This window comes from Paenibacillus sp. A14, assembly GCF_036864815.1.
Taxonomy (GTDB): Bacteria; Bacillota; Bacilli; order Paenibacillales; family Paenibacillaceae; genus Fontibacillus; species Fontibacillus sanfengchensis.
Map to the genome: position 1 here is coordinate 57672 of NZ_JBAGJD010000012.1, position 51899 is coordinate 109570.

At 51.8% G+C, this 51899-nt stretch carries 45 protein-coding genes, 2 rRNA genes and 1 riboswitch (1 of these 48 only partly in view); of the genes, 2 read left to right on the plus strand and 45 right to left on the minus strand.

Annotation, left to right across the window (positions count from 1 at the left end):
• The 32 genes from V4U88_RS22880 to V4U88_RS23035 form a co-directional block, all read right to left on the minus strand.
• Positions 1–3265: the start of an RHS repeat-associated core domain-containing protein gene (locus tag V4U88_RS22880; protein WP_334075560.1), read on the minus strand. Its footprint begins 6422 nt before the window's first position; the window shows 3265 of its 9687 coding nt (coding positions 1–3265); the start codon lies at positions 3263–3265; its stop codon lies beyond the left edge, outside the window.
• 41 nt (positions 3266–3306) lie between these two features.
• Positions 3307–4056 carry a hypothetical protein gene (locus V4U88_RS22885; RefSeq protein WP_334075561.1) on the minus strand — a complete coding sequence of 250 codons (750 nt, stop codon included), beginning with the start codon at positions 4054–4056 and terminating at the stop codon, positions 3307–3309.
• Between the two features lie 12 nt (positions 4057–4068).
• On the minus strand, positions 4069–4977 hold the full coding sequence (locus V4U88_RS22890) for a hypothetical protein (RefSeq protein ID WP_334075562.1): 909 nt from the start codon (positions 4975–4977) through the stop codon (positions 4069–4071).
• A 78-nt stretch (positions 4978–5055) separates the two neighbouring features.
• Positions 5056–8361, minus strand: coding sequence for a fibronectin type III domain-containing protein (locus V4U88_RS22895; RefSeq protein ID WP_334075563.1), 3306 nt, complete (start codon positions 8359–8361; stop codon positions 5056–5058).
• A gap of 21 nt (positions 8362–8382) precedes the next feature.
• Positions 8383–12618, minus strand: a complete 4236-nt coding sequence (locus V4U88_RS22900) for a fibronectin type III domain-containing protein (RefSeq protein ID WP_334075564.1) — start codon at positions 12616–12618, stop codon at positions 8383–8385.
• 441 nt (positions 12619–13059) lie between these two features.
• Positions 13060–15558: a stage II sporulation protein E gene (spoIIE, locus tag V4U88_RS22905; RefSeq protein WP_442951909.1), complete on the minus strand. Its 2499-nt coding sequence runs from the start codon at positions 15556–15558 to the stop codon at positions 13060–13062.
• 372 nt (positions 15559–15930) lie between these two features.
• On the minus strand, positions 15931–16410 hold the full coding sequence (locus tag V4U88_RS22910) for a S1 domain-containing RNA-binding protein (RefSeq protein ID WP_334075566.1): 480 nt from the start codon (positions 16408–16410) through the stop codon (positions 15931–15933).
• Positions 16411–16526: 116 nt separating this feature from the next.
• Entirely contained in the window at positions 16527–16877 is a 351-nt protein-coding gene (locus V4U88_RS22915; RefSeq protein WP_334075567.1) for an FtsB family cell division protein, read from the minus strand.
• A 17-nt stretch (positions 16878–16894) separates the two neighbouring features.
• Complete coding sequence (gene yabQ, locus V4U88_RS22920) at positions 16895–17485, minus strand: spore cortex biosynthesis protein YabQ (protein ID WP_334075568.1); 591 nt, start codon at positions 17483–17485, stop codon at positions 16895–16897.
• Positions 17482–17763: a sporulation protein YabP gene (yabP, locus tag V4U88_RS22925; RefSeq protein WP_334075569.1), complete on the minus strand. Its 282-nt coding sequence runs from the start codon at positions 17761–17763 to the stop codon at positions 17482–17484. Before yabP ends, yabQ begins: the two co-directional genes overlap by 4 nt.
• A 133-nt stretch (positions 17764–17896) precedes the next feature.
• Positions 17897–18178, minus strand: a complete 282-nt coding sequence (locus V4U88_RS22930; RefSeq protein WP_334075570.1) for an RNA-binding S4 domain-containing protein — start codon at positions 18176–18178, stop codon at positions 17897–17899.
• Positions 18178–18450, minus strand: a complete 273-nt coding sequence (locus V4U88_RS22935; RefSeq protein ID WP_148454242.1) for an HU family DNA-binding protein — start codon at positions 18448–18450, stop codon at positions 18178–18180. Before V4U88_RS22935 ends, V4U88_RS22930 begins: the two co-directional genes overlap by 1 nt.
• 165 nt (positions 18451–18615) lie before the next feature.
• A complete protein-coding gene (mazG, locus tag V4U88_RS22940) occupies positions 18616–20130 on the minus strand; it encodes a nucleoside triphosphate pyrophosphohydrolase (RefSeq protein ID WP_334075571.1) in 1515 nt (504 codons plus the stop codon).
• 121 nt (positions 20131–20251) lie between these two features.
• Positions 20252–21904, minus strand: a complete 1653-nt coding sequence (locus tag V4U88_RS22945) for a putative polysaccharide biosynthesis protein (RefSeq protein WP_334075572.1) — start codon at positions 21902–21904, stop codon at positions 20252–20254.
• A 132-nt stretch (positions 21905–22036) separates the two neighbouring features.
• Complete coding sequence (gene spoVT / locus V4U88_RS22950; protein ID WP_334075573.1) at positions 22037–22579, minus strand: stage V sporulation protein T; 543 nt, start codon at positions 22577–22579, stop codon at positions 22037–22039.
• A gap of 313 nt (positions 22580–22892) precedes the next feature.
• Positions 22893–23963, minus strand: a complete 1071-nt coding sequence (locus V4U88_RS22955; protein WP_334075574.1) for a peptidylprolyl isomerase — start codon at positions 23961–23963, stop codon at positions 22893–22895.
• A complete protein-coding gene (gene mfd, locus V4U88_RS22960; protein WP_334075575.1) occupies positions 23950–27474 on the minus strand; it encodes a transcription-repair coupling factor in 3525 nt (1174 codons plus the stop codon). The genes V4U88_RS22955 and mfd overlap by 14 nt, the downstream gene beginning before the upstream one ends.
• Before the next feature lie 260 nt (positions 27475–27734).
• The gene (locus V4U88_RS22965) at positions 27735–27965 is read right to left on the minus strand and encodes an anti-sigma-F factor Fin family protein (protein ID WP_334075576.1); all 231 of its coding nucleotides are present in this window, start codon (positions 27963–27965) and stop codon (positions 27735–27737) included.
• A gap of 88 nt (positions 27966–28053) precedes the next feature.
• A complete protein-coding gene (gene pth / locus V4U88_RS22970) occupies positions 28054–28614 on the minus strand; it encodes an aminoacyl-tRNA hydrolase (RefSeq protein ID WP_334075577.1) in 561 nt (186 codons plus the stop codon).
• A 396-nt stretch (positions 28615–29010) separates the two neighbouring features.
• A complete protein-coding gene (locus V4U88_RS22975) occupies positions 29011–29964 on the minus strand; it encodes a ribose-phosphate diphosphokinase (RefSeq protein ID WP_148454226.1) in 954 nt (317 codons plus the stop codon).
• Positions 29965–30083: 119 nt separating this feature from the next.
• A complete protein-coding gene (gene glmU / locus V4U88_RS22980; protein WP_334075578.1) occupies positions 30084–31496 on the minus strand; it encodes a bifunctional UDP-N-acetylglucosamine diphosphorylase/glucosamine-1-phosphate N-acetyltransferase GlmU in 1413 nt (470 codons plus the stop codon).
• A 123-nt stretch (positions 31497–31619) separates the two neighbouring features.
• Positions 31620–31904, minus strand: a complete 285-nt coding sequence (gene spoVG, locus V4U88_RS22985; protein ID WP_055105386.1) for a septation regulator SpoVG — start codon at positions 31902–31904, stop codon at positions 31620–31622.
• 178 nt (positions 31905–32082) lie between these two features.
• Positions 32083–32919, minus strand: a complete 837-nt coding sequence (gene purR, locus V4U88_RS22990) for a pur operon repressor (protein ID WP_334075579.1) — start codon at positions 32917–32919, stop codon at positions 32083–32085.
• A gap of 62 nt (positions 32920–32981) precedes the next feature.
• On the minus strand, positions 32982–33836 hold the full coding sequence (gene ispE / locus V4U88_RS22995) for a 4-(cytidine 5'-diphospho)-2-C-methyl-D-erythritol kinase (protein WP_334075580.1): 855 nt from the start codon (positions 33834–33836) through the stop codon (positions 32982–32984).
• 219 nt (positions 33837–34055) lie between these two features.
• Positions 34056–34235, minus strand: a complete 180-nt coding sequence (locus tag V4U88_RS23000; RefSeq protein WP_148454217.1) for a protein sspF — start codon at positions 34233–34235, stop codon at positions 34056–34058.
• A gap of 178 nt (positions 34236–34413) precedes the next feature.
• Complete coding sequence (veg, locus tag V4U88_RS23005; RefSeq protein WP_148454215.1) at positions 34414–34689, minus strand: biofilm formation stimulator Veg; 276 nt, start codon at positions 34687–34689, stop codon at positions 34414–34416.
• Positions 34690–34834: 145 nt separating this feature from the next.
• Positions 34835–35737, minus strand: coding sequence for a sporulation peptidase YabG (gene yabG / locus V4U88_RS23010; protein ID WP_334075581.1), 903 nt, complete (start codon positions 35735–35737; stop codon positions 34835–34837).
• 38 nt (positions 35738–35775) lie between these two features.
• A complete protein-coding gene (rsmA, locus tag V4U88_RS23015; protein ID WP_334075582.1) occupies positions 35776–36672 on the minus strand; it encodes a 16S rRNA (adenine(1518)-N(6)/adenine(1519)-N(6))-dimethyltransferase RsmA in 897 nt (298 codons plus the stop codon).
• A complete protein-coding gene (gene rnmV / locus V4U88_RS23020; RefSeq protein WP_334075583.1) occupies positions 36669–37235 on the minus strand; it encodes a ribonuclease M5 in 567 nt (188 codons plus the stop codon). Before rnmV ends, rsmA begins: the two co-directional genes overlap by 4 nt.
• 151 nt (positions 37236–37386) lie before the next feature.
• Positions 37387–38523, minus strand: a complete 1137-nt coding sequence (locus V4U88_RS23025) for a 3D domain-containing protein (protein WP_213509067.1) — start codon at positions 38521–38523, stop codon at positions 37387–37389.
• A 258-nt stretch (positions 38524–38781) separates the two neighbouring features.
• Positions 38782–38989: riboswitch (cyclic di-AMP (ydaO/yuaA leader) on the minus strand.
• A gap of 193 nt (positions 38990–39182) precedes the next feature.
• Complete coding sequence (locus V4U88_RS23030) at positions 39183–39974, minus strand: TatD family hydrolase (protein WP_334075584.1); 792 nt, start codon at positions 39972–39974, stop codon at positions 39183–39185.
• A gap of 12 nt (positions 39975–39986) precedes the next feature.
• Positions 39987–41276 carry an HD domain-containing protein gene (locus tag V4U88_RS23035; protein WP_334075585.1) on the minus strand — a complete coding sequence of 430 codons (1290 nt, stop codon included), beginning with the start codon at positions 41274–41276 and terminating at the stop codon, positions 39987–39989.
• Between the two features lie 327 nt (positions 41277–41603).
• On the opposite strand from V4U88_RS23035, the gene V4U88_RS23040 reads away from it, so the two are divergent.
• Complete coding sequence (locus V4U88_RS23040) at positions 41604–41858, plus strand: AbrB/MazE/SpoVT family DNA-binding domain-containing protein (protein WP_148454200.1); 255 nt, start codon at positions 41604–41606, stop codon at positions 41856–41858.
• Between the two features lie 141 nt (positions 41859–41999).
• Here the strand turns inward: V4U88_RS23040 and rsmI are convergent, their stop codons facing one another.
• The 10 genes from rsmI to V4U88_RS23090 form a co-directional block, all read right to left on the minus strand.
• Positions 42000–42887, minus strand: a complete 888-nt coding sequence (gene rsmI, locus V4U88_RS23045) for a 16S rRNA (cytidine(1402)-2'-O)-methyltransferase (RefSeq protein WP_334075586.1) — start codon at positions 42885–42887, stop codon at positions 42000–42002.
• The gene (locus tag V4U88_RS23050) at positions 42884–43642 is read right to left on the minus strand and encodes a tRNA1(Val) (adenine(37)-N6)-methyltransferase (protein ID WP_334075587.1); all 759 of its coding nucleotides are present in this window, start codon (positions 43640–43642) and stop codon (positions 42884–42886) included. The genes rsmI and V4U88_RS23050 overlap by 4 nt, the downstream gene beginning before the upstream one ends.
• Positions 43643–43722: 80 nt before the next feature.
• The gene (locus V4U88_RS23055) at positions 43723–44091 is read right to left on the minus strand and encodes an initiation-control protein YabA (protein WP_334075588.1); all 369 of its coding nucleotides are present in this window, start codon (positions 44089–44091) and stop codon (positions 43723–43725) included.
• Positions 44092–44142: 51 nt separating this feature from the next.
• Entirely contained in the window at positions 44143–44943 is an 801-nt protein-coding gene (locus tag V4U88_RS23060) for a PSP1 domain-containing protein (RefSeq protein ID WP_213509073.1), read from the minus strand.
• Between the two features lie 116 nt (positions 44944–45059).
• Positions 45060–46034 (minus strand): DNA polymerase III subunit delta', encoded by a 975-nt coding sequence (gene holB, locus V4U88_RS23065; protein ID WP_334075589.1) that lies wholly within the window; start codon positions 46032–46034, stop codon positions 45060–45062.
• Between the two features lie 39 nt (positions 46035–46073).
• Positions 46074–46517, minus strand: coding sequence for a YaaR family protein (locus V4U88_RS23070; RefSeq protein ID WP_213509075.1), 444 nt, complete (start codon positions 46515–46517; stop codon positions 46074–46076).
• Positions 46518–46573: 56 nt separating this feature from the next.
• Entirely contained in the window at positions 46574–46903 is a 330-nt protein-coding gene (locus tag V4U88_RS23075; protein WP_148454187.1) for a cyclic-di-AMP receptor, read from the minus strand.
• A 55-nt stretch (positions 46904–46958) separates the two neighbouring features.
• Positions 46959–47609, minus strand: a complete 651-nt coding sequence (gene tmk, locus V4U88_RS23080) for a dTMP kinase (protein WP_334075590.1) — start codon at positions 47607–47609, stop codon at positions 46959–46961.
• Positions 47606–49135, minus strand: coding sequence for an aminotransferase class I/II-fold pyridoxal phosphate-dependent enzyme (locus tag V4U88_RS23085; protein ID WP_334075596.1), 1530 nt, complete (start codon positions 49133–49135; stop codon positions 47606–47608). The genes tmk and V4U88_RS23085 overlap by 4 nt, the downstream gene beginning before the upstream one ends.
• Positions 49136–49345: 210 nt before the next feature.
• A complete protein-coding gene (locus V4U88_RS23090; RefSeq protein WP_334075591.1) occupies positions 49346–49531 on the minus strand; it encodes a sigma factor G inhibitor Gin in 186 nt (61 codons plus the stop codon).
• 242 nt (positions 49532–49773) lie between these two features.
• Here V4U88_RS23090 and V4U88_RS23095 point away from each other — a divergent pair, with 242 nt between their 5' ends.
• Positions 49774–50298, plus strand: coding sequence for a hypothetical protein (locus V4U88_RS23095; RefSeq protein ID WP_334075592.1), 525 nt, complete (start codon positions 49774–49776; stop codon positions 50296–50298).
• A gap of 132 nt (positions 50299–50430) precedes the next feature.
• Here V4U88_RS23095 and V4U88_RS23100 read toward each other — a convergent pair whose 3' ends face one another.
• The 3 genes from V4U88_RS23100 to V4U88_RS23110 form a co-directional block, all read right to left on the minus strand.
• The gene (locus tag V4U88_RS23100; RefSeq protein WP_334075593.1) at positions 50431–50802 is read right to left on the minus strand and encodes a hypothetical protein; all 372 of its coding nucleotides are present in this window, start codon (positions 50800–50802) and stop codon (positions 50431–50433) included.
• A gap of 742 nt (positions 50803–51544) precedes the next feature.
• Positions 51545–51661, minus strand: a 5S ribosomal RNA gene (gene rrf, locus V4U88_RS23105).
• Between the two features lie 114 nt (positions 51662–51775).
• Positions 51776–51899 (minus strand): 23S ribosomal RNA (locus V4U88_RS23110); the annotation flags it as partial.

Consider the following 51899-nt stretch of genomic DNA (forward strand, 5'->3'; position numbering starts at 1 on the left):
CCGATGCATCCCGCTTATATATATGGTGATAGCTGCCGTAAACGCCCTTGGTTTCCTCCGGTAGAGTTCCCGAGGTTCCACCTGTTTCTTCCGTAACACGTCCGGCATAATCGTATACCCAGGTATTAAATCTGAACCCTTTTTTCCCCGCATCCGCGTATTGGATGGTCTTGATCCGGTTTCCGTTCTTGTCATATTCATGAGCAATATGCCCCATTCTGGAAGAGTCCATCTTTGGATTTTCACCGATGAGGCGGTTAAGCGAATCATAGGTGTACCCGGTATCGGATGCAATCTGACGGCTGCCGGCGAGCGACTGTCCCTTCTGCGAGGAAATGACGTTTCCGATCAAGTCGTATTCGTAAGCTTCGTAGAAATAATCGGCCGAGCCTTTCTCCGAAATCCGTTTTTCCGTCACTCGCCCCAGCTCGTCAAAGGCATTCAGTGTTATTTTCCCGCCGGGCTCCTCTTGTTTCAGAATCTGATTCAGTGCATTGTAAGAATAGGCTGTTGTGTTGCCCAATTCGTCCTGCTCAGACAGCAATCGGCCAATACTGTCATACCGATAATGCTTGGAGTGGTTTCTTGCATCCGTCTCCTTGATCAAATTACCTGTATAATCGTATTCGTATAGGCTCTTCAGGATACTGCTTCGATCAGGCGTTGTTTCCTTGCGAATCAAGCGATCCATGATATCATAATAAAATTTCTGAGGATACCCTTCTTCGTCCGTTATCGTTACCAGCAAAGGAGCATCGCCGGCAGAGTCCGTACGGTATTCAACGTTAACTGTTCCTTTGGCTGCCCCGTTCTTATCGTAATACGCTTTCTTGATCAATTGATCGGCGCTGTCATACTCATAGCGGATGGTGTTGGCGGTTGCATCCGTTTCTTCAATTTTGTTGTGCTTGGAATCATACCGGACAGAAGACAGAACGGTCCACTGATCGGCGGAGTTCCGTACGCTTTCCTTGACCTGATATCCTAAAGTGTCATATTCGTAAAGAAAGACGTTCTGCTCAAAATCCGTTTGGCGAATTTTCATATTCGCATCCCCATCTTCCTCATAGGCGAAAGTTTGCTTGCCGCCATCCGGGCGAATGGTCGCCGTCAGCCGTTCCAGAGCATCATATTGATACTCTGTACGATTCCCTCTGGCATCCACCTCCGCTGTCATATTGCCTGTACGGAAATCATAAGCATACCTTTTTGCTGCCTGCTGACCTTCAAGAACGCGGTATTCCCGCGTCAAATAGGCACCTTTTACATCATGTCCGTCGGCGTCGGCACCATACTCATAGTAAGTTGTATACGTCTGGCCGGCCGATTGAACCGATTTACTCAATACATTCCCGTGCCCGTCATAAGTATAATCGGTCACAATCCATTGGCCGGTATCCTCCGAATTGACCTTCGTCTCCCGGGCCACATTGCCCTTATCGTCAATTTCGTAACGATCTTGAACCGTCGTATTCCGATCCTGCTTCCACGTCTTGGATGTAAGCGCATGGAATTTATCATAGGCATATGTATAAACGACAGTATGTTCCGTATCCAACGGTTCTCCATTTTCATTCCGCTTGGCTTCCGGACCGGTATAATTGGTGAGATTGCCGTATTGATCATACCGGTAATTCTCGATTTTACGAACGGGATTGTTCTCGGCTTTACCGCTCTTCACCTCATAAATCAAGGTTTCCGTTTTCTTGACAAGCTTCATATCATCAAGCTCATTTTTGGAGACTTCCTTATGATCGTTGCCTGTCTGTTCGGTCGTAACCAACTGATCCAGCCCGTCATATGTATACTTCACTTTGCTGCCGCGAGCGTCGGTCATCTCCGTAAAATAACGGTAAGTATCCTTCAAATAATTGTAATCGTCTTTTTTGTAACCCTCGAATCCATAGCCATCCGCTTCATTGATGTAACTATAGGTTGTTTTATCGTTAACTTCAGTAAGAAAACGATCCTCAAATTTCTTTTGGGAAGAATCATAGCCTTTTTTGGATATTTCCCGCTTCTCGAAAATTTTACGGTACTCCATGCTTCCTTTCTCGTTCAGATTTCTTTTGGCAGAACCATAAATATAGCGGGAAATCCGGTTTGTCTTCACATAATCGATTTGGGCCAGGTTCTCATAGCGAATGAAAGCCGAATACTTCTCTTTGTTCATAAACGTAAATCCCAGATCGGACTGCTCGTACCAAAAATGGTATTTTGGCAATCCATCCACGTCATAAACACGCTGCAACCGGGCCCGAAGCACCTGCTTCGTCTTGTTCACCAGCGCGGCCGTCTTGTCGTAAACGAGGCTTTTTCCGTTCGGAAGATGTACGATGACCTGGAACTTGCCTTGAAGATCGCCGGAATCGCTGTTATTCGGATTCTGTGAATTTTTATAGGATTCACCTGCTCCATACACTTTATTGTCGAGCTTTCCGACCTTAAAAGAAGCGTCTTCTTTGTACTCAAAGGTCGTCACCCGACCGACGGAATCGGTAATTTTGGTGATGAGCTTCTTGGTGATCGTCTTGTTGTCAATTTTGTATTCCAGCTTTGTTCTTTCAAACACCATTTTATTTCCATAACGGTCCACGATCCCAAGGATAACCCCATCACCGTCGAAGTAAGTTTTCTTTCCATCCTTGCCGGTCATCACATATTTGGAGGCGCCGTCGCTTTGTCCGTTGTTGAACTCGTTCGTCTCGCGAACCACTACATCCTGAATCGTCTGCCCGTCCGGTATGTATACGGTTTCGCCGTTCATGGTGTAGGGTTTCAAACGGTAAACGTCTCCGCTCTCCGTATGCAAAAACTTATGGGTGGTTTTGTCTTCGTTCTCTCTCATCTCAATCGTCGGAAAAGAAAATCTCGTGCCTATGCCAAGGTTATATCGATCCTCGTAAAAAGTCGGCGTTTCGATATCCTCCACATAATCCACCCAGGCACCTTCGACGTATTTGACCTTCATTTCGTGAAGGTTGGCATTTCCACTGCTGTATATTCTTTTGATCTCAAGATCAAGCCCGTTTCGCCCGGGAAGAATATAGTCGGTTTGCACAAGCGACAGATTCCCGCTCTGCGGGCTGATTGATTCCTCATCCGTATGGGTGCGCAAATAAACGGGCGACAGCTTCGTATTATATTGCCGCTGGGGCCCGATCAGATTGTTCAATTGATCTTCCAACTTTTCCGCGTAGGCCGCCTGGCCAAACGCCGCCATTAAGAATATGAAAAATAAGAACATTACACTCAAACGCTTCAACCGCAGCACCTCCAAATTCTAATACGATGCTCCAAAAATAATCAGTAGGACGAGTAACGCCCCGCCCAGGCTTTCGCCATAATATCCGTCTCCGTCCGGCCTGCCTTCATTTGGGACACTACTTCTTGAGGCTTCAGTCCGACCTTCTGCGACAGTACAAACGCTTCGGCTACTTTCTCTTGCGGAAAAGTAGTAGTAGAGAATTTCTCCAGTTGTGCGGCCGTTATTTCAACGCGGGGAAGTGCCGAAGAACCGTTAACAATCCCCAACTCCGCGGCGATATCCTTCCACTTCTTTCCACTTTCCAGCTTGGCAGACAGCATGGAATCCATGGGCTCGCCGGTGACGAAGGATAAACGGTCGGCTATCATAATATCGTCTACGCTGATATTGGCGGCGGACGTCAGGCTCTCCAGGTATTTCGTATCATATGTACGGGGTACGAACCCATCATGACGGTTCAAATAATCCGCAAATACTTTGGCCCAGGAATCCCCCCTCTCTTTGCGCTTCACAAGAGGCTCCAGTTCACCGATCTTCCCGTATTGGTAATAAAGAAACGTATAAGCAACCATCAGGTCGCGCCGACTGTGCTGTTCTCCGCGCAAACGTTCAAGCTCTGCCCGGAATTTGTCGTGGACATCAAATTCATTTAACCATTCCTCATAGCTTTGCTTGGGCGCAGCTCCGAGCAAGCCTCCTTGCGCCAGAACCCGACCAAGCTGAACCAGGCCGCCAAGCAGCAAAACCACAAGCAAAACGACAACAACATGCTTTGTTCTATGACTCATAAACTAGCCCCTTTACGGCAAATTAGGATTCAACGAATCCAGCTCTTGCTTGATTTGATCGGCAGGGTTTACCGGCTGAACATGGGGAGCCTCCGGCAAAGCGAAATCCGCGGGCCGGGAAACGATACTATCGCCGGGCAAAGGAGTCCCCGTTCCGGAAGGCTGAGGTATTGCACTGTCTTCTTTACCGGAGGACTCCAAACTATGCCGATTCATTCGGCCAAGAAGCGACTCTTCCAGAAAACCGGCTGTCACTAGCAGATCCGGAGTCAGTCCGGCCAACTTCTCTTGCTTGCTCTTCAGATAAGCATCCGGATCATCAATATATTCTTTCAAATCAAGCTCTAGTTGAAGCGACAGTAGATACTCGTCCATAATCAGCGTCTGATCATGAAATACTTGCTCCAGAATAAGCAAGTAATAAACGGCCGAGGCTGCATCGTATTTCCCCGCAACGTTTTGAAGCGCCTCCAGCCTCAAATCCTCCTTCTTGGAAGGATCGGCTGGCTCCTTTACCGGCGAAGAAAGGGGTTCTGTACTTTTTTCATCCCTTACAATTTCCCTGAATTGGAATTCCACCCGCTCCGCAAAAAGACGAGCAGTTTGAATCTGCCGATCGCTGTAACCCGAATCTTTAAGCTTGGCAACCGTATCCTCCATATTCGCTGCAGTTAAAACAGAATTTCGCGTTTTTCGCGACTTCTTGCTTGTCCCCGCCTTGCCCTGCACTCGCTCAAGCACCTCGTTCCACGATATCCCGGTCTCTTTTAGCCTTATAATCTCTTCTGCCTCCACGCCCGTCATATTCGAGATATCGGCGGCGATTCGGATATCCGAATCGCCGATGGAATGATCGTTACCGCTTGCATTTTCCGTCCCCCGATTCGCTATGGGATAAACGAAAGATGTAGCAATTAACACCGGAATAAGAATAGATACGACTATGCGACGCTTTCTCTTACTTATAGGCATCATGTTATCAACCTCGCTATTTCACGGTTATTCAACCAGAACATTAATCGTGGACTGACCGTCGATTTTGGATTTGAACACCAATGTGGATACCTCTCCCGACCAGGAAGTCCCCGGCACGATATTATGCTTGAACGTATAGGCAACTCGTCCTTCCTCGTACGTGACCTCCAGTTCCGAGCCTGGAATGGAGCCGGAGGTCGTCAAATCCGGCGTGGGAGTATACTGGAAAAGGTCGACGACCTCAAGCTGATTTGGATCGTATTTGACAACATAGGTCAGTTCACTGAAGTCCTGAACGTTAAAGGCCAGTAAGGACAGGTTAAAAGATTGGCCCGCGCGGACGTCAACCACATAATTCGGGTTTGTCGTGCTCGCAATCAAAGCCGGACTCCATGCCGTAACTCCTGTTCCGTTCTTTGCCCGCAGCCGGTAAGTATGCGACGTTCCCGGCATCAGATCCTGATGATTGTAAGTATCCAGATTACCGGCGTCAATCATCACTCCATCCACCTCGAGATCGTAGCCGGTCGCTCCATCCACCCGCTTCCACGACAATTCAATGGAATCATTCGCAGGAAAACCGCTCAAGTTTTCCGGCGCGTCCGGAGGATCGGGCAAAGTGGAAAGCGAGAGTACCGCCACCCATATGCCGGGCTTGTCATCCTGCTTCAGTCGAATCCGGTACGTATGGAATTCTTCGGCTTGAAGACCGCCATGATGAAAAATAGTGTTGTCGCCGTTATCGCTCATCCGCCCGTCAACTTCAATCTCATATTTTGCATTTCGGGCAACCGTGTCCCAGGAGATCGTAATCGACCGGTTTGTTACAACGGCTGCCATATTGGTAAGCGACATATCGGTCTCGCCCGCGTCGGCAGGGAAAGTGGCCATGGCCGCAGGATTCGTCCAATCGCTGTACCCGCTAATATTGCGGGCCCTGATACGATAGGAATGCGAGGTTTCCGGATTCAGACCGCTATGAACAAATTGGGAATCGCTCACCGTCACAATTTTTGCGCCATCAATTTCCACTTCGTAGTCTTCCGCATGTGCGACCTGATACCACATCACCGTAATCGTATTCTGTTCAGCCGTTGTCATCACATTGGTCGGCTTTAAAGGTCTTTCCGGGTGCGTCGTAACTGTCAGGGGCGCGCTCCATAAGCTTTTGCCGCCTGCATTCACAGCGCGGACCCGATAGGTATGCCCACTGAGCGGAAGCAACCCCTCGTGCAGAAAGCTCGTAGCCCCCTCATTGTTCAATATGAGACCGTCGGCTTCCACCTCGTAACCGGTTGCTCCCTCTGAAGCTTTCCATTGAATTGTGACTTCATGGATAGCTACTGCCGAGGATAAACCTTCAGGTGTTTTCGGAGGATAAGGCAGTGTTTGAACGGTAACCGGCACGCTCCATTCCCCGACTCCTCCCGAATTCTTCGCGCGAACCCGATAGGTATGGTCCGACTGGGCTTCCAGACCGCTCTGAACGAATTTCGTCTGCATGTCTCCCTCAATCACCGTTCCATCCGCTTCAACGTCATAACTCTCCGCGCGCGCAACGGAATCCCACGTGATAGTAACCTCGGTCTGAGTCGGCCGGGCTTGAATGTTGGCTGGAATCCCCGGCGGATCCGGCAGCGTGAATACCACTACCGGCTGGCTCCAGTTGCCTGTCCCCCCTGCATTGTTGGCCCTCACCCGATAAGTGTGCCGCGTATTCGGAGCAAGTCCGCTGTGCGAAAAAGTCGCTGAAGCACCAACGCTTATGACCGAGCCGTCCGCTTCCACCTCAAATTGTGTTATTCCCGCAACAGGCGGCCAATTTAGGCGAATCGAATGCTGTTCCGCGTTAGAGGTGATGGCCGAAGCCGCTGGCGGGGCCGCCAGTGTGCTTAGGGAGAGCGTCGCCCCGAAATCAGTTTCCTCACTGTTCTGATTTCGCGCCTTGGCCTGAAAAGAGTACTCTGTATTTGAAGTCAGGCCTGTAACGGTTATTTTCTTGTTCGTTGGCATGATCCAGCTCGGTGCCGTCGTCAAGGTCCCCGTCCCGCTCACATATAAAGCCCCAGACCTTACCTGATAAAAGGTTGAAGCCGGATTACTGTCCTGCAATGACAGTACTGCCGACGTTTCTGAAGCCTGCTCCCTCCCAAGTATTGGAACCTGGCCCTTTGTCCAGACAGTTTCAATTTTTTGGGCGATATGACCAGCTGCATCGCGGGCTTCGAATACAACGGTATAGGCTGTATTGGGAACCAGATTGGAATGGGTGAACGTCGTGGCGCTTGTCCATGAGCTTGGAAGCGATCCAACGGTGTAACGATACGGAGCGGTACTTAAACCGGAACCGCTGTCGGTAGCCGATCCTGAGATCTGAATCGTTGTCGCCGTTGCTGCCGTCCGGATGGTCCCCAGAGTCGGGACGGACTTGTCCACCTTGACGGTCACTGTATCCTGCACCGTATCCGACCCATCGTATACGGTAAAACGAAACGTATGATTACCTTCGGAAAGTGTGCCGATATTAAGCGCATTGAAGCTCACCGTTTGGGCGGTCATTGTGTTGGACACCGTTTTTTTGTCACGAGGCACCGTTTCCGAATCGACATAGTAAGCCAGTTGCAATGTGTCGCTGTCCGGATCGGTTACTTTGACCGAAGGAATAAACGCCGTGTTTAAGTCGCTTAACATTTGCCCAGACGACGGATTAATAATTTCGAGTGTCGGTATCCGTTGAATCTGTTCAAAAATACGGGTCAAACTTGTGCTGAAATTGCTGTACAAGTCTAGATACATGCCGCCGGTTTGATCCGATAACTGCTTGAATTGACTTTTTATCTCGTCAATACCGATAGTTGTAAGTTTAATTTTCATGCTGTTCATATATTGAATTACGCTGGGAACCGTGTACCCCTGGTCGCTGGTGACAACCTCATCCCCAATTAGAATAAAGTATTTGCTTGCATTAACGTCGAAGGGGTAGTATTGGGCAGCATTCATAATCGCATCGAGGCCGTTCTCGGTGCCGCCATCCACGCTGATTTTGCCGAGTTGAGCCTTGAATGTATTCACATCGCTGGTAAATGCATACCTTGTGGATGTCTCTTCATAAGAGACCAGTCCCAGGCGGTAGGAAATTCCTCTGGCCGCCAACATATCCGCAAATGCGGCAACATTGTCCTTCACCGCATTGATGGAGGATGCCATACTTCCGGATCTGTCGATCACAAAGACGATATCGATGCTGCTTTTTGCCAGTGTGGTCGATGGAACCGCAAGGGTTGAAACGAATAAAAGCAAGCTAAAAATCCATGACAAACGCTTCAACATATCCACTCCTTCAATAACAAACTACTCCACGATATAAGTAATACTGGAAGGGTTATTCGTTTTGGCAAGAAAACGGATTCCATTCACGAACGTTTTACTTCGATCATGCACCCTAATTACAATCTCTCCGGGGTTGAAGCGTTCAATAGTCATTCCGGCTTTCTCTATAACCCCTGTAGTTAGTTCAATGTCTGGCGTCACGGCGCTTAAGTCTATCATTTCAACCTCATCCGGTTCATAGGTAACAACGACTGTCCGCTCGGAGGTACCTGCCTTCTGCGGAGCCACAACGACGAGATTGAAAAAATTATCCTTGCCGACATTGACGATGATTTCGGATACTGTCTTCTTCTCAAGGGCGGCTGACCACTCATTCTCTTGCTCACTGCTGTGGACACGGACGCGATAGATATGAATCGTGTTCGCCTCCAAGCCCTTATGGGTATAACTGGTCGCCATAATGTTCGGTACAATGGACCCATCTATCTCCAGGTCGTAGCCTTCACTACCCTTTCCGGCAGTCCACTCCAAAGCTATGGAATCCGTTGTGGATGTAGCTGAAATAAATTCAATCACTTCAGATGTAGTGGCAAGGGAAACTGGCTTACTCCATTCACTGGTTTCAGCCTCGTTTTTTGCCCGAACCCGAAATGTATATTGCGCTCCTGGAGACAAATTCTGATGCAAATAGCTCACAGCTTCTCTGTTATCCTTGACTTCTCCGTTGATCTCAATATCATAGCCGGTGGCTCCTATGACCTCATCCCATGACAGGAAGATTTTGCTTGTGTAAGATTTAGCTTCCTTGATCACCGGAATACCCAAAGCGGCAGACTTCGTGAAGGCGGAACTCCATGTCCCGGCCAAATTCCCATTCTTGGCCCGGACCCGATAGACATGCCAGGAGGAAGGAGCCAGACCGCTATGAATATACTGGAGAGTATCGCCGACATCAACCATTTCACCATCTACAACCAGATCATATCCCGTTGCCCCAGCCACTGGATCCCAACGAACCGTTATCGTATCCGTGGTCGTTTCAAAGCGAATATTGGACGGAACCCCCAGTGCTGTGACTGCCGTTACTTTATCACTCCAAGGACCGATTCCTCCCTCGCTACGGGCCCGGACCCGATATTCGTGCTCTGTGAACGGCAAGAGATCAGGGTGGACAAAGATAAGCTCAAGACCGTTGCTAATCACCGTTCCATCCACCTCAACATCGTAACCCTTGGCCCCTATGACAGGATCCCAAGTAAGAGTAACCACCGAATCGGTAGCGATAGCCTGCAAATTTACAGGAAAGTCTGCCAGAGTTGTAATCATTAAAATATCGCTCCATTCACCGAAAACTTCTCCGCTTCTTGCTCTTACCCGATAAGTATGGTCTGTGTCAGGCGGAAGTCCTTGATGAATAAAACCATTGTCAGCTCCGGTATCATGGATGACTCCATCCACTTCAATATCGTACCCGGTTGCCCCCGGCACTCTATCCCATGCAACAACAATCCCCTGGCTCTGGGGCTCTGCCCCAAAATTTTGCGGTATCGAAGGCAGCGTTACAGCCCTCACCAGATCGCTCCAGGGACCGTAACCTTGCGCATTGCCGGAACGAATCCGGTACGTATGCTCCGTATTGGGCTCCAGCCCCTGATGCAAATATTGCGTACCTGTGACCTGGATTGAATGCCCATCTACCTCCAGTTCATACCCTTCAGCTCCCGATACCGCATCCCAGCTCACCTGGATGGAGATATCCTTAGCCTTGGTTTGTAAAACTCTGGAGGACCCCGGCAAGGTCGTTTTCGCCAGAACTTCACTCCACTTGCCCGCACCGCTAGAGTTTACTGCACGGACGCGAAATGCCCGTTGTATGTTCGGATTCAAATCCTTTTCGATATATGTCGTAAGATTGTTGGTACTAACTATGTCCCCGTTTGTCTCGACTTCATAGGATACCGCACCGATCACTTCATCCCATTGCAGCCGTATTTGCTCACTCGTGGCATCCAGCCGAATATTGGCGGGTATTCCAGGAAGCGTCCATAGCTCGGTGACCTTGGACCAATTTCCGTGAAGGGCTCCGGCGCTGGCTCTAACCCTGTATGTATGCTTCGTTCCGGAATTTAATGGCTCATGTACATATTGATTCTGTACATCCAAACGTTTAATCTCGCCATCTATTTCCACTTCGTATCCTTCCGCATTGAAAGCATCCGTCCAGACAAGGGCAATATCCCGATCCGAAGGGACAGCCGATAATTCCGGTACGGCAAACGGAGTCAGTTGAGCCTGAGGAACTACCTCTTCCTGCACCATACCGCTGCTCCATGACAAAACCGCTTTCGGCTGATTCCGATCAGTCGCAAACTCCATTTGTATATCGTAAAGACGCCCGGCTTCCAGCGATACCGTACCTTTCTGGCGATCGTTCCCCCCGGACTTGTCCCATGCATCAATCAGCAGTTTACCGTTGACCCAAAGCCTTACACCGCCATTAGCCTCAGTGCTGAATGTGTACTCCTCGGTTGTATAGGCTTCAATCATGCCTGTCCAGCGAATCGAAAGCCCTCCATCGTTCAAATCGGGTGAAGAAACAGGGAGTTTTCCGTTGAGGTTAACATTGGCATCCAACAGCGTGATTTTTTTGCCTCGCAAATCTTCCTCCACAAAGTACTCCGCCTTTAAACCATAAGGAATATATTTAAGCTTGGTTTGGCCTTCATGGACATCCCCCGAGCTTACTACAGGCTTTTGATTGGAGGTTATACTGCCTCCGATCGCCCATACGCCCCCGGTATGAACATCAAGTTGATTATTGACATGGACATCGTTGGTGATAAATAGGTCCCCCTGCCCCACTATGATCCGAGCTTTATCATTATTTGATATCAAATTCCCCACGATCATTTCCTCGGTGATATTCATGTCTACCTTCGTATTGATGTGCAAGCTATTCTCAACAATCAAGCTTTTAGCACTAATATCTAGTTGACCGCTGTTATAGATCAATTTATCTGTAACGAGTTCATCTGCCACCTTCAGAACAGAATTCTGATTCAAATGAATAGTCCCCTCGACCCGCAGGTCTGCCTTAACTGCCGCATCACTATCATCGGCAGACTGAACGATAATCCGCCCCCCTTGATTGGCATTCAAATCACCTCGCACAATCAAGGTACCGTAGACAGTTATCGTTACTGCTCTGTTTATATTCAGCCCATTCGTAATTAAAAAGACAGGCCGGGAAGGGGAACCGAACGTGACGGAATTGTCCAAATTGAGTTGACCCGTATGTATGGCGGCTACTGGTTCAAAGCTTCCATCAATTGCTGTGGCAATTGCCTCTGCAGAGCCAGAGCAGGATACAGCTTGCTGCTCATACGGCTCCCAAGCCTGTTCAAGCTCATTCAAGCGTTCGTTTAGATAACGCCGAATTTCTTTGCTTAATCCGGGAACAAGGATTGAAGGGACCGCATTATGTTCATTATTTTGAGTGCCTGAAAGAATAATCTGATCGCCAGGCACCTTGTTTTGCTCCGCAGGCAAACCGATATAAGGCGGCTTCATTTCTCGGGTAACTTTTTCAGACGCTCCAGAGGGCCTGATCTCCAAGTATTGAAGAGCCGTTGTGTTCGAATAGTCATCATGGTGCAGGGTAAGCCTTCCGTCTCTTACAATGACCTTTCCAGCGGCAAGTCTGGATTCACCCATTGGAACTTTTACATGGTCCCAAATTACGGTATCTTCAGCATATAACGTGTTTATGCTATCAAGTTCCTGGTCACCAACTGCAATTTTTAGATCATAGCTTCCGTTGGGTATTTCAATCTCCCAGACAGCTTCCGCCTTCATCCGAATAAAAGAGTTTTCTAGTGGCCGGCCATATGTGCTGGACACAACCGTCACAGCGGTATGCTCTGCACCCCATCCATATTTTGAGCCGCCCTGTTCCTCAAATACGTAACCGTAATCCGGTAAATATCCACCCGTTTGCTCCGCTTCTGGAGAAAGGAAATCAATTTTTATGGCAGTGCGAGAATCGGCCGAATCTCCATATGTACTGTCTGTCACTGTTATGGCGGTGTAATCGGTAATCTCTTTGGAATCGCGCCCGCTCTGCCTCTCGTAACTGCTGTTGGAAGGCGAAAGAGGTGATGTCGAAAAAGCGTAAGCTTCCCCTCCCCAAGGTAAGGAAATTTGAGTAATAACTACAAAGCATAAAACGGTTGCAATCACTTGAATAAATTTTCTCATTCGACAATTCTCCCCAATCCGGAAAGGATAAAAAAAACAAGCCCATCAGATAATCAGGCTGCCAAATTATTGCGAGACAAATATCCCACGTCCGCAGCTTTACGAACCCGACTTTAGGCGGATTCTATCATTACCCTTCGGCTTGAATTTGATAGTACGGAACCTAATATATAGTTCTTTTTTCTCATATTCTACATGATTCCACATTTTTCCTCTATTGTTTTTTTGTATATTCTTACTGTGTTCTTTATATTATTTTAAAGTTTTGTCACAATCCCTATTACTTAGGTAATTGAGTTTCAACTCGCTATCGACTCCCATATCATCCAAGCTCCTAAACATTTCATACCGTTTGCTTTCATAGCTCCCTGCGTTTCCCCTGGACTCAGTTGAAAAATTCAAAAAAAAAAGAACCTGGGGCTTTCACCCCAAGCTCTCTTTCTAACTCACCGTCCGCGGCCGCTCCAATCGGCTCAGTCCCGGAATGTGCAAGGTTGACCATTGCGGCAGAAAATGATCGACTTTCGCCACCGCTACGGTCATATCGTCCTGGATGACATTTTTCTGGTAGCGGATAACGGATTCCAGCAGACCGTCGGCGATATCCTGCGGATCCTCGGACCGGATTTCCTGGATCAGCCGCTTGATCCACAGTTCCTTATTGACCGCGTACCCCGGCGCGTCATAGACACCGTCCGTCATCATGATCAGCGTATCGCCCGGATACAACTGCACGGTCACCAGATCCACTTCAATATCCTGTATGATGCCAATCGGCAAATTGCTGGCCGTGATCGGGATCACTTCGTTTCCGCGTTTGATAAAGCTCGGGGAAGAACCAATTTTCAAAAAGGTGGTCCGTGCCGAGTATTCATCGATCAACGCCATATCCACCGTCGCGTACACTTCATCCGGGGAGCGCAGCATCAACACGGAATTGACGGATTTAATCGCCAGCGTCTCATCCATTCCCGACTGCAGCAGCTGCTCAAGGATGCTGAGGGCGGTGCTGCTTTCCAGCCGGGCACGCTCCCCGTTGCCCATACCGTCGCTCAGGGCGACGGCGTACGTCCCGTTCCCCAACTCCCTGGAGCTAAAGCTGTCTCCGGACAGCATATCTCCTCCTTTGGCCGCGCCAGCCACCCCGGTCGTAATTTCATAGGTCTTGGCCGAACCGAAAGTCACCGTCGCCAGACCGTCCCGTCGGTCCGACATCACCTCCCCGACCACCGCGATATGTTCGCCCAAAATATCCGACAGCAGCGGAGCGATAATTTTCCGGCACTCGTCATAACCGCGGGTATAGGCATGCACAATTTCAATCTCCACGTTGCCGTGATCCAGGTTGACGATATCGATGTTGTGGATGGACAAGCCCATTTTTTCAAGAGCCTCCCGAATTTGTTCCTCCTGCTTGTACAAGGCTTGTCCTTCCCGCTGGATTTCCCGGGCCAGGTCCTCCATCACCTGGGACACGCCGGAAAGCTGCTCCGCAACCAGCAACCGGCTGTCGTATATTTGCCGTTTCCAGTGCATATCATGTTGGTAGAGATTATACTCCCGCTTCATCAGTGCAAGCACCTGATCGGTTTTGGTGCATAGTTTATCCCACTTCGGCGGCAAGTCCTCTTTGGTGATCTCGGGATTCTCTTCAACGGCCGTCATCATTTCGGTCATATATTTATAGGTTTGATAGAACTTTCCATCCCAGCAGGCATTTCGGCGAAAACAGGTCGCGCAGGCGCTCTCCGTAACCGCATTCATAAAGTGATCGACTTCTTCACCGCGCTTGGCGATTTCCCCCGAGCTCGCGATTTGCCCGAAGCTGCGCGACAGTTGCTTGAACACCTCGGAGAACTGGGCGACCCGGCCGGCCGTAATTTCCCGCATCCGCTTGGCGTACTCATGCTGGGTGTTCGTATGATCCTGCGTCCCGGGGACATATTTGGCAATGGCGCTGATCACGCTTCTCGGGGTCAGCAGGAAGAGCAGGACTGCCCAGCAGCTTTCCCATGTGGAGGACATGACTTCAGCCGGACCCGCCAAGTAGATGGAGAGGATGGAAGAGCCCAGCAGCATGCCAAAACCCACCGCCCAGCGCCGGCCCTCCCGCATCATTCCCGCCAACATGCCGGAAAAAGCGAGCAAACTCATCTGGTACAAGGCCGAGGTATCCGCCAGGCTAAGGATCAAACCCGTCACAACGCCTACCGATGCGCCAAGCGCGGCGCCGCCGACCAGCGCAAACAGGAGGATCAGATACCTTGTCAGGATATGTTCAATTGAAAGGCCGGACACCTCCCAGCCCACCGTACCGGTCATGATTGAAGCGAGCAAAATGACCAGGCAGACGATTTCTTCGGTGCGCAGTTGGTAATTTCTTTTTCGATACGTGAACACGGGGACCGCCTGGATGAACACCAGAGTGAGCACAAAGCTGAGAACCGCATCCATGACGGTCATGACCAGGGCGTACCAGGTAAGCGAAGGCCCGATCACAGCCGTAAACAACAGCGCGAAAAAAGTACTCGTAAATACCATCAACGGAGCATAAGATAGCTCAGCCCGTTCAAACGACTCCATCCCTTTATGGATGAGGTAAAAGATAAGCAGCTCCGCCGCGATCACGGCAGCGTGAGGTCCGGATACAAACAGGGCCCCGGCAATCATGACCGCTCCCGTCACCACGGCGATGTCCCGCCGCATAAACATCATCACCGCAAAAAAGGCCGCGGCAAAAGGGGCCAGCTCGTCCAATATCGTCGCCTTGCCGAGCAGGAAGCTCATCAGCAGGAATAAACCGTTCCATTTGTTGGCCGCAAACATGCGGCTGCACGCCGCTACGAGCGGAATCTGCCTCCACCCGTCCCAAGAAACCTCTCCAGCTTGTCCTTTCGCCTTCTTCATCCCTGGAAATGGGATCACGTTCCATTTCTCCATCACCTGGCACCGCCTTTTCCAATTTTGTAAGGTATGTCCCATTATAGAAGGGGGCAAGCGGAAAGTTTGTCATATACCGGAAACGGGAGCAAAGAATTTTCCGACAAATTGAGAGCGGTTCACGAATCTGCGCGAATGCAGGCCTCCCAAGCGGATAAGCGAGTTTAGGGGATGTTGTGTTCGCATAAAAAGCAACAGGAAAAGTAACCAATATCTGTTAATTAGTCCAAGAAGTTCGTGAATTGCGTTGTAACCTGTCGGTTAAAGTGGGTAGACGACAAAAATAGAATTCTTCGAGCGGATTTCGCGAAAAAACAAAAACCGCAGGCACGGTATGCCTGCGGTGGTTCATTATTCGCTTTGAGTATTACACTACATCCGTTTGGCTCCGCGTCCTCCGCGTTTGCCCTCCGTGTTCTTCTTCAGCGAGGAAATGCGCTCCTCACTATCCTTAAGGAAACGGGAAACTTTATCTTCAAAAGAAGCCTTGCTCGGTTGCGGCTTAAAAGGGCGTCCTCCCCGATCTCGGTTAAATCCGCCGCCTGGCCGGTCTCCGTCTCTTCCACCCGGACGATCGGTGCGCGGTGCGCGAGGCGGTCTGGTTGCCTCTACCGGTTTGTCAACCGCTTGCTTAATGGAAAGTCCGATCTTGCCGTCCTTGTCGACATTGATTACCTTAACGGTAACCATATCGCCAATCTTCAGATGATCATTAACGTCTTTAACATAATTGTCGGCGATCTCCGAGATGTGAACGAGACCCGTGACACCTCCTGACAGATCCACAAATGCTCCGAAATGCGTGATGCCTGTCACTTTTCCTTCTAACTTGGTGCCCACTTCAATTGACATAAAATAAAATGATCCTCCCTTAAAAATATACAGCCAGGCCTCGAAATCATGACTGCGGTGATTTGATTATACATAATGACTGAAACAAGGTCAACAGCCGTATATCCCGCATGGCATCAGTCATTTCCGGACTCTGAGCCGGAGACGCGCACCGGAATTTCCCCGGGTTTGTAAAGCCCGTACTTTTTCATAGCTATTTGACCGATGTACTCGGGATCCTTAAGGCGGCTCAATTCATATTTCAACTGGTTGAGCGTCTGTTCGTTCTCGGCTTTTACGGTTTCCCGATCCGCCAACTGCACCGATTTCTTCCCAATTTCTCCGGATTGGGAAATAAACGTGTACCCCGCCCAACCGAGAAAAAGCACCATAAATGCGGCCCAGATCCGGAGACGCCGGCTCGCCCCTGCCGTTCTGGCGGGGGTCTGATTTTTTCTATGGGATGTGTTTGCCGCTGCTTCGCGCATGGGGCACCTCCAGTCATTTATTCATCTTCATCCGGTTTGTCTGGTTTACGGAACCAGCGGTTCCAAAAGTCCGTTGCGATATTTCGCACAGCCCGTAGCCTGTCCGGCAGACGCAGCGGTTTCCATATAGGTCTTGTGGCCCAGGACAATAATTTCCAAATTGGGGACAGCGTAACCCTCCCCATAAAAAGCAGCACGATCCAAGTAAAGCCAAGAAGCAGTTTTAAGCACTTCAACAGCCATTTAAGCGGTTTCACCACTAAAATAATCATCAATTTCAGGATTATCTCGTATACCCTTTGGACTACCTTCATTAAATTTACCACAAAACGTTCCGTTATAACACTGAGAAACAAAAAATGAATCCAAACGCCTATAAATAATCCAAGGAATACATAAAACCGGAGCTCTCCCTGGTTGACATGATACAGCGTACGGAACACAAACAAAGAAGCGGCAAGCCAATAAAAGAGGTCGAGCATATGCACGCTCCACCGGGGAAAGCGGAGCTGTCCCGATACGACCCGGTAGCTGTCGTAAGCGATGCCCAGAATGCCCCCGCAAACCAGCATCCACAAAAGCGTTGCCCACTGTGTCTGCAGATTCATCGGAACAGCTTGCTGAGCAGGCCTTTGCCGGACGAGGAGGACCCGGGATCCAGATAGGATAGCGAGTTGACAAGCCCTTCAATGCTGACCAGCCCCTGCTCCAGGTTCAAATTCTTGATATGTAAATTCTGACCGCGAATCGTCAAATGCCCCAGTTCCGTTTGAAGCAGAAATTCCTCACTGTCAAAGCTCTCCACATTCAGGACGCCCGAAATCTCCAACAGCTTTCTGTGGAGCAAGTGGAGCTCCTGTCGCTTTCCTTTTCCTTGGTCGATCATGGCATGTACCCCTCCTTCTTAACACTAGCTTATGGGAGGGGGGTCTTGTTTAGAACCGATGTAGGGGAATAGCGTTCCTAAACACAAAACGCGCCCCGTTACAAACGAACGGAGCGCGTTACTTATCTCTCGCCTAGTTCCAGTCCAAGCCGGAATCCTTGGCGATCGGTTCTTCCTTAATTAAGGTATACAAGGTGGCAGCCTCTTCCTTGCGAGTGGTCTCCGCCAGGCGTTCGACGCGGACCGTCACCAGCTTTTGGCCGAATTGTACGGTAATCTCGTCGCCTACCTTCACGGTGCTGCTCGGCTTGGATTCACGCCCGTTGATTAAGACTCTCCCTTGTTCGGAGACATCTTTCGCCACCGTGCGCCGCTTGATCAACCGGGACACCTTCAGGAATCTATCAAGACGCATTATTTTACAGCTTCTTTAAGTTTGTTGCCCGCTTTGAAAGCTGGAACATTGGATGCCGGGATTTCGATCGTTTTACCGGTTTGCGGGTTGCGGCCGGTACGACCGGAACGTTTGCGGGTTTCGAACGTGCCGAAGCCGATCAATTGTACTTTGTCTCCGCCAGCAAGCGCCTCGGTGATTTCGCCAAGGAAGCCGTTCAATACAGTTTCAACGTCTTTTTTAGTCAAACCGCTCTTGCTGGAAATGTTGTTGATCAGATCTGTTTTGTTCATTTAATAATGCCTCCCAATAATAGAAAAAATAGATGGATACTACCGGCCTAATCCCTCATGGCATAAGGCCGCGTGGATATCTTTGTATGAGTATTCTGCCTTGAAACCCAAAATCCTGCCCGGTGTATAACTTTTTTTTGCTTTTTCGCAAAAAAAACACGTTTTTTAGGGAGATTTTGGCGATTCCCCGGCCTTTTCGGCCGCTTTGGCCTCGTCCCAGAGCGCGTCCATCTCCGCCAGACTGCTTTCGCCGGGGGTCTTCCCGGCTTCGCGCAACCGTTCTTCCACATAGCTGAAACGTCTGACAAATTTTGCGATGGTCCGCGACAACGCCTCTTCCGGGTCGGCCCCGATATAGCGTGCGGCGTTCACCACAGAGAACAACACATCGCCGAGTTCCAGCGTCTGCTCCTCCGCCGACTGCCCTTCCGCCACGCTCGCCCGCAGCTCGGCCAGTTCCTCCTCGATCTTGGCCCATACCCCGTCGATGGATTCCCAATCAAAGCCGACTTTGGCCGCTTTTTTCTGCAGCTTGTAGGCTTTCATCAAGGCCGGCAGATCCCGCGGTACCCCGCTGAGCGCGGACAGGCTCTCGGGCTGCATCCCCTTTCGCCGCTTCTCCTCCGCCTTCATCGCTTCCCAATTCTGAAGCGCCGCCTCGGCATCCTGGGCGTTTAAATCGCCGAATACGTGAGGATGACGGAACAATAGCTTTTCGTTAAGCTCTTGGATGACGTCATAAGCCGTGAACATCCCCGTCTCTTCTTCCATTTGCGAATGAAGCATGATTTGCAGCAGCAAATCCCCCAGTTCCTCGCGCATATGGTCCGGATCATCCTCGTCTATCGTCTCCAGCACCTCGTAAGTTTCTTCGATCAAGTTTTTGCGGATCGATTGATGCGTTTGCTCCCGGTCCCACGGGCACCCCTCCGGACTGCGGAGAATCGCCACGATTTCGTGCAGCCGCTCAAAGCTGCGGATCCGCAGACGATCGTCGCCGCTTGCCGGAACGTAGACCAGCGACAGGTTTCCGTAACCCTCGATCCGATCCAATTCGTACAGCGGAATCCGCAGTACCCGCTCCGCATTCGCTACCCCGAGCGCATGTCCGACAACGACCGGATAATCATCGGGGTATACTTCCATCAAGCCAAGCTTGACTTCCGAGGCGGTAAACACGTCATAAACCTGGCCGATGAGGGTATGACGCCGCGGATCGATCCGGATTTGCGACAAGTCGGAAGCATCCAGCAGCTGGAATCCCTCAATCGGGTCGAAGCCAAGCCGGATGAAAGCCTCGTCCATAAAGCTTTCGCCGCCCGTGATCCGAAGTTCCACACCCTCTTCGGCACAGCGTTCGCGCAGCAGCTTCACCGTCGCTTCCGCGACCATCGGGTGACCGGGTACGGCGTACAATACCGCACGTCCACCTTCCGACAAGGCCGCCCGGAGTAGCCGGTCGGCAATTTCCCGGTATACCGAGGGGAAATCCGCCATCGCCTCATAAACCTCATCAAATGACGTAAAGCTCACCCCGGTTTCCTCCAGCCAGCTTACTACGGGGTGATCTTTCGTCCGCACATACCGCTCCCCGGCTTCCTGAAGCAGCTTCAGGCTTCCCAGCGTCAGCCGGTCCGGATCCCCCGAACCCAGCCCGACAACCGTAATTTGTGCCGCCATTCGTTCGTCACACTCCTGTCTCTTTTCCCGGAGGAGATACAACCTCTCCTCCTAACTATATCACTCCAAGCCCCTGCGGCAAAAATAATCGCCGCGCACCGGCTCCGGGCGGCGCGCAGCGCTATCGCATCAGCCGCAGCTTCCGAAGCGCACGAAGAAGCTTCGGCCCGACCCGCGGCACGGCCGCGAGCTCGGCCGCGCTGATCAAGCGCGCCCGCACCACCGCGGCCGCGAACACGGCTGCGCCGAGCGCCACGCCGAGCAGGCTCTCCGCCAGGGCCGCCAGGCGGCCCGGCGGCAGCACGGCGTCCAAGCCGAGGCGCAGCAGCAGCACCACGGCCGCCATCGCCAGGGCGGCCGCCCCGGGCCGCAGCGCCGCGTCCCGCAGGCGCGGGCGCAGGCCCGTGCGCCGCAGCAGCAGCGCCAGGTTGAGCGCTGCTGCTGCGCCATAGGCGGCGATGCCGGCGATCGCCGCGCCGCTGATGCCGAGCTGGGGCACGAGCAGCGCGTTCAGCGCCGCTTTCAGCCCCGCCGCGGCCAGCAAGTGCACCGCCGGGGCTCGCACAGCGCCGAGCCCCTGCAACAGGGCGGCTGTGATTGTCACCAGCGCGCCCGGCGCGGCGGTCCAGGCCACCCAGGCCAACGTTCCCGTCCCCGTGCTGTCTTCGTACAGCATCACGTTAACCGGCTCGGCCAGAAGCGCTAATCCCGCCGAGGACGCCAGCCCGATCAGCCAAAACCAGCGCAGGGCCAGCCGCGTCTGCCGCGCGATCCCTTCCCGGTCATCCCGCAGGTTCATTTCCGCAAGAAAGGGAATAAACAGCACGGAGAGGGAAGAGGCCAGCATGGTCACCAGTTGGACCAGCGGGATGCCCCGGTTATAAATGCCGACGTCCACCATCGCTTGCAGTTCATCGCCATGGCCCGCCAAAAGCCGGGGCAGCGTAAACGTGTCCACCAGGCTAAGCAGCGGAATCGCCAATGAAGCCAGGCAGATCGGAATCGCGTAGCGCAGCATTTCCCGCAATAGGCGGAATCCATGCGACTGCACCCCAATGGTCGGTTTACCGAAGTCCCCGCCTTTATTCGCGCCTTCCTCTTTTCCGGCAGCAGATCCGGCCCATTTTCGGTGCCCCCGCCAATATCCCAGCATCACCGCTAGTCCCGCCGCGCCGCCGACAGCCGATCCGGCAAGAGCCCCGCCGGCAATCACCGCCTCCGAGCCGCCGGCCCCGGTAAAATAAAACAGCAGGCCGATCATCACGGCCACCCGGACAGCCTGTTCGGTCACCTGGGACACCGCCGTCGGCATCATATCCTGAAGCCCTTGAAAATATCCCCTGAGCGATGCGCTAAGCGGGACAAAGAGCAGCGCCGGAGCGGCACCGCGGAGCGCCGGGACCAGATGGCTGTTTCCAATCCAGCCGGCCAGCAGAGGCGCGCCCAAATACATCAGAACAAAGCCCATAACTCCCAACATCGCCATGACCAGCGTGGCCATGCGAAGCACTTCCCGCTTACCGCTCTCTAAGCCCAAGGCATGGCGTTCGGCTACATATTTGGACACCGCGGTCGGGAAACCTGCCGTTGCCAACGTGATTAGAATTGTATAAAACGGGTAAACGGTGTTGTAGATACCAAAAACGCCGTCTCCCCCGATGTTTTGCAGCGGTATTTTCTGCAGCGTCCCCAGGAGTTTGCTAAGGATGGCCGCCACACTCAGCACGGCCGCTCCTTTGAGCAACCGTGAGGATGAAGTTTCACGTTCGTTCATAACCTACCCACTTTGCGGTTTCGTCATAGATTCCATTATATGACGAAACCTGCATGAAAAAAACACTCCCCGCATCCGGACGGCGTACCGTCCAACTGCGACAGGAGTGTGCTTGATTGCCAAAATCCCTTGTTACTGCTCCATTTGCTTGCCCAAAAATCCGGCGGCCGTCTCGGCCATTTTCGACTCAAGCGCCGACATTTTTACCGATTCATCCTTATTCATCAAGATGACGGCACCGATCGGGTCTCCTCCGGAAATAATCGGAGCAATCACAAAAGAGGACAGGGTCTCCGAGTGATCCCGGACGATTTCGTAGCTTCCGGTATTCGTCTCCAGTTGAATTTTCCGGTTTTCCATACTGCTCTCCAGCATCGAACTGATCGGCTTGTCCAGGTATTCCTTCTTCGATGCCCCCGCTAAGGCAATGATGGAGTCCCGGTCGGAAATCAGGGTAATATGGTTGGTGCTTTCGTACAGCGATTCCGCATATTCCTTGGCAAAATCCCCCAGTTCCCCGATCGGCGAGTACTTTTTGAGGATCACCTCACCGTCGCGGTCCACAAAGATCTCCAAGGGGTCACCTTCCCGAATCCGCAAGGTACGGCGGATTTCCTTAGGGATAACCACACGGCCCAAATCATCGATACGGCGTACAATTCCAGTAGCTTTCATGTCACATGTTGCCCCGCTTTCTAAAGAAGTTTGAACTACTGATTGGTGAATATTCATTTACCCTTCGGTATGTTATTACATCATTGCCGGTAAAAAAGTTGCGGTAGGTTCATTCTGATCTTACACCGCCGTCGGCTGATTTGGTTAGCAAATGGAGGGATTCGGTTCTTGTGATGACCATAGTATTCATCCCTTCCCAGCAGCTTATGCATGCTAAATTACTCATTCAATCTGTATAATTACCACAAAACAAGAACAGCAAAACAGCGCGGATTTCTCCGCGCTGCCTGAATTCGGCCCGTAGCCGGTCTCGTTATTTGCCTCCGGTTTCGGCATTACCGCCTGTCCCGGTTCCGGTGCTGTTTCCGCCCGCGCCGTTACCGCTTTGACCGGCATTCCCTCCGGTTGCCGGGTTAGTCGTTCCGGAGTCCTCTTTTTTCTCCGTCTTAGGCAGGTTGATCTTCTTAATGATCTTCTTCTCCAGATCTCCCGCCATGAACTCGTCCAACTTTTGGGAGGCTGCCGCCAATTTGATAAGGTCTTTCTCATTTGCGGTAAGATCCTCAAATTTCTTCTCGGTCCGTTTTTCGACTCGCATGATATGGTACCCGAAGGAGGTCTCGACCGGTTCGCTGATCGTGTTCAGCGGAAGGGTCATGGCTTTCTCCTTGAATTCGGGCACCCAACCGCTAAGCGGATAATCCGCATACAGGCCGCCGTTGTCTTTGGAGCCAGGGTCGGTCGAGTATTTCTTGGCCAACTCGGCGAAATCCTCCCCTTTTTCCAGCCTGCTCTTGATTTCATTGGCCAGCTTCAGGGCGTCTTCCTTCTTGACTTCCTTGCCCTCGGCATCCTTAAACCCGATCAGGATATGGCGGACGGAAGCGGTAATGTAATCCTCTTTCGTGGCTTCGAATTCTTTCTTCACGTCAGCATCGGTTACTTTGACGGATTGCGTCTCCAGAACCGTGTAATACCGAATCATATAATTTTTGATATCGTCTTCGGTAACTTTCTGACTGCTCAGCATTTCTTTGAATTTGGCGTCGCCGTAGTAGCTCTTCATGTTGTTAAAAGCCTCGGTCCCTTTTGTCTTTCCGGTTTCCTTGAACTTGCTGTCCGCTTTGGCGGCCAGGTATTTATAAGCGATTTGCTGTTTCAGCAAATATTCCTTGTATTCGTCCATCTGCATGAACTGCTGCGTCATCGGGTCCGAAACGGCCAGCAAAATCCGCTGCTCCAAATCGAATTCCTTGGCAGTGATCTTCCCGCCCTCGTACGTAGCTACAACATTGCTCCCGCAGCCGGCCACAATAGCCAATGCCATAACCAGCGTGAGTGCCAGCAACGGCGTCTTCCAAGAACGGCCTTTATTTCGAAACATCTTGTAGTTCCCCTTTCGCTTTGAACGAATCCTTCAGAGCTTCCAAAAATTGCTCCAGCAAGCCCATCATTTCTTTATCGTCCATTCCCTTGATTTTAATGCGAATCAGGATTTCCGATCCTTGGTTAAATTGTACACGTCTTCCGAATAGATTTCCAACTTCAGCGATTTTGGCCGGAATCATCTCCCTTTCGCGGCCTTCATAAAACTTCAGGACGATCTCTTCATTCCGCAAGTTGATGGACTCTATGCCGTATTTTTTGCCGTACAGCTTGACCCGGGCAACAGCCAGCAGGTTCCGGACGGCTTCAGGAAGCTCGCCGAAGCGGTCGAGCATCTCATCCTCCAACTCGGCCACCTCCTCAAAGGTGGAAGCGGAAGCGGTTTTCTTGTATATTTCGATCTTCTGGATGCTGTCGTAAATATAATCCGAAGGCAGGTAAGCATCAATGCCCAGATCAATCGTCGTACTCCATTTCGATTCATCCGGTTCGGTTTCGCCAAGCATCGTCACCTTACGCTTCTGAATCTCTTCCGCGAGCATTTGCGAATACAGATCGAAGCCGACGGATGCGATAAAGCCATGCTGCTCCGCCCCAAGCAGATTTCCCGCCCCCCGGATCGACAGATCGCGCATGGCGATTTTGAAGCCGGAACCGAGCTCGGTGAATTCCTTGATGGATTGTAGTCTTTTCTCCGCAACTTCGGTAAGCGACTTGTCCTTCTGGTACGTGAAATAAGCGTAAGCGATTCGATTGGAACGGCCTACACGGCCCCGCAGCTGGTACAGCTGGGAGAGGCCCATCTTGTCGGCATCGTGGACGATCAAGGTGTTGACGTTCGGAATGTCCACGCCGGTTTCAATGATACTGGTGCTGACAAGCACGTCGTATTCCCCGTCCAGGAAGTCCAGAATCGTCTTCTCGAGCTCCTGCTCGGACATTTGCCCGTGTCCGATCCCCACGCGGGCATCCGGGACCAGCATGGAGATTTGGGCCGCCATTTCCTGAATCCCCTGTACGCGATTGTACAGGTAATAAATTTGCCCGCCGCGCGCCAATTCCCGCTCGATGGCTTCCCGTACCAGGGCCTGACTGTGTTCCACCACATAGGTTTGTACGGGAAAACGGTTCTCCGGCGGCGTCTCGATAACCGACAGGTCTCTGACGCCCAGCATGGACATGTGCAGCGTTCTCGGAATCGGCGTTGCCGTTAACGTCAGAACATCCACGTTGGTTTTGAGCTTCTTCAGCTTTTCCTTGTGCGTTACGCCGAACCGCTGCTCCTCATCCACAATCAGCAGACCCAGGTCCTTAAACACCAGATCCTGCGAGAGCAGGCGATGGGTCCCGATGACGATATCCACCGTTCCCTGGCGAACCCCTTTAATCGTTTCGTTTTGCTCTTTACGGCTGCGGAACCGGCTCAATGTCTGAATATTGATCGGATAGCCCGCAAACCGCTCCCGGAACGTTTCATAATGCTGCTGCGCCAAAATCGTCGTCGGCACCAGTACGGCCACCTGTTTACCCTCGATGGCCGACTTGAAGGCAGCCCGGATAGCGACTTCCGTTTTACCGTAGCCCACGTCGCCGCACAGCAGCCGGTCCATCGGCCGGGACTGTTCCATGTCCTTCTTGATCTCCTCGATCGCCCGCAATTGATCGCGCGTCTCATCGTAAGGGAACATGGCTTCGAATTCCTGCTGTTCCGGCGAGTCCTTCTCGAACGCGTAACCGGGTGAAGCCTGACGTTCCGCATACAGCTTGATCAGATCATCGGCGATATCCTGGACGGAGGAACGCACTTTATTTTTGACCCGGGTCCATTCGTTGCCCCCGAGCTTGTAGATCTTCGGCTCTTTATCCTCCGAACCGACGTATTTCTGAATCATATCGATCTGTTCGATCGGCACGGAGAGCTTGTCGCCGCCCGCGTAGAGAATATGCATGTAATCCTTGTGGATCCCGCCGACCTCCAGGGTTCCGATCCCCAGATACTTCCCGATCCCGTGGTTCTGGTGAACGACATAATCGCCCACTTTCAACTCGGTATAGCTTTTGATCCGCTCCGCATTGTCCATATTCTTGCTGACTTTACGGGCTTTCCGCTGCTTCTGGGAAAACATTTCGCCCTCGGTGATGACCACGAGATGAACGGAAGGAAGCTCAAAACCCGACTGGAGGTTCCCCTGCAGCAGCGCCGGCTCTTCGATACCGTAGTCCTGGAGTACCCGCCGCATCCGTTCTATACGCTCTTCTCCGCTGGCCAGCATCATGACGTTGGCCCCGCTCTTCTTCCAGCGCTCCATTTCCGCCTTCAGCACATTCATTTGGCCATGGAAATCCTGCATCCCCCGGCTCACAAAATTGATGATGTTCTGCGGCTGCGTATGGGGGACCTGACGTAAGAACAGCGAGAAGAACAAAGTTTGAAACGGCCGTTGATAGAGCACCTCACCACCCTCCCGGGCAAGAGGAAGCTCAGGCAGGCTTTTGCCGTTCTGGAACAAATGCAAATTCCACTCGGCCTCATCCCGCTCCAACTGGCGCGACGTTTCCAACAGCCGGGCCGGTTCGTCCAGGATCAGCAAAGTATTCTCCGGCATGTAATCGTACAAAGTGTGATTCTCGGGATATATCAAAGAAATATATTTATAGATTTCCGGAAAATAGACATGCTCCCGCATCCATTCGATTTCGCGGGAGATCTCTTCGTCCAGCTTGTTTTTAGCCTGACGGTCGGTCATTTTTTCGAGCTGCCGGTCAAGCCTCTCTTTGGCCGCCTCAGCCGCCCGCTCCAGACGCTCGCGGGTAGCGATGAGTTCTTTACAAGGGGTTACGTCGACTTGCTTAATTTGTTCAATGGAGCGCTGATCGGCCGGATCGAAAGTACGGATCGAATCGATTTCGTCATCAAATAATTCTACCCGATAAGCCAGGTTCGAAGTCAGCGGATAGAAGTCGATGATCCCCCCGCGGATACTCATTTCCCCGCGTGATTCCACGCGCTCCACCCGCTCGTAACCCAGCTCGACCATCCGCGCGAGAAAATCATCCAGCACCAGCGTCCCGCCCAGTTCGATCCCTAGCCGGGCCTTCGTCATCGTCTCCGGCGTGGGTATAAACCGGCGGACGCCGGAATAAGGCACGACGACAATGCCCCGGAAAGACCCGGCGCACTGCAGCAGTACCTCGATACGTTGAGCCAGGGTCTCGGGGCTCGAGACGGCCGCTTCCGCGGCAACCAGCTCATTGGCCGGATAGAGCATCACCTGCTCCGGTGACAGCGCTTCCTGCAAATCTTCGAATATTTTCTGGGCGGAGAACATGTTATGCGTGACGACCAGCAAAGGCCGATTCGTTTCCTGATGCAGTGCCGCCAACGCGACCTGCCGCGAGGACCCCGATAAACCGGAAATCAACTGCTCCTTCATTCCGGCACTTACCCCTGCCACCATGGAGGTGAAGTCCGAGTCCCGGGAGAATGCTTGAATAAGTGCTTGTAACAATGGAGGCACCTCTCTCATTTCGAATTGCAATATTTTGTAGGATCGTTTTATATCTATTATCGACAAACCCAAACGGTTAAAGTTAAAGCTCCTGCCGATTCTCTATAAGCAGCCTTCACCGGTGTGAAATCTATGATGTCAAAACCGGCCATCATGTCTTGTCCCCTGGACTCGCGGGGCCGGACTCAACCAAAAAGGAGCCTCAGCAATGCCAAGGCTCTGTATCCCATTCATCAGGTAGCCGCAAATACCCTCCGCAATCATTGCAAGAGGTTCGAGAGCAGGGTAAGCTCCGGATTGTCCTTGAGAGCTTCGCTGCAGTAATCGCAAGTTACCCGGACCGTTGTTTCGCCGTTCGAATCATACGCTATTATATCCCGCCGCTCTTCGGGGGTCAAGGAATGGAAGCCTAGCTGGGCTTCCGTAATCCCGGGAGAATCGATTCTACCAATAAACGTGCGGCAATGCCTGCAAACATAGTTTATTGCCATGTATATGCCTCCTGAAGGTTCGTTATAACCCTCAGTATGCCCAAACGGCCGCCCTTTTAGCCTCGAAGTTCTTCTCGGGAACAAGAGCTCACCCGTTGAATTTGGCCATCGTCTGCTCATACGTGTGATCGAGACTGTGTTCCAGCGCGTCGCATGCGGCTTCAATCGACTGTTTGAGCAACGGCGCGTCTTTTTTCGCAAAGGGGGAAAGAACATAGTCAACGATCGGATAGCCCGGTTCGGGCCGGGAAATGCCCATCCGAATCCGGTTGAAGGTCTGCGTCCCCGTATGCTGTATGATGGACTTGATCCCGTTATGTCCCCCGGCGCTCCCTTGGTACCGCAGGCGGTTCCGGCCGATCTCCGTGTCCAGGTCGTCGTATACCACGATCATGTCCTCCAGCGGGACTTTATAGTAATCCATAAAAGCGCGGACCGCTTCGCCGGACAGGTTCATGTACGTCATCGGTTTGATCAACGCTACCTTTCCCCCGGGAAGCATGCCTTCGCCGATCAAAGCCTTGCATTTGCTCTGCTTGATGGCGATGCCGTGCCGGCGGGCCAGCTCGTCCAGTGCCATAAAACCGATATTGTGTCTGGTATTCTCATATTTGGACCCCGGATTGCCGAGGCCTACGATCCATTTCATTTGTGGTCCTCCAATATTTAATTAGGTTCATCATATCACTTCATACTATCGATAGCGTCTCGCACACTAACGGGAAAATCTCCCGTTAATGTACCGCTCTTGGCCCTTGGATCGAATTTAACTGGAAAAGCTCCATCTATTTCGCGGCCTTCTGGCCGATTATCTCCCATTTTAGGCGAATTAGCGGGAGGTTTTCCAGATAAATCGCTTCTCCAGCCGCACAAGCATCAAATTAACGGGAAGAAATCCCTTTATTTCAACCAGACTATTGCCTGTAGGCCAGGACTGTGCAAAGAACCCTCCCTTTCCTCCCTTTGGATAAAAAGGACAGTACAGAAAGGGCTGCACCTCCAGAACGGAAGATGCAACCCCTTGTATGCAGTAGGACTCGACTTTCTATTCGATCTCGAACAGCTTGCTGATCGACAGTTCCTCATGGACGCGAATAATCGCTTCGCCCATTAACGGAGCTACAGACAAGACCTTCAGCTTGCTGGTCGGATTCGGATGCGTAATCGGAATAGTATCCGTAACAATAACTTCCTTCAGCGGAGAGTTTTCAAGACGCTCCATCGCCGGGCCCGACAGCACAGGGTGCGTACAGCAGGCGTAAACTTCCTCAACCCCGCCCTCCTTAAGCGCATTCGCGCCCAGGACGATGGTTCCGGCCGTATCGATGATATCGTCCACGAGGATCGCCGTTTTGCCTTCGATATTCCCGATGATGTTCATGACTTCGCTGACGTTGGGTTCAGGGCGGCGTTTGTCGATAATCGCAAGCGGAGCGTTGAGGAAATCCGCAAGTTTACGGGCGCGAACGACACCGCCGTGGTCCGGAGACACAACGACCGGATTCTGGATATGCTTCGAGCGGAAATATTGAGCCAGAATCGGCACGCCCAGCATATGATCCACCGGAATATCGAAGAAGCCCTGGATCTGCATAGCGTGCAGGTCCATGGTAATCACGCGATGCGCGCCGGCTTTCTCGATCAGATTCGCAACCAGCTTGGCCGTAATCGGATCGCGGGAGCGGGCCTTCCGGTCCTGACGGGCATACCCGTAGTAAGGAATGACCACGTTGATGCTCTTGGCCGAGGCCCGTTTCAGAGCATCCACCATCACCAGCAGCTCCATCAGATTATCGTTGACCGGAGCGCAGGTGGACTGTACCACATAAACATGGCAGCCGCGGACGCTTTCGGACAGCTTGACTTGAATTTCGCCATCACTGAAGCTCGTCGTCTCCGAGTCTCCCATCGGAATTCCAATGTAATCGGCAATTTGATGAGCCAGCTTGGGATTGGAGTTACAGGTGAAGATCTTCAGTTTAGAATCACAATAAGTCATAAATTTTATTACCCTCCGTGCTGTGTAGATAGATCAACTATCCGTCATTGAAATGGCACTGCATCCTGATTCCGCAAGTAAGATTCAAATATAAATCGTATTCCTACCGAGAAAAAATCTTAATCAACTAATGATCCCTGTTCCTTCAACTTTTTGGCCTTGGCCCGTGCACGGAGCTTCTCGGCATAGCCCGGTTTATTCTCCTGACGGTTGCGGGCAATCGCCACGTCATTGTCCGATACCGAATGCGTTATCGTAGAACCCGCAACGACATAAGCCCCTTTACCGACCTTCACCGGAGCGATCAAATTGACATTGCTGCCGATGAACGCTTCATCCTCAATCTCGGTAATGGATTTATTATACCCATCATAGTTGACGGTAATCGCGCCGCATCCGATATTTACATTCTTCCCAACCTTGGCATCGCCAATATAACTCAAGTGCGAAACCTTGGAGCCGTCATCCAACGTAGCGTTTTTGATTTCCACAAAATCGCCCACCTTCACGTGCTCGCCCAATTTGGCCCCAGGACGCAAATAAGCGAACGGTCCGACCGTCGTTTCTTTGCCGACTTCAGCCTGACAAAGAACGGACTGTTTAACCTTCGCGCCATCCTGAATACGGCTCTCTTCAATTTCCGCCGCCGGTCCGATGATGCAGTTCTCCCCGATCACGGTGGCTCCGGAGATATGGCAGCCCGGATAAATTACCGTGTCCGCCCCGATGACCACGTCGGCCCCGATATAGGTCGAGCTTGGGTCGATCATCGTAACCCCGTTCAGCATATGCTTACGGTTGATCCGCTCCCGCATGTAGCCTTCCGCCTCGGACAACGCCAAACGGTCGTTGACTCCGATCGATTCCGCAAAGTCTTCGGTCATATAGCCTTCGACGACTTCGCCCTCTCCGACCAAAATGCCGATGACATCTGTCAAATAATATTCTTGTTGTGCATTGCTGTTCGTTACTTTCTCCAGCGCAGCAAATAATTTCGCGTTATCAAAACAATAAGTGCCGGTGTTGATTTCCTTGACGGCATCCTCTTCCGGCGAGCAGTCTTTCTGCTCCACAATCCGGGCGACGGAACCTTTGACGCTGTCGCGAATGATTCTGCCATAGCCTTGAGGACGGTCCATGCTAGCCGTCAACACGGTAGCGGCCGCTCCCTGGCGCTCATGGAGCTCCAGCATCGCTTGCAAAGTTTCCTCCGTCACAAGCGGGGTGTCCCCACAAATGACGATCGTCGTGCCCTCTTCCTGACCCAATAACGTTCCGGCTTGCTTTACGGCGTGGCCAGTTCCCAGCTGCTGCGCTTGCAGCACATACTCGGCTTTCGTTCCCAGATAAGACTTGACCGCTTCGGCACCGTGGCCTACCACCACGATACTGCGCTCACATTGGACTTTCTTAACCGTGTCCAGGACATGCCCGACCATCGGTTTGCCGCATACAGGGTGGAGTACCTTATATAGCTTGGACTTCATGCGTTTCCCCTGTCCTGCAGCAAGAACAATCGCAAATCTTTTCAAGGCCCCGGCCTCCTTCTCTTAAACTCATTACTGAATATATCTCATTTGGGACAAAAAGAAAAGAGAGCCATGTTACATGGCTCCCTTTTCTCGAACCCCAATTGGTTGAGACAAAACTGAGACTTAAGCCCCTTCTTCAATCACTTCTTCTTGCTCGGCAGCACGTTCGTACTCAGCCAGGACTGCGGCTTGGATCTTCTCGCGTGTACCCGAAGAGATCGGATGCGCAATGTCCCGGAATTCCCCGTCAGGAGTACGCTTGCTTGGCATAGCTACAAACATTCCATTGTTTCCGTCGATGACGCGAATGTCATGAACCACAAACTCGTTATCGATGGTAATGGATGCGATAGCTTTCATCCTGCCTTCAGAGCTGACTCGGCGGAGTCTTACATCCGTAATTTGCATATGTGTTCACCACCTTTTTCCATCAGAGACTTGGTGTAATATTCCACATAGCTTACGGAAATCCTTTTTTTTCACCGAATAAAATGCCCTAAAATCAGGAATTTTTTTGAACATTAGGAGATTTCGACACGATTCGTCGTAAACTCCGGATGTTTTACAGAATATCGACAAAATGCATCTATCGTTGCTTGCCGGTAAAATAGTTCCCCGGCGCCACGGAAATTTCCTTGCCTTTGGCATCGACCGCCCGTAAAGTCGCAACGGAAACATAATCTTCCAACAGCCGTTGTTCCGACTCCACTTCGCCCGATTCTACCAAAACACCGACCCCGGCTACCTCGGCATCAAACTCGGCCAACAAATCCACCATCCCCTGAATCGTTCCGCCGGCTTTCATGAAATCATCCACGATCAGAACTCTGGATTTCTCCTTAAGCGCTCTGCGGGACAAGGACATCGTATGCAGACTCTTGTGGGAACCGGATACGTAATTGATGCTTACGGCCGACCCTTCCGTCACCTGATGGTCTCTGCGAACGAGGACGACCGGCAGGTTCAGTTCGGCACCTGTCGCGTAGGCCAGAGGGATGCCCTTCGTCTCTACGGTCATCACGCAGTCGATCGCCCGTCCCGCAAAAGCCGTCGCGAACAGTTTGCCCGCCTCGTTCATAAATGCGGGCTGTCCCAGCAGATCGGACATGTACAAATATCCGCCGGGTAAAATCCGGTCCGGCTCCGACAGCTTCTCGCACAGTTGATTTATGAATTGAAGCGCCTGTTCCCGCCCCATCTTCGGAATGTATTTCACGCCGCCGGCCGCGCCTGCCAAGGTTTGAAGTTCTCCGTTCCCTTCATCCTCGAATACCTCTTTAATGATCGCCAAGTCCTCACTGATCGAGGATTTGGCGGCTCCATACCGCTGCGCGAACGTTGTGAGCGGAATCAGCTGATGCGGACGGGTTAACAGATACTGCGTCATCTCCACCAATCGAGCGCTTCTTTTTAATTTTTTCACGAAGGACCCCTCGCTAAATCCGAATATTTTATAGAAAATATATCACTTTTGTACGGTTCTATTCAAGTTAATAATCGTACGGCGTATACTTCTTTGCAGAATCCGCGCAGACCGTTATAGATTCTCGGCACCTTGGACTCCTTGGATACGAGCCCGAATACCGTCGGCCCGCTGCCGGACATCAACACCCCGTCGGCGCCCAGGCGGATCATCGTGTCTTTTAAATGGGCCACCTCCGGGTAGAGCCGGAGCGTCACCTCTTCGAGCACATTGCCCAGCTCGCCGCAGACACCGGCAAAAGACCCCCGCTCGATCGCATCCCGCATCCGGCCGGCGGATGGATGAACGCGAATTTGATCGCTTCTCAGCCGCCCGTAGATTTCCGCCGTGGACACATTGATCGGCAGCTTGGCAAGAATGACCCAGCATTGAGGAGGATTGGCCAGCGGGGTCAATTTCTCGCCGCGTCCCGTCGCCAAGGCCGTTCCCCCCGTTACGCAAAACGGGACGTCCGAGCCAAGCTCTGCCCCGAGCTCCATCAATTCCTCATCCGGAATACCCAGTTTCCACAGCCGATTCAATCCCCGAAGGGTCGCGGCCGCATCGCTGCTTCCTCCGGCCAGTCCTGCCGCTACCGGAATCTTCTTATCCAAATGTATATATACGCCGCTTCGGACGTCGTAACGCTCTTTAATCAGCTTGGCGGCCTGAAAAGCCAGATTCTTCTCATCAAGCGGAATATAACCGGCCTGACTCGAGATAATAATCGTATCCCGCGGGAGAGCGCTCATTTCCAGCCGGTCGGCCAGATCCACCATCGTCATGATCATTTCCACTTCATGATAGCCATCCGGTCTTTTATGTAGAACATCAAGCATCAGATTTATTTTTGCCGGGGCTTTCTCATAAATTTTCAAGACGCTCACCCACCTTCGATAATCCGTTAATTGTATCGCTAATGGAATCCGCTTTCAACGCGTCCCATCGGACTTACATATTATAAGAAAAACTCGGTTCTTCGTCTATGCACGGGAGACAGATGCGATATCTTCAAACTCCGGCTTTCCTCAATCTTACTTGATCCCCCGATAAAAACAACAGGCCTCCCAAGGGGAGACCTGTTATGCGCGGCCGAATTAGGGCTGCTTGGCAGCGGCCCGCTCCGCAAGCTCGATGGCTCTCTTCACCATGTTTCCGGCGTCCTTGGCCCGGATTCCGCCCCAGCCTTCCTTGCGGACGGTATCATAGAACCCGAGATCCTTCGCCAACTCGACTTTCAAATCCTCGGACATGAAGCTACGTCTTCTGCGCGACATGGGCCATTCCTCCTTAGAAAGTCATGGATCAAGAACACTCGTAGTATGCGTTCCGGGCTTCGCTTTCATTCGCCCGCGTGTCCGCGCTGGGTGCACGGTCTCTCCTTGCGGGCGAAAACAAAAACCGGCCCCGCATCCCTTCGGACGCCAAGGCCGTTTGCTGCAATCATCATGATGTTCACGGTTTAATATACGACAGCCGCATTTCATTGTTATCGTCACAAACCATGACTTCAACGGATTCGGTAAGTATATCGGCATAACTGTAAGACACACGCTTAAAAGTCTGTTGTTCTTCATCCAGCTTCACGATAAAGACCGAAGGATAGGTTTCCTCCAATACGCCGGTGCGTTCGACGGTCTTTCGGCGACCTCCGTTTGCCCGCAGCGTAATTCTCTGCCCTACGTGAGCTTCGAGACTGTGTTTGATTTCTGACAGCGCATTTTTAGCCATTGCCTGTGACCACCTTCCTTCTGTATCAATTATACATGAAAAGGAGTCACTTGTCAAATCGAAATAAATAATTATATCAGCAGTAAAAAAGCGTTGTCAACGATTTTTTTTGGAGGCTGTCCGCAACCTCTTGAATCCCTCGATTTTACATCGAGGGAATGACCTTTAACGCGGATAAATCTTTGAGTTTCGGCAATCCGATCCGGTAGCTGCCCCGGGTTTCGATACCGCCGACTCCCTGAGTGCCGCTGATCGTATGCGTCAACACATCGGTAATATGGATCGTGTCGCGGATCGAGGTCAATGAGGCTTTAGCCGCAATATAAACGGGGTCCAGGGCGTGTATCAATACCCGGGAAGGCGAGCTGGCAAAATTCGCCCCCGCCTGCAGCAGCGCTTCGAAATGCGATTGGCAGGCGCCCGCGACAATGGTCAGCGCATCGAAATTGCGTTCATACTGGCGGGCCGCCGCAATCGCCTCGACGAAATGCTTCGAGTTCTTGTAGCTGGATAAATTATACAAGTCCGCCGTCGGGCGGTTCTTTAATACCCCGTCATGTCCGGTCACCACCAAAATATCGGGCTGGATGTTCGGCAGCAGGCGGTACAGCGCTCCAGCCATCGCCGATTCCGTAACGTAATAGCCGTGTGCCGGTACACGGAGCTTTTCGTACAGGCTCAGGCTCTTTTTCAGGTACCCCTCATCCCCGTCCAAATGCAGGACCTTACCCGGTACCTCAAAAAACGACGGTTCCCCCTGCGGAATAAAATCGCGGCCCAAAGACGACCGATTTCGCTCGGTCAGGTCCAGCCGATCTTTTTGCAGCCGCTGCAGAGATTCGGTTGCCTTGATCCGGGCACGCTTCGTTTTTTCTCCCGGCATATCCGCGTTCACGACCACCAAATCCGATATCGGCGCATCGGCTAGCAGCCGAAACTCCGTTCCTTTGATAATGGCCTGCTCCCTCACAAAACGCTCGACGCGGAACGTAATATCTCCACCGTACGATTTGCGGACGACCAAGTCTCCCAAATTCGTCAACTCCATCACCTCTACCCCATCGTATGGGCGAAAAGAGGGATTGGTTACAGCTTTGAACCGCCGATTCCCGCCGCATGCAGGGTATTGCTCAGCTTCGCGAACTCCTCCAGGCTGAGCGTTTCGGCCCGGCGCGCCGGCTCGATACCGGCCTCAGCCAGCAAAGACTCCAGGCGCTCCCGTCCCTCGCCCGGAAAGAAGCGGCTCTTGAGGTTGTTGGAGATCGTCTTGCGGCGCTGCGCAAAGGCGGCCTGAACTACCTCAAAGAAGAACGCCTCTTCCGTCACGGCCACCGGCGGCGCGCTGCGGACCTTCAGCCGGATCACCGCCGATTCCACGTTCGGCTGCGGAATAAATACGCTGTGCGGCACGATGCATACCAGCTCCGGCTCGCTGTAATACTGCACGGCGATGCTGAGGCTGCCGTATTCCTTGCCGCCGGGTCCGGCCGCCATCCGTTCGGCCACTTCCTTTTGAATCATCACCACGATGTTCTCCAGGGGAAGGCCGGCCTCCAGCAGCTTCATCAAAATCGGCGTTGTCACGTAATATGGCAGGTTGGCCACCACGCTGACTTTCTCGCATTCTTTGAATTCGCTCGCAAATAACGCATGAAGATCAAGCTTAAGCACATCACCATGGATCACATGAACCTGAGGGTAGGGCTCCAGGACTTCTTCCAGAATCGGCAAAAGCCGCTGATCGATCTCAACGGCGGCAACCCGCCCCGCCTGCTGCGCCAGCTTCTCCGTCAAAGCGCCGATCCCCGGCCCGATCTCCAGCGCCCCTTTGGACTTGTCCAATTCGGCGGCGCCGACGATTTTGCCGAGGATATTCTGATCGATCAAAAAGTTTTGACCCAAGCTTTTTTTGAATGAAAAACCATGCCGCTGAATAATTTCCTTCGTTCGGCGCGGTGTTGCCACTTCGTCTCTCATCGTCATTCGTTCTTCGCCTCTTTCGTCTCCAATTGGGCCAGCGCGCCCGCAAACTCTTCGCGGCTGATCCGGAAGATGGCGAGCCGTTTATAAAACTGCTTCCCGTTGCAATATCCTATTCCCAGCCGTTCACCCATAAAACGCCGACGCTCGGCCGCCCGCGGATGAACGATCAACCCGGCCGCCATCAGATCCTCCCAGTCGATCTGAGCGGGAGCCGCCTCTTCTTCCGGAGGGGCCTCGGTGCGGACTCGCTCCAACGCCTCGCGAATGGCTTCCGGCGAGGCGTTCTCCACACCGATGTCGCCGGCCTTCGTCGCGTCCGCTTCCCGAAGGAAAGCATGCTTGCAGCCGGGTACCCGCTTCGCCACGATTTTGCGGATCCGCTCCCCCGCATGATCCGGGTCGGTGAAAATAATGACCCCCCGGCGTTCCATAGCCAACTCAATTTTGCGTAGGGTCGCCTCATTAATGGCCGACCCTCCCGTCTCAATCGTGTCGGCCTCCACCGCCCGCTTGACGGCGACCGTATCGTCCCGGCCCTCGACCACAATGACCTCCTTGATCATCCCCGCACTTACCTCTTTCGTTTTGGTTTAAAGACCGCTGATAGCTTCCATCATCACAATAACAAAAAGAAGAGGATTTCTCCTCTTCTTATCCGCGTCTTATTCATCATCCTAATATTATCCCATTCCCAAGGCAAAGTAAACGCTCCGGTCAGTTCAATTCCGGTTTGGTCGGTCCGATGACGTAAACGGTCCGGCCTTTTTTGCGTCCAAAATTCTTCGCCGATTTCAAGGAATCGTAATACACATCCATTTTGTGGCCTTTGATGGCTCCGCCGGTATCCTCAGCCTTGCGGAAACCGACCCCTTCGATATAAACCCACCATCCCAAAGGAACGACATCCTTGTCGACCGCGATCGTTCTTCCCTCCGCTACCCGGGTACCGGAAGCCGTGCGCGTGCCGATGCCGTCCTCCTCGGCGGAGTAGGCCGTAAGAGTCACGTTTTTGAGCACTTTTTTATATTTAAAAGAGACGCCGCCTTTCGTCGTAAGGCCGCTGATATTAACCGCGTTGGCGCTGCGGGAAATGCTGGCGGATGCGACTGCTGTCGGTTTCTTCGTGCCCACGGCAACGACTTTCGGCGAAGCTGCCTTTTTGACCTCTTTGCCGAGCCAGTGTTTGGACACGAACTTTCCGTCTTCATACACTTTTTCGATGTTATGGACTACAACGCCTTCGCTCCCGGGGAACATCACCTTTGTCGTTCCTTTGAGCAGATTCTTGTCGGAGGTTTTCACCACGGTGAAAGGAACGTTTTGCGTAGTCTGTATTTTATGTCTGGTAACGCGGACGACCTTGATGTTCAAGTTCGCCGAGACTTTGCTGTCCAAGGCCGGTGTAACTTTATCTTCCTGCCCCAAAGTGACGCCAAGTTCCTCGATTGCTTTCCGGACACTATCCTGTGTCGTGAAATGGGTCTTTGTCGTTCCATCCACGCTTACCTTGACCGGCACGGCGCGATGGATGACAATCCGGTCCCCGTCTTGAATCGAACTGGCCAGGGAATGAGATACGTTATCCTCCGGCTTCAAAACGATGGACTGCTCTTCCAGCACTTGATTGACCAGCGATTTCCGGGTTTCGATCTGCTGACTCTGCCCGTCAACAACCAAGTATACTTTTTTGTTGCTTTGGCTGTAAAACCAAATCAGGATGATGAGAACTACCGCGATGGACAAAATTCCGACGACCGAAATCTGACGTAGATGTTCTTGTTTCCACCGCATTGCGTAAGACATGCTGGATGAGCGCGATTCATGGGATTCCTCATTGCGGAAAATGCCCATTTCTTCCGTCCTCCTTCATAGTCCCGCCGTCTAGGTCGAATCGTGTTACATATGACGTGACTACATTTCATTTTTACGAAATGCCTAATGAAAGCCGCATTCCGCATCCCGTTCCAGTCTACCCGGCATCAAGTCACCTCCTGTTTAACACAGTATGATGACCCTATTACGTTTATTCAAAACAAAAGAAGCCTTAGAAAGAGTAAGAGGCTCTCTTTCGTGGCTTCCGAATGTCTGGGTGTAATAGGATGCACGAGTTTGCCCTCTCTTAGTACGCTTACGAGGTTAGCTGTCGGGTTAGGACGCAGAGAGCCGCCCTTTCTCCGTCATTCGCTCACGGCGCAATGACCTTGAATTCACCCCAAAGACCCGATAAAGAAATCAATTACAGTCCGGATGGATATCCCTTCGGCACTGTAGTCGGTTCCCCCGTTCTCCATGTTCGGAGACTCAGCGAGACTGGTTCATGGAACCATATAACGGAATCGTCAACGGCATGTTAACGACCCCAAATCGATTACTGAAAAGATTCTATCCTGTTTCGATGCATGTTGTAAAGGACGAATCAACAACGTTTATTTTAATAATTGGTTAAAAAAATGTAATATACTCACTGGAGTTGGTTAAAAAGCATTAATCTTTCCGAAATGCTCTTTTTTTCATCGGTTTTTCTCCCGATTACTCGGGATACCAAATCGTTCCAGCGCATTTTGGGTCGTAATAACGGCAATTTCCTCCACCGAGATCCCCTTTAACTCGGCAGCGGCCTCGGCGACCAATCGGACGTGACCCGTCTCGTTTCTTTTTCCACGAAATGGATGTGGAGTAAGATATGGGGAATCTGTCTCGATCAGCAATCGGTCCAAAGGCGTCTTCGCCAACACCTCTTTGGGCTGCTTTGCATTTTTAAACGTAATCGGTCCGCCAAACGACAAATGAAATCCCAAATCCAGACACATTTTGGCAATTTCCCAGCTGCCCGAATAGGAATGCATGACCCCGCCGATCTCGTTCGCCCGCTCCTCGCGCAGAATCCGAACAACGTCTTCGTGGGCATCCCGGTTATGTATGGAAATCGGCATTCCCAGCTCTCTGGCCAGCCGGATTTGCTTGCGGAATACCTCGTGCTGAACCTCTTTCGGAGACGTATCCCAATAGTAATCCAGGCCGATTTCCCCGATAGCGACAACCTTTTCATGTTTGCATAATTCTGCAATCCAGTCGAGATCCTCTTCTTTCATCGTAATGGCGTCCTGCGGATGCCAGCCTACCGCCGCATAAATGAAGTCATAGGTCTCCGCCAGCTTCATCGTCGTCGGAATCGTATCGCGGTTAAAACCGATGTTGATCATCCGCGTCACGCCTTGCGCCAAAGCGCGTTCAATCGCTTCATGACGATCTTCGTCAAATTGGGGCGCATCCATATGCGTATGTGTATCAAATAGTTCCATGGGTTGTCCCTCCTACGTTCCCTGTTCAAAATATTCCGCGATATGCCGCGGCAGCCGGTCCATAACCGGTCTCAATTTATTCTCCGGGTAGTACAAATGATACTTGCCCCGGTGCAGACCGCTAATGGAACGCACAATATCCGATACCTCGGAAATTTCCTTCAGTTGGTCCTGCCGGTCCAATAACAGGATCTGTTTATCGCGAAATTCGCCGTTCGGACGAAACACATCATAAGGCAGATCGGTCGGAAAATCAATTTCCAGGTCATATTCCGGATGAAGCCCGACTCTTCCGAAGGCAGCGCGAATTTCGTCAATCGTTTCCAGGTCCAGCGACTCCACTTCTACATATTTATACAATTTACGGTTCAAAAAACGGGCGCACAAATCGCTCAACAACTCGTCCGATTCGTTCCTCCACTGCATAAAGGCGGTTTGTACCAAAGCTTCGTCAAGCAGCAGGTATTCCTGTACGGTCAAATCCCGTTTGAACAGACCCGGCAGCGGCTCCGGTAGAAACCGGAACTCGTGTCCCCCCGCATGCAGCTCCTTGGCCCGCCGAAAAATTTGCCGTAGAATAATCTCCGAACTGCGCGTCACCGGATGGAAATAAATCTGCCAATACATTTGATACCTGGACATCAAATAGTCTTCCACCGCATGCATTCCCGATTCCTTGACGACAATCCGGCCCTGGAAAGGGCGCAGCATCCGTAATATCCGGTCCATATCGATCGTTCCGTAGTTAACGCCGGTAAAGTAGGCGTCCCTTAACAAATAATCCATGCGATCCGCATCGAGCGGGCTGGAAACCAGGTTTACCACGATGGGATGCTCATAATCTTTGCGGATGACCGCGGCAACCTTCTCGGGGAAATCCTCGGCATGTCTCCGCAGCACCTCGCCTACTTCAGTATCTCCGAGCAGGATTTTACAGGTCCAGTCTTCATGATGCATCTGAAACGCCTGCTCAATGGAATGGGAGAACGGACCATGCCCCAGGTCATGCAGCAGCGCCGCACATAAAGCGACCAATTTTTCCTCCTGCGGCCAATCCGGATAATGGGCGCGCTCAAACTGCGATATAATGCGACGTGTAATCTCGTAAACGCCCAAGGAGTGGGAGAAACGGCTATGCTCGGCTCCGTGGAAGGTTAAATAGGAGGTTCCCAATTGGCGGATCCGCCGCAGCCTTTGAAATTCCGCCGTGTTAATTAGCGACCAAATCATTTCGTCCTGAACGTGAATATAATTATGAACAGGATCCTTAAAAACTTTTTCTTCCCGAAGCTGAAGGTGCATGGCATAAAGTCCCCTTTCTTAATTTCAAAAAATATTTTTTGATAAATAAAGAAGGATTGTGACTGATGTCGTAGGTTTATGTCGAATTTTGTCGTAATAAGTCAATATAGTAACTTCCAAGATGTCGAATCTATAAATTGCGGGCTAAAACGCCGAAAATCCCATTGCATCATGACCTCAAAAAGCTTAGAATTAGAAATTATACTGAACTCTACCATAAATAGGTTGACTGATCTGGCAATGGTTGGTATTATAATTATCATAAAAGATAGAAGTTTGTCGAATAATGACACTTTTAAATTATAGCGAGAGGGGCAATCATCGGTTATGATGAAATCAACAGGTATCGTAAGAAAAGTAGACGAATTGGGACGGGTCGTAATTCCTATCGAATTGCGCCGCACGCTCGGTATTGGTGAGAAGGACGCCCTCGAGATTTATGTCGACGGCGAGCGCATTATGCTAAAGAAATACGAGCCCGCTTGTATTTTCTGCGGCAATGCTGAGAACGTCACTTACTTCAAAGGCAAAATTGTTTGCCAGGAATGTTTGACCGAACTTCCTACCCCTGTGACAAATTAAGAAATATAGTATATAATAGGTTTATTAAAAACTGTTAATTCTAACCTTTTTCATATCTCCTTGGCGCCTTCAGGCTTGAACCCGGCCTGTAAGGCCCCTTTTTTTGTACGCTTTTTTTATCGTGATCCAAAGGGAGCCCCATTATATTAACAATTTATAGACGTCGCGTTTGGTCATTCCCCGGTCGGAGGCCGCTTTTTTCATCGCTTCTTTTCGGGAGAGATTTTGCTCTTCCTCATAGTGGCGCACATGCGCCTCGATCGATAATTCTTGCCACCAAGCGTCCTTTCTCTCTTTGATCTTGACGGGATCCGCACCTTCCACCACCAGGCAGTATTCCCCCAGCGGCGGATGTTCCGTCAGCCACGCTAAGCAATCGCTCACACGGCCCCGTGCCATCTCTTCGTATCTTTTCGTCAGCTCACGAGCCAACACGATCCGACGGTCCCCCCAGGCCTCCAGAATAGCCTCCAGCGTCTTGATCACCCGATGGGGAGATTCATACAACAACAATGTGCTCGCCTCGTCCTCCAGCGAACGGAGCAGAACGTCGCGCTCTTTGGAATCCCGTGGCAGAAAACCGATAAATTGAAACCGTTCGGTAGAGAGGCCGGATACGATCAGCGCCGACAAAGCCGCGTTGGCCCCCGGGATCGGAATCACCGAAATTCCGGCTTCTACCGCCAGTTTCACCAAATCGCTGCCCGGATCGGAAATGGCCGGTAATCCGGCGTCGCTAACCAGGGCCAAATTTTTTCCTTCTATTATAAACCGAATTAGTTCCGGCCCGCTCGCCGCCTTGTTATGCTCGTGGTAGCTGAGCAGCTTGCCCGGCGAAATTTCGAAATGCGTCAACAGTTTGCGGGTTTGCCGCGTGTCCTCCGCCGCAATAATGTCCGCTTCCCGCAGCGTTCTGACGGCCCGGTAGGTCATATCCTCCAGATTGCCAATCGGCGTAGCCACCAGGTATAACTTACCGTATGGGGTACCCTGCGCTTCCGCAAAACTTTTCTGTATCGTTAGACTCATGCTTCTCCCTCTTTTGGTCCGTAATAGATATCCATGATTTCCCGACAGTAGCTGCCGGACTCGTCGTAAACAATCAACGGCGGCTGGATCCGAACATCCGGCTTGCCATCGCGCAATGCCTCAATCAGCACCATGTTGGCTTCCGCCCCGATTCGGGGATGAACAAAGCGAACGATTTTCGGCTCGAGCCGGTATTGGCGCAGTAAGGTCATCATTTCCCCAAGACGCTGGGGTTTATGTACCATGAAGAATTTGCCGCCGGGTCGAAGCAGCCGCATGGCCGCAGCTATGACCTCCTCCAGCGTGCAGTGGATTTCGTGCCGGGCGATGGCTTGGTGCGGATTGATCTTCAAATCTCCCCCCGTCAGCGGCATATATGGCGGGTTAACGGTAATGGCATCGTAAACCGGACGGTCCTTCTCCTTAGGGAGCTCCCGTAGATCCCCTTCGCGTATTCTGATCCGCTCCGTAAGCCCGTTCATCTCCACGCTCCGCCGGGCCATATCCGCAAGCCGCGGCTGGATTTCAATGCCGTCGATCTTTGCCCGACTGCGGGTCGACAGCAGCAGCGGAATAACGCCGTTGCCGGTACACATATCCAGCACGTGCCCGCGGCCCGGAATTTGGGCAAACCGGGCCAACAGCACGGCATCCATCGAAAAGCTGAACACCTCGTCGCTTTGAATAATCCCCAGCTCGTGAGTCAGCAGGTCGTCGATACGCTCTTTTTCATAGAGTACAGGTTGCTTCTTCAAATTGATCTTCCATTCTGTAAAAAGTAATCGAAATTTCTTAAATCTTTAAAAAAAACCGTAGGAAGCATCCCTACGGTTCGTTATTTATTCAAAAAAGACAAGCAGAACAGGCAGTCGCCTTCCGTGCGCAAATGTCCGTAATTGACATTGCAGATGTGGAACCCTTCGTGATAAAGACGCGCCAGATTGTCGTACCCTTCACCGACGATATCGATGCTTTCGCCGCCCTCCGGCATCGGTGCCGGAGAAGCCGGGGAATCGGTGGGCGGATTGCCTTCCGCCCCCTCCCCTTTCAGAATTTTGCGCATCTTCTCGTTCTCCAGGCGAAGCTGCTGATTCTCTTCCAGCAGCCTCTTGACCTCCAGCATCAGCGTGCTAAATTGGCCGTGAACCTTACCCATTTGTTTTTCCAGCGCCTGCATATGATTAAATATATCCTTATTCTCCAAGTTCCCACCCCAGAGTCCATTCTCTAAAGTCTTTCTTGAATGTATTGTCTTCTATTTCACGACGACATCGTCGAGCGGGAGCTCCTTGACTTTGCCGATTTCAAACAGCTGTACATGAACCGTCCGGGCCCCCGCGTTCAAGCCGACCACTTTACCGTCACCCAGCGAAGTGACGACCAATTTCCCGACCGAAGGGAGCTCTTCTCGCACGCTTTCATAATTATCATGCTCAAATTTCAAACAGCACATCAATCGGCCGCAAAGCCCCGATATCTTGGTCGGATTCAAGGACAAGCTTTGATCCTTGGCCATCTTGATCGACACCGGCTCAAAGTCGCCGAGCCAGGAAGAGCAGCATAATACCCGCCCGCAGGGCCCGATACCGCCAAGCATCTTGGCCTCGTCGCGAACACCGATCTGCCGCAGCTCGATCCGGGTCCGAAAAATGCTGGCCAGATCCTTAACCAATTCACGGAAATCGACCCGGCCCTCCGCCGTAAAATAAAAAATAATTTTATTGCGGTCAAACGTAAATTCCACATCGACCAACTTCATTTTTAAATCATGGTCTTTGATTTTATTTAAACATGTAGCAAAGGCATTCTTTGCCGCAAACTTGTTCTCCTCAACAACACGGGCGTCGGACTCATCGGCGATCCGGATGACCTTCTTCAGCGGAAGCACGACATCATTCTCTCCGACCTGCTTCTTGCCGACAACCACTTTACCGTACTCGATCCCGCGCGCCGTTTCGACGATCACACTCTGATCCTTCTCTACGGGAAGCTCCAGCGGGTCGAAGTAATATATTTTGCCCGCCTTTTTAAAACGGACACCTACTACAGTGTACAAAAACTAACCCCCTTGTATACCTATAAAAAACACACAAATTCTGTAAAAACCCATGTTCTTGCACGGGAGAAAGTTTAACTGTCTGGTCCGAAATCGCTAAAAGCCTGAGGTCGGCGTTATCCGCCAATACCGATCAGGAACTGCTCAAGGCAGAGCTGGCTATTCATATGCTGGCGCAGCTTCTTCTTGCTCTCCGCGGCCAGCGCCATGGCATCGATCCATTGCCCCGGATTGCGGGAGGAAGCGTGTCTACGAATAAAATCCAGCTCATCTATAAAAACGATATGATCATGTCTTTGATGGAGCGCATGGAGCATGTCTTTAAACCACAAATGGAAAAGGTCAAAGAGCATGTCCAAATGATCGCCTAAACCTGCTTTAAATACGCTTTGCTGCGCTGTAACCAACGGAGTTCCGCCACGGCCAGCGGTCTCCTTCCCTAATTGTAACACTACGTTTCTAATTTCTGCAAACCAATTCTGGCGCAGCAGTTCGCGGCATGCCTCCGGTCCGGCCGCCACTTGGACGGCACAGCGGGCCAGCGTTCCGGAAAAACCCTCGCCAGACAGAATTTGCAGCATCGTCTCCGGATCAACCGGCTGGAATGGTACCCACTGGGCCCGCGATTGAATCGTCGGAAGCAGGGCGCGTCCATTATCGGAGAGCAGAATCGCCAACGCCGGAGAAGGGGGTTCTTCCAAAAACTTCAGTAGGCTGTTCGCCGCCTGCACGGTCATTTTGTCTGCTTGCTCAATAATATACGCCTTAGGATTACCGCTTTCCGAACGGTATGAAAAGATGCGCTGCAAATCGCGGATTTGATCGATTTTGATCGTTGCCCCCTCGGGTGCGATGACATGCAGGTCGGGGTGATTGCCATGCAGCAATTTGCGGCATTCCAGACACTCCCCGCAGGCCTCCTCGGTCCCCGAGGTACAAAACAAGGCCTGAACAAACGCCAAGGCCATTTCTTTCTGTCCGCTTCCCGGCGGGCCGCTGAATATATATGCATGGGAAATACGATGTTGGCGGAGGCCGCTCTGCAATAGTTGCTTCGCCGCCTCCTGCCCGATAATATCCTTGAAAGACATAATTCTGGTCTACCTTTCCAAAAGAGGGGAGCGCCGACTCTAAAAACAGAGATTGATCAGCATCCCTCGGATTTCGCCGATTTTTTGCAGGAGCTCGATTTTTCCTTCCTCGGTCTCCAGCAGCTCATCGGCCATGGCCAGCAGGGCGGCATCCACTTCATCCAACAGCTTGTAGCGTTTGCCGCGCCCGCGCCGATCCCAGCCCCGAGCTTCTTTAATGCCTACGCCCCGGCGGACCGTATCCTCCAAAAATCGTTTCACAAGCAGGCGGTATGCCTTAAGTTCCCGGATCGTCATGGAATGGGCAAGCCGATCCCCCTGCATTTGTATCTCTTTAAACTTGCGATTCAGCTCTTCCTTGGATGCCTGTGTGCCATGCTGCTGCATGACGTCGGAGAAGCTTTTCGCCTGAACCGGCTTGGCCGCATTTTCATTGATACCCAGACCGCTTTTTAGCGGCCGGTAACCCGGATCTATTTTCACAGCAATCACCGCCGTCTTTCTATAATCTATAATCTAAATGGACTTAATGGTTTGCCTTAAAAATGTTCAAACCGATCTACCGGCAGAACGAAAACCGTAGCTCCTCCAACCTGAACCTCCACCGGCAACGGTAAATACGAATCGGTAGTTCCGCTCATCGGGGTAACCGGGGTAACCAATTGCTCGCGTACTTTACAACTGTTACGGATCACATTCATCACGGCTTCAACCTGGTTATCATCTACCCCGATCATGAACGTCGTATTCCCCGCCCGCAGAAACCCTCCGGTACTCGCCAGCTTGGTCGCCCGGAAGTTTTCCTTCACCAACGCGCTGGACAACCGGTTGCTGTCTTTGTCCTGGACAATTGCAACGATCAGTTTCATTTGCAGCCCCTCCTCGTTAACTTATGATTGAATAGCTCTCTTTACTATTTGACATTTACAGTCCAAAATCCTTTAAAGCCGCGGCAAGCCGGCCCCTTATCTCCGTTGCCACCTCATCGAGACTGACCGACGCGTCCACCTTGCGAATGCGATCCGGATACATGGCCGCCAGAACCTCATAGCCTTCCCTGACCTTATGGTGAAAATCCATTCCCTCCAGATCCAGCCGATTGACTTCCCGGCCCTGGGCCGCAGCGATCCGGGCGATTCCCACCTCAGGCTCAATATCCATATAAAAGGTGATGTCCGGAAACCGGCCGGCGGTCGCAAACAAGTTGATCGACAGCACCTCGTCGATGCCAAGCCCCCGGGCATAGCCCTGGTAAGCCAGACTGCTGTCGACAAACCGGTCGCACAATACCGTAATCCCCTGAGCCAAAGCCGGCTCCACCTTCTCCGCAAGATGCTGCCTGCGGGCCGCCGCATAAAGAAGCGCTTCGGTTCGACTATCCATTTCCGTATGGATGGGATTCAAGATCACTTCGCGGATTTCCTCGGCGATCCGGATTCCTCCCGGCTCCCGGGTTATGAGATAGGGAATTCCTCTCTCTTCTAATGCTTTACCCAATTCATGGATGACCGATGTCTTTCCCGATCCTTCGCCGCCTTCCAGCGTTATAAATAATCCCCGTTTTTTTACGTTCAATGCCCTTCCCTGCTTTCCGTCCTGTGCTTAATCACTTGTATGGTCTTTAACGTCGGATCGGCCGGCCCCTGGCACTTGGCCTTGGCTCGGCGGAGCGCCACTAACTGCTCCTTCATTCGGCGGCTGACCGTCTCCCCCGGATACAGAAGCGGAATGCCCGGAGGGTAGGGGATTACCATCTCGGCAGCTTGGCGTCCTTCGCAATCCTCCAAGAGGATCGTTTCCTTCTCCTCCGGCCCCACCGGACGAAGCCCGAAGGCCACCGGCGACGATACCTCATCCCACGCCGGCCATTTCGCATCGGTTTGGATGTTCCACGTGGAAAAACGGGAGGCCTCTCCGATCGCCGAAAGCTGCCCCAGCCTTCGCAATACGCGGGAGACATCTTCACTCGTGGTCCCTGGACCAAGCGCCAGTACAACGTACCGTTCATCGCTCATTTCGGGGACGCAGCCCCCTTCTTCCAGCTTGGCATGCAGTTCGTATCCGCTCCATTCGCCGGTGGCATCGTAGAGCACGGCCTTCCACGGATCTTGTATAGCATATGCTACATGATCTCCGCTTGCGCCCGGCTTCAGCAGCCCGAAGCGCGGGAGTTCGCGAAGCCCCCGCTCCAGTTGCTCCACAGCGGCCAAGCCGCGTTCGAAAAAGGCGGACCCTTCCGATTGCAGCTTGCTTCGGCTGAGGTCCAGCGACGCCATAATCGGATAGGACGGGCTTGAGCTTTGCACCATCGCCAGCCGCTGCCGCAGCAGACCACGGTCCAGCAGGCCGCCCTGTACATGCAGCATGGCGCCCATGGTGAGCGCGGTCAGCATCTTGTGCGTAGACTGCACGACGCCGTCGGCGCCGGCCTGCAGCGCGCTCTCCGGCAGTGCCGGGTGCAGGCCGAAGTGGGCGCCGTGGGCCTCGTCCACGAGCAGCGGCACGCCGGCGGCGTGGCAGAGCTCGGCCAGCGGGCGCAGCGAGGCTCCCATCCCGTAGTAATTCGGGTGCGTGACGAGCAGCCCCTTGGCGCCGGGATACCGGCGCAGGGCCTCACGCACCGTCCGCTCCGACGGGATGGTCACCAGGCCGCTGCCTGCGTCCTGCTGCGGCGCCAGAAACACCGCGTGCGCGCCTGCGAGCATCAATCCGTGAATCACGGATTTATGCACATTGCGCTGCACGAGCAGCACATCTCCCGGAGCGGTGCACACGCTCAGGATCATCGCCAGGTTGCCGGCCGTGCTGCCGCCAACCAAAAAAAACGTCTCCTCCGCGCCAAACACGCCCGCCGCCAGTTCCTGCGCCTCGCGAATGACGCCCTCCGGGTGGTGCAAATCGTCCGTGCCGGTAATTTCCGTCACGTCCAAGGCCAACACCCCGGCGAGCTCGGCCCCCGCCGTGCCTCCCCGATAGGCTGCACCGTTCTTATGCCCCGGCACATGAAAAGAGGCGTCCCGCTTAGCGATATACTCCTGCAAAGCCGTATATAAAGGAGCGCTTGCGGTCGTATTTTTTGTTGCCGCAGCTCTTCCCCCCATCGCTGCAGCTTTATCGTTATCATCGGTCCGAATGGTCTCGCTAACTTCCTCCACTTTCTTGCCATGTTTCTGTTCCGCATTCAACATGATCTGACCCTTTCAACGCTTGTCTAGCAACAAGTCTTTCGTTTCATTGTAACGCTTTCCCTTTGAAAAGGGCAACATAAAAGGACCCGTCAATTTAAAGAACAGGTCCCTCCCCTTTTGCCCTTATGCATTTTTTTCTACCCAAATCTGCTTCATGCGATGAATGAAGAAATGATATTTTTCCTCCTGTACATCCGTATGCACCATTTCCGCCTCACAGGCATCACAAATGAACTCCGATACGATATGGATGCCTTCCGACTTCGGTTCCCCGCAAATAATGCACGTATTTTCGGCATGCTGGTCCATTGTCGATCCCACCTTGTATGTTTTACTACCAGTATGGCACAGATTCTATTATTTTAAACCTTTTCATAGTTGGTTTTCTATATTATATATATGCCGGTTTGGGACCGTCCGTGTTTGTACGGCACCCAACTCAAAAATTGTTTCACTTCAACCGATATACAAAGTAAGGTGTGTTTTTTGCTGGCATTGTAGTCATCCTTTGTAAACGCACTCAATTTGGCCAAGGAGGATTGCTGTTTCAGATGTCTGCTGATACGGGAAGAAATGCGACGTTTTACAATTATCGGCTATTAAAAAAAATCGTTCTGCCCAAGCCTTTAATTCAAGGCTTCTTAACTCTCCCTTTTATTTGGCTGATCGCGGAAATGATCTTCATCTCGTGGACGAGTATATTTTATTTCGTGCTTGCTGTGCCCGTTGTTTTATGGATTCACTTCGTTATCGCACGATCCGTGCTCATAATTACCAGCCATTCCTATCGCAAACGCTGGCGGTTTACCCGGCGTCTGCCCTGGATCGGTTATTTGCCGGATCAATACGTAAGCTATAGCACTTATCGCCAAGTGCATCTGCATGCATCCTGGATCGGCCTTGGTATCATCGCCATTCTGATCCCCTGGTCTCCCCTGTCTTTCATTGTATCGTTGCTGGTATGGCATTTCTGGTTTTTGGCTCCCCGGCTTTATATCCTGGCCGGACTGAAAAAACAGCCCAAAAACGGGTGGATCAAGTTTAACGAGCACGATACCTCGTATTACATGTCCTAACCTTTTTTACATAACAAAAAAAAGCCCGGCTCCTCGTTGGTTGGTTCTAACAGGATCCGGCTTCTTTGTATAGACCGTAAATATTCGCGCGACGTTGGCCGGCGCGGCGTATTATTATTGTTCATCCCTTCGTCAAGGACTCTCCAACCCTTGAATCACGGATTTCCCTTCCATTTTGGGCACCAATACCGTAAAGGCATTATCGTGTATTGTCAGTTGAACTACCAATCTATCTTTATGGTACACCTTTGTCGTTCCCGCGCTTTCTTCCTTCTCCTCCGTCCAGCCCCACTCCTTAATGGCCTTCTCGTAAGCCTCCGGTACGCTGCTGCTCTCCTTAAGGCCTGGCAACGAATAATGAACATAATCCATTTTCGAATTATTCATCGCGGTCTCCGTTCGTTTAGCTTCCTTAGGTACCGGGAAACTCTTCTCTACCGCCGATCCGACAAACGTCGTCCAGGAAGGCTCGGAAGTGCCGCAGCCTGCGATGATAACCAACATCAGCAAGACTCCTCCCATGAAGCACAAGGAACGCCTAATTCCTCTTTGCCGCATGATGTATCCCTCCTTACCCTGCCTTATTCTAATTGAGTATTTATTTATGCATCGATGATTACATCGGATGCAGGATGTCAGTAGGCCTTTCAACTAACACTAAAACACCAATCTTAATTATATCCGTTAGTCCTCTACCTGTCGGTAACAAAATGGTTACATTCCCTCTGGTACTTTCTGAAGTTTAGGGAATCATTTAGAATCAACTTGTAATCGGCTTGCACTATACCCAGTTAAAGACAAACTCAGATTGAAAATCGATCTAACATTAGGTAAGACCCTCCGTCTTGTACTATCATTTACCTTTATAATTGTAACCCACTTCTTTCCTAAACAAATGACAAAGCCCATTACAGTTTCTTCTTACTTTGATCTATAAATTGACGGATCCTTAACCTCTTTAAAACATTTCCAGAGTAAATAAAACCCACTTAGATTGCGATATCCTGCAAATCTGCAGGAATTATTGGGGTAGAGGGCCCTTCTGTGCGATATTCCTGCAAATCTGCAGGCTTTTGTTGCTGCTGAGATTCCCTTCGGGGGAGAGAGCCGAAAATGCCTGCACATTTGCATCCTTTTCGCTTTTCGAGGCCCACACGTTCGGAAATTGTTGCAGATTTGCATCAATTTGTATTAGGGCATACAAAAAGAGCACCACCGCTTCATACGGTAGTGCTCTTTCTTAGTTGCTTGGCAACGTCCTACTCTCCCAGGACCCTTCGGTCCAAGTACCATCGGCGCTGGAGGGCTTAACGGTCGTGTTCGGGATGGGTACGCGTGGAACCCCTCCGCCATCGCCACCAAACGTGTTCAGATGTTTGATCACCTGAAAACTGGATACGAAACGTGCTTTGCGTTTTAGTCTCCTCAAGTGCTCAGATCGGCTTGTTCAGCCTGACGCCACTTTTTGGAGTTGTTTTTGGATAAGCCCTCGACCGATTAGTACCTGTCAGCTCCATGCATTGCTGCACTTCCACCCCAGGCCTATCAACCTCGTCGTCTTCAAGGGGTCTTACTAATTGGGAAATCTCATCTTGAGGGGG

What these genes read in the sequence shown, in the direction of transcription:
- V4U88_RS23100 (WP_334075593.1), bottom strand. Translation starts at nt 50,802, where the DNA reads ATGTTGGTTATCATCGCAGGCTGCGGCACTTCCGAGCCTTCCTGGACG.
- V4U88_RS23035 (WP_334075585.1), bottom strand. Translation starts at nt 41,276, where the DNA reads ATGCACCTTCAGCTTCGGGAAGAAAAAGTTTTTAAGGATCCTGTTCAT.
- yabP (WP_334075569.1), bottom strand. Translation starts at nt 17,763, where the DNA reads ATGATCGACCAAGGAAAAGGAAAGCGACAGGAGCTCCACTTGCTCCAC.
- V4U88_RS22935 (WP_148454242.1), bottom strand. Translation starts at nt 18,450, where the DNA reads ATGAACAAAACAGATCTGATCAACAACATTTCCAGCAAGAGCGGTTTG.
- rsmI (WP_334075586.1), bottom strand. Translation starts at nt 42,887, where the DNA reads ATGAGTCTAACGATACAGAAAAGTTTTGCGGAAGCGCAGGGTACCCCA.
- V4U88_RS23025 (WP_213509067.1), bottom strand. Translation starts at nt 38,523, where the DNA reads ATGGGCATTTTCCGCAATGAGGAATCCCATGAATCGCGCTCATCCAGC.
- V4U88_RS22930 (WP_334075570.1), bottom strand. Translation starts at nt 18,178, where the DNA reads ATGCGTCTTGATAGATTCCTGAAGGTGTCCCGGTTGATCAAGCGGCGC.
- V4U88_RS22945 (WP_334075572.1), bottom strand. Translation starts at nt 21,904, where the DNA reads ATGAACGAACGTGAAACTTCATCCTCACGGTTGCTCAAAGGAGCGGCC.
- V4U88_RS22895 (WP_334075563.1), bottom strand. Translation starts at nt 8,361, where the DNA reads ATGTTGAAGCGTTTGTCATGGATTTTTAGCTTGCTTTTATTCGTTTCA.
- rnmV (WP_334075583.1), bottom strand. Translation starts at nt 37,235, where the DNA reads ATGATCAAGGAGGTCATTGTGGTCGAGGGCCGGGACGATACGGTCGCC.
- spoIIE (WP_442951909.1), bottom strand. Translation starts at nt 15,558, where the DNA reads ATGGAGAAATGGAACGTGATCCCATTTCCAGGGATGAAGAAGGCGAAA.
- V4U88_RS22955 (WP_334075574.1), bottom strand. Translation starts at nt 23,963, where the DNA reads ATGTTTCGAAATAAAGGCCGTTCTTGGAAGACGCCGTTGCTGGCACTC.
- V4U88_RS22965 (WP_334075576.1), bottom strand. Translation starts at nt 27,965, where the DNA reads ATGGCAATAAACTATGTTTGCAGGCATTGCCGCACGTTTATTGGTAGA.
- V4U88_RS22915 (WP_334075567.1), bottom strand. Translation starts at nt 16,877, where the DNA reads ATGCGCGAAGCAGCGGCAAACACATCCCATAGAAAAAATCAGACCCCC.
- mazG (WP_334075571.1), bottom strand. Translation starts at nt 20,130, where the DNA reads ATGGCGGCACAAATTACGGTTGTCGGGCTGGGTTCGGGGGATCCGGAC.
- spoVG (WP_055105386.1), bottom strand. Translation starts at nt 31,904, where the DNA reads ATGCAAATTACGGATGTAAGACTCCGCCGAGTCAGCTCTGAAGGCAGG.
- pth (WP_334075577.1), bottom strand. Translation starts at nt 28,614, where the DNA reads ATGAAATGGATCGTAGGCCTCGGCAATCCGGGGTCCAAATATGAGAAT.
- yabG (WP_334075581.1), bottom strand. Translation starts at nt 35,737, where the DNA reads ATGGAGTTGACGAATTTGGGAGACTTGGTCGTCCGCAAATCGTACGGT.
- V4U88_RS22975 (WP_148454226.1), bottom strand. Translation starts at nt 29,964, where the DNA reads ATGACTTATTGTGATTCTAAACTGAAGATCTTCACCTGTAACTCCAAT.
- V4U88_RS23040 (WP_148454200.1), top strand. Translation starts at nt 41,604, where the DNA reads ATGATGAAATCAACAGGTATCGTAAGAAAAGTAGACGAATTGGGACGG.
- rsmA (WP_334075582.1), bottom strand. Translation starts at nt 36,672, where the DNA reads ATGACGATGAGAGACGAAGTGGCAACACCGCGCCGAACGAAGGAAATT.
- veg (WP_148454215.1), bottom strand. Translation starts at nt 34,689, where the DNA reads ATGGCTAAAAATGCGCTGTCAGAAATCAAACACAGTCTCGAAGCTCAC.
- yabQ (WP_334075568.1), bottom strand. Translation starts at nt 17,485, where the DNA reads ATGAATCTGCAGACACAGTGGGCAACGCTTTTGTGGATGCTGGTTTGC.
- V4U88_RS23090 (WP_334075591.1), bottom strand. Translation starts at nt 49,531, where the DNA reads ATGGACCAGCATGCCGAAAATACGTGCATTATTTGCGGGGAACCGAAG.
- V4U88_RS23000 (WP_148454217.1), bottom strand. Translation starts at nt 34,235, where the DNA reads ATGTCGCGCAGAAGACGTAGCTTCATGTCCGAGGATTTGAAAGTCGAG.
- spoVT (WP_334075573.1), bottom strand. Translation starts at nt 22,579, where the DNA reads ATGAAAGCTACTGGAATTGTACGCCGTATCGATGATTTGGGCCGTGTG.
- V4U88_RS22900 (WP_334075564.1), bottom strand. Translation starts at nt 12,618, where the DNA reads ATGAGAAAATTTATTCAAGTGATTGCAACCGTTTTATGCTTTGTAGTT.
- V4U88_RS23075 (WP_148454187.1), bottom strand. Translation starts at nt 46,903, where the DNA reads ATGAAACTGATCGTTGCAATTGTCCAGGACAAAGACAGCAACCGGTTG.
- V4U88_RS22910 (WP_334075566.1), bottom strand. Translation starts at nt 16,410, where the DNA reads ATGTCAATTGAAGTGGGCACCAAGTTAGAAGGAAAAGTGACAGGCATC.
- V4U88_RS23030 (WP_334075584.1), bottom strand. Translation starts at nt 39,974, where the DNA reads ATGGAACTATTTGATACACATACGCATATGGATGCGCCCCAATTTGAC.
- V4U88_RS23085 (WP_334075596.1), bottom strand. Translation starts at nt 49,135, where the DNA reads ATGGGGGGAAGAGCTGCGGCAACAAAAAATACGACCGCAAGCGCTCCT.
- holB (WP_334075589.1), bottom strand. Translation starts at nt 46,034, where the DNA reads ATGTCTTTCAAGGATATTATCGGGCAGGAGGCGGCGAAGCAACTATTG.
- V4U88_RS22885 (WP_334075561.1), bottom strand. Translation starts at nt 4,056, where the DNA reads ATGAGTCATAGAACAAAGCATGTTGTTGTCGTTTTGCTTGTGGTTTTG.
- V4U88_RS23095 (WP_334075592.1), top strand. Translation starts at nt 49,774, where the DNA reads ATGTCTGCTGATACGGGAAGAAATGCGACGTTTTACAATTATCGGCTA.